We start from the raw sequence: 57671 nt of genomic DNA, 5'->3' as shown, positions 1-57671 counted from the left end.
GCAGTTACGGGCTCAATGTGAGCACGCCTTTCGTGTCGCTGGCCAACAAGGGCATGGGGCCTTGGCCCAGTGGCGCATTGGGTAGCGGGCGCAACTACAACCTCAATGCCGAGCGCGGTGAAAAGGGAGTGACGATCTATATGCAGCGCGAAGGTGCGGGCATCGCCAGTGCCGGCGTTGGTGGCGGCAAAGACTACTGGCCCGGGTTCTTCAAGGATGGCGAAGTGGACAAGTTCACCAAGGTCGATATCGGTAACGATCGGCTGCTGACGCCGGCCTTGCGCCTGGGTGTAGACGTTACGGGAACCGCGACCCGCACCCAACGCGACGGCGTGGTGTTCACCGTGCCTGACGAGGAGATCGATCACTTCGTCGATAACCTGTTCAGCGGGCAGTTGAGTCCACTTGATGTGATGAAAAAAGGTGTCGACCACGAAACCCAGAAAGGCTTGCGTTTGAACTTTGACGTCAATGCCAGCGCCACCGCCGAAATGCGCGTGGCCCTCGGCCTCACGGACAAAGACAGCTCGCCTCTGTCAGCAGCGACTCGATTGGGGGTGGGCGGTACGGTTAACGTCAATCTGCTCAACTACACCCATTACTCGGTGAACCAACACAGCAACACGGGCGAACTCCAGGAAAGCAGCCGCAACCGGCCTCGGGCGCTTAACAACTTGGGCGCTTCGGTGTTTGCCCGGGCGCAGCTCGCCGGCAGCAACACACAGGCCTCCAGCGCCTCGCAGGGCGTCGTAGCACCACTGGGTGGCGCTGCGGCGGTCTCGGTCGATAACAAAACCACAAAACGCGTCAAGTTCACCTTCAAGGAGGCCGAACCGCTGACCAGCGCCAACCTGAGCAAGCTGGGCGACAGCCTCGGCGCCGCCTTCAAGGACCCCGCTTCCCAGCAGACGGTGGCGCGTCTGAAAGATAGCAACCATGACGATTACGCCGGCCTTGGCGCCAAGGAAATACTGCACAAGCAACTGGCCGATCTGAACCGGCACTTTGCCGACAAACCGGCGGAAAACGACGAGCAATATGCGGCCCTCCGCGCCCTGAAACGCGCGGGAGTGCAGCAACAGGCCGCCGATGCCAAGCACAGCCTGCTCGACAGTGGTCGCTTCGAAAGCTCTTACACCAACCTTTCGCGTCTGAGCGAGCAAGGCATGGTGTCCAAAGTGATGAGCCTGGTCAGCCCAATGCACTCGCCAAGCAACGCCGAGCGGGTATCGACGTTGCTCGGCCAAGACCCGACCTTAAAGGCCTTGATCAAAGAGTTGCAAGGCACGCCGGGCACCCTGGCCAGGGTGCGGCTGGAACTCAAGGACTCGGTGCAGGACCGCGTCGATGAAGGCAGCCGCAAAGGCGACCTGTCACAGAAAGAACTGGCTGCGTTGCTCAGCGACCGCAACAACATGCGGATCAAGGCCATCACCGTGTTCCAGAGCGTCAGCCAGCCGGAGACCTTCTCCTCGCCACTGCCCTTGGTCAGTTACAACAGCAGTGCGTCAATCAACGTCAACAAGACCTTGGGCAAGATCAACTTCAGCTACGGCCAGGATCAGGATGCACCCAGGAACTACTTCCTTGATGGCGAACTTTCAAGGCCTTCGGCACCACTCAAGGCCGCAGTGGACGCCTTGAAAACAGATGGCTTGGAACTCAAGCGCTAAGCCCGCTGACACTTTTGGCGTGGCCCGCGCGGCCACGCCTTTTTTCCGCCCTCGCGGCCAGGTACCAAGCTTTCAAGGAGGCTACATGCGCCCTGCGTTTTATCCCCTCAACGAATTTCCACGGCTGGCCGAACTGGCCGCCCAGTGGCCGCTGATGCATCAGGAACTGTTGGCGTTACAGGCGCCGGTGCTCGACATCGATCGCACTGACAAACCCCATGAGCAGATTCATCACGAGGTCACGGCGCACCTGCAACAAGGCGGCCGGTATGGCTGGCTCAAAGGCTGGGGCGAAGCCGGTGGTAACCGCGACTGGGTGCAATACCCGCTGGTGTTTCGCGATCAGGCATTGGCACCGGCCCGCGCCGCACTGCCTCAGACCCTTGCACTGCTTGACGCCGTGCGCGGGCTCAAGGTCGCCGCCCTCGCACGGCTCGCCCCCCACGCCTGGCTGAGCACCCACCGCCACCCGGAGGTCGGTGAGGAAGGCTTGCTGCAAATGCACCTGACCCTCGAAGCCGCATGCGAGCGCAATTACGCGTACTTGAACGTTGCCGGCGAATTTCATCAGCACCATTGCGGCGCCGCCGCGATCTTCGACGGCTCGCAGGATCATTTCGTGGTCAATGCCAGCGATGCACCTCGATCCATCCTCTACCTGGAGTTCCAGCAAGCCAGACTGCACAAGGTGCCCGCCAACCCAGCGAACGCCTGACGCGGGTCGAACCCATAAAAAACGGGCGCCTGTCAGCAGGCGCCCGTTTTTTTACAGCGTGTGGTGCTGCCCCCTTAACGCCGTTCGTTCGCTTCCAGCAAACACTCGGCCAGTAATCGGACAATCCAGTAAGCGGTCAGCCCAGCGGCTTGCTGCAGTTGATCGTGACCGGCGTCCGCCTGGAAATCCCGTTCCAGACGGTCGATGTAACGTGGCAGGTGGAAGCGTTCAGCGCTGCGCCCCGCAGGTTTGTCCAAAGTCGCCTGCAAGCGCTGGCTGATCAACGCGATAGCCTGTTCGAAGGCCTGGCGCTGACTCGCATCGAGTTCGCCGCTGCCCTGCACCAGCGCTTTCCAGCCACCGCTGGGCGATTGCTGCGCGCTCATCTCAGACCTCCTGATGACGGGTCGATTCAGGCAGCTTGCTGTAAGCGTTCTGGACATTGTTCAGATCGATATTGTGGGTGGTGAGGTTCAGCCCCTCGCTGTCGCTTTTGACGAATGAGAACTTGCCATTCTCGGCGCTGACGTTGCTCAGGTTGAGATTCCAGTTGCCCTGCTGACCGCCATTGGTACGCATGAACGTGCCGAAGTCTTTCGCCTTGAAGTTATCGACATTGACATTGGCGTCCGCATTCAACTGGAAGATCTTGTCTGCCGCGCCTTGGGCGCTGCTGTTGGTGATGTTCAGGTTAGTCACCTTGGCCCCGCCGTCCTTCACCGTCAACGCGTCTTCACCGACGTTTGTCCAATGCACGTTGTCGACGTTCACCGCTTGCTCGCCAGCGGATTTGACGTGGACACCGTCGGCACCGTTGTCACCGATCACCACGTTTTTCAGGGTGGCGCCCTCAGCCAGTTCGAACAGCGGTTTCTGCGACTCACCCTGCCCACCGTCGCCCAGGGCCGCACCGGCGGTGAAGGTTTTGCCGCCGCCGTCAAACACCTCGCCCGGCCCCACTTTGATGGTGCTGTTGACCACGGTCGGGTTACTTGAGGCCGTGGGGAACGACACCGGTGCTGCCCCCGAATTATCCAGCGTCGGCAGCTCAGTAGCGGGGGCGCCCTCTTCCGGACTCAGGCTGGAGTCCGGGACCGGCGCCAGCGCATTGTTGCTCGCCACGGGTTGGCTGCCCTTGTTGGACGTGGTGTCGCCACCGCCGTGCGGTGTACCGAAGGTCTGCGGATGGCTATCCATGAACTGCGCGATCATCTCCAGCACCGCCTTGAGACGCTCATCCCCGGACACCTGACCGCCGCCATCGGCAGTCGGGCTGATCGCGCTATTGAGCGAGCCATCGCCCAGACTTTTCATCAGGGTGTTCACCAGGTCTTCAGGGTTTGCACTACCTCCCACACCCTGAGTGCCGCCCACGCCTTTGCCCTGTGTGCTATCCCCCCCTTGAGCGCTGTCGCCACCGAGGAGCTTTTCGAACAGCGCCATCAGCACCTGCGTGAGCAACTCTTTGGCCGAATCGCCACCACTGCCATCGACGGCAGGCTGGCCGTCCTTGCCCTGCGTGCTGGCGCCCGCGCCCTGCAATTTGTGCAGCAGGTCATCTCCCGCACTCTGCCCGGAGGCGCTGGCGTCTTTGCCGCTGGAAGCGCCCAACAGCATTTCGGCCAGCATCGCGGCCAGCTCCTTTAACCCGGAGGAACCCGAAGGTGCGCTCTGCCCCGTGAGCGCGCCTGGCTCAAGGGCCAGAGCGCCCACCGATCCGTTCTGTGTCAACCCTGAAAACACTTTCATATCCATCATCTGCATCGCACCCCACAGGCAAGAATGTCCGAATCGCAGCCCAATGCTCCACGATCCACCGTGTCGCCCACGTCTTGGCGCGGGTTCACGGTGTCTGTGTGGCCGTCGTTTAACGTCGGTTCCTTCAGAGTCAATTGATCATCCGTGCCAGACTCAGTCGTGTTTCGCGGGCCTGGGCGATGAAGCCGTGCACCAGACTGCAAAAACTGTCTTCATCGAGTCGCTGTAATTCGCGCGTGGTGCAAAGGCGTACATCGCCCTGATCCAGCGCCAGCCAGCAGCCGCGCAAGGTCGCGACGTCGAAGTTCAGGGTGAGTAACCGTTGCAGTGCGTCGACGCCCGGTTGAACGGCGCCCAGACGACAATGAAAAACCACGGTGTCGCTGTGTTCCGGCAATTCGATGACAGCGGCCTGAACACGGTCACTGTCATATAACGCGCAAACACCGCGCTGGAAGGTAAGAGGCGTGCCCAATTGGCTGGCCAGTTGGGCAATTAGTCGCTGGATGATGGACTCGGGGGTCGCCATTGTTTTTCCTCAAGTTTATTTCGTCGGGCGCTGCCGACACGCAACATGAGTGGAAAAACAAGGACGAAGAGTTCCGTGCTGAATAGAAATACCGGAGTCAGTGCTTCAAACCGGCCAATGACAAAAGTTGGCAAAGTAACGTCTGTAGTTGCTCTCCCTGATATTCAATGTTGAGTTCATGCCAAACCACGAAAGTGTGTTGGCTATCCAGGCAAATGTAGTAACCGTCGTAGGATTCAACATTTTCGAAACGGCGTTTAAGCGCTTCCGAAAACAGATCGGGACGTTGCGCCTGTCGCTGAATATTCAACGCCAGGCCCCAGCCCAGGCTCTCCTTGCGGCAAACGAACTCGATGCCCGGCGCCCATTGCCACACGCTGGCCTGCTTTTCGCCGATACGCATCAGGAAATCCTGCTGGTCACTACTTTGAAGAATCGTTTCAGTCATGCAGAGACACCGTACTGTATTCACCACCGCCATCACGCAGTGTGGGCGACCACCAGACATTCAACTCGCCATTATTGACGTCAAGTTGCTGACAATCACCTGAGCCACATGCAGTCCCAGGTATTAAAGTACAAGCGCTCAACAAAAGCAGACCCGCTGTCACAATACCGGCCTGATACAACTTCATCTCGTCACCTTCCTTGTAGGACTTTTGATCATTGCGCCTGGCCGTGCGAGCCAGACAGTAAGACACTTGAATGATAAGAGCCGCGTTATTGAGTTATTTTTATAACCCCCGTTACTGTGGGGGCAACATCGATATCCGTGCCGGTGCCGCCGCCGACGTAGAGGTTGCTATCGGTCGCAAAGCCACGAAAACCTCAGTTGATTCACCAGGTTGCAAGAGGTACTGGGGTGCAACTGTTACGGCCAATGTCTGTGATCCTGAACAGGACGCCGGGTCGAACTGCAGGGCTTTGGCACTGGTGTTTTTCACCACACCCACCGCCACCCGAAAATCTGTCGCGCTGAACCACTGCATCCGCTGACGATCCAGCGTGAAACCGTGGCTCACTTTACACAGATCGCCCAAGGCCACACCAGATGATGACTGTTTGATATCACTGGGAATACCACCCTTCACCAGCCCGGCAAACGTCGAGGCAATCGTGGCACGCATAACCGAGGCTTTGCCGGGTTCACGTCCGGAGGCCAGCGCCCGATCCAGTTGCCCGCGATTTTCGCTGGCGACGTAGCGTGCCGGGTCAATCTGATCCCCTATCAGGCGCGGCGTCAGAATAAACAACCGTTCGCGCCGGGACATCTGGCGTTTGTTGGAGGAAAACAGCGGCCCGATCAACGGGATCTGCCCAAGCACCGGAACCTGTTGCTGCTGGTCGCCACGCTCGTCCACATGGAAACCACCGATCACCAGCGAACGGTTCTCGGCGATCACAGCCTGCGTGCTCACGGTGCCGCGCTTGACGGTCGGCGTCTGCTGATCACGCAATTGTTCCAGTTGGCCGTCTTCGATATCAACGATCAACTGGAAACGATTGCCCCCGACACCGGCAATGGTGCGCGGAATCACTTGCAGGCTGGTGCCAGCGGTCACAGGTTCAATGGTCGCCACTCGCTCGCCGGTGGCGGTGATGTACTGGGTGCGGCTGAAGTCGATGACCGCTGGCTGATTTTCCAGGGTGAGCACCGAGGGGCGGGCGATCACCGAAGCCACGCCTTGCCCCTCCAACGCCTGGATCTCGGCGAAGAACCGGTCAAAGTCGCGGATGAACAACGTCGAAGAACCGCTGCCGAGCAGCGAACTACCGGCGGTCACGCTGCCCGCCCGCACCGACCAGCGTGATTCCAGGTTGCTCAACTGATTACGGTCGATGTCGAGGATGATGGCGTCGATCTCAACCAGCTTGCTCGGCAGATCCAGCTGCTCCACCAATTGCTGGTATTGCGCGCGTTTGTCCGGGTTGTCATAGATCAGCACGGCGTTGTTGCGCACATCGGCTGCCACACGGCGCTGCCCGCCCGAACCGGTTCTGGCCTCGCTGCGGCCGCTGACCCGCTCGGTGGCCAGGCGCAGGATTTTGCCCCGAGCGCTGTCGGCCATGCTTTGCAAGGCGTTGATATTGGCTTTGGGATCGAGGGCTGAAGGTGGCGTGGAGCGCTGGTTCTCCAGCAGTCCCTCAAGAATGGCGGCCACTCCGGGGATGGTGACGGTTTGGTCTCGATACTGAATCTGCCGGTCGGCCACCGCCGCGTAGCGCAGGGCAAACATCATCACCTGCTGCTTCTCGTCAGGCTTGACCTTTTCTTTGCTGAAGCTGCGGATCAGTTCAACGTAGCGCTGGGGCCCGCTGACCAAGACCACGCCTTCATCGGGCAACTCCCCCCAACCGAAGCGCTTGTCCAGCAGGCCGATATCGGTCAGTGCCTGTTTGAGATCCGGCGCGGCGTCAGCAGACACCTCCAGCCGCTGCGCGACCTGCGCCGATTGCGGGCTGACATACAGCTTGCCGTTGTAAACGAACCACTGGAACTGATGCTCCAGCGCCAGCCGATCAAGAAACTCCACGGCGTTGCTGGCCCGCAGTTTGACGTCAAGCATGCCACTGACGCCGGTCACACTCAGGCCCACACCAAAGGCATTGGCGAAATCGCGCAGCACGGTATCCAGCGAGGTTTGCGTGGCTTCATAGGCGTAGGCCGATTGGCCCCAGTCTTGCGGGACGGCGGCCACCGCGGGCAACGCCAGTGCCCAACACAAGGACATCCCAAACAAGTGCTTAAACATAGCGGTGTCCCAAGGCGAGAGAACGGTTATGCGCGCGGGCGGGTGCAGGGCTGACGGCCAGCATCACCTCCCAGACTTCGCGCTGATTGGCCAACGCTTCGAGGGCGGCGATGATCGGCGTCACGCCCTCGGACGCCAGATAACGCATCAGGCACAGTCGACGCTCCTGCGGGTCCAGCGCCAAGGCCGCACTGAAGCGCCCCAGACTTGGCCCGGCCAAGCGCATTGCCGCCTCAAGTCCGGCGTCGCTGCCGCGCCAGACAACGCTCAAGCCAACGCGACACAACACCCCGGCCGGACGCCGCTGCAAACGCACCGGTTGCTCATCGATATGCAGCGTCAACTCGCCCTCGCCGCTGTCCAGCCAACGTTGCAGAGTGCCCGTCAGCTCAGCGGATTTCATTGATGATTGCCTTGGCCAGGTTGTGTTTGACGACAATTTCCTGATTGGCCGCCCAACTGGCAGTAGAAGACTGGCGGATCGCCGAGTTGAAGGCGTGCCAGTCATCGGGGGAAAAGGCATCCAGCGACAAGGCCGCAGAATCCAGATCCTTTTGCGTGTGTTCAAAGGTGTTGTCGAGGCGGCGGCGCAGTGCATCAGAAGACAGCATGGTGAGACTCCAGATCCGAGAACTGCCCACTGAGTGGCCGACTACCGGAGTTGGTTCCCTGTCACGCGGTGATCATTGCTTCGGGGTGGTCGGCAATGGCCACACATGGCTGACCAACGCGTTCCAGGACAGGCTGAAGTCTCCCAGTGTGGTACGCAGGCACAGGCTGTCACGCGGCAGTTGCGCATCGGCGCGAACACTCCAGACGGCCTGTGCCGATTGCACCTGGCGGTCGACCTCTGCCAGATCCTGCGGATGACAATGCAATGTCCCGACGTCCTCCCGGGGATGGGCTGCCGCGATCTGACGCAATAACGCCGCGATTCGTTCCTGTTGCTCCAGCTCGCCCAGCAGACACTCAAGCGTGCGGGTCACCAGGGTTTCGGCGCTGCTGGTGATCTGCTCCCACATTTGCTGGCGCTGGGCCTGCCAGTCGCTGAACAAGGCATCGGCCTGGCGCCAGATCTGGGCACCGGCCTGCTCGCGAGCCTCATGGGCAAGTTGCTCTGCCTGGCTTCGGGCCTCGGCCAGTATCTGCTCGGCATCGCTGCGGGCGGCTTCAAGCAGTTGATCGGCCATCAGGCTCTGTTCGAGGGTTTCACGACGCAACACCGGGCCATCGGGCAACGCCCGGGAATCACTGAGGGTCAGGCTGCGGCGGGTCAACATGCGGCGTTCCTTGTTCATTCTGGAAAGTGAGGGCGTACCAACCGACGGCCTGCCACAGACTGGTCAGGCGCTGGGGTGGCAATGGCGCAAAACCGTGAGCCTCAGCCGCCGCCACCCGTGAGCGATCAAATATCAGGCGCAAACGTCGCCACACCGCATCGCCGACCCACGCCCGCAACAGTCTCAGGCCTCGAATTTCAGGACTGTCGGCACTCCACGACGGCGGCAACCAGTGACCGGGTTGCAGCGCTTTACCCAACCGGCGACACCAGATCAGCTCGGCGCGGCTCAATCCGCCCACCTCAGCCGACTGACTGCCGGCGCAGACCGCCACCACCAGGTTCAGCACCCGCCGCCATTGCGTGCAATCAAGCGCGAGCAACGGTAACAAAACCGGATTGGGGGACGGCGGCCATTCGTGGCTCATGCCCAGGTGTGCATCCAGCCAAGGCCCTGAGTGGCGGCGCAAAAACGCCAGGCTGCAAGGCTCAATGCCCTGCTCGCCCAGCGCCCAACCGCTCTCGGCTCGCCGTGCGCCTTGCACCCACCAACGGACCCAGGCCAGCGCTTGCTCTGGTGATACCTGCGGCGAATTCATCACGAATCGGTTGGCGCCGTTCTGGCGCCCCCCAACATTTTGGCCAGCCGCTGACGCCATCGCGGGTTGAGGACCAGCAGTCCACCCAGCAGCAACACCCCCGCCACGGCACATAACCCGAGCAACCATTGCCAGAACTGCCAGCGCTCGCGAGTCATTTGTACCGGGCCAAAACTGACTTTTTGCACGGCCTCGTGATAGCTCTGAGCGGGGACGAAGACCACCGCAAGTTTCTTGTCATCGGCGCCACTGATTCCCGGGATGCTGCTGGCGACCATGCGCCGGATTCGCGGCAACAGGCTGTCCGGATCAAGTTCCGGGCGATGCTTGATGAACACCGCCGCAGACGCCGGTTGAACCGGTTCACCCGGGGCAACCCGCTCAGGCAGCACCACATGCACCCGCGCCACCACCACGCCGTCGATCTGGGACAGGGTTTGCTCAAGCTCTTGGGACAAGGCATAGAGATAACGCGCCCGCTCCTCAAGAGGCGAGGAAATCACCCCTTCCTTGCGAAAGACTTCGCCCAGGCTGGAGCGTGAGCGGCGCGGCAGACCAACCGCCTCCAGTGCCCTGACCGCTCGGGAAATATCCCGAGTCGCCACGAGCACCGCAACACCGTTTTTGTCCAGACGCTTCTGCGCATCGATGTGCTTGCTTGCCAGTTCTGCCAATACTTCGTTGGCGTCCTGTTCGGACAACTCGCGGTGCAGTTCCATGCGCTCGCCACAGCCGTTCAGCAACAGGATCATCAGGGCCGGCACGAGCAGCCTGAGTACCTTGGAATGCATGGTCTGGCCTTATTGAAGACTGGTGAGTTTTTCCACACTCTGGGCGGCCTTGCTCACCAGTTTGGCGCTGAGCAAGCTTTCCAGATAAAACGAAGACAGCGACCGGTTGGCCTGCAATGCCTGTTGCGGATCGGTTGAGCGTGACGCTCGCTGCAAGTCGCGATCAGCCTTTTCGGCGTCCTTCTGCAACGCTGTGGAGGCCCGGACGATCGCCGAATCAGGCGCATCCTCGCGCGGCGCTCGGGTCGCCGCCTGCTGCATCTGCGCATTGAACCAGGCAATGTCCGCCTCGGCAGGCGGCCTGAGCGGCAGCCCTTCAGCAACGGATAAACCCGAGTGGTTAGCTGTTACCCCTGTAATCGCCATTCATGCTCTCCTGCCAGGACGAAGGTTTACGCTCAGCCGCGATAGCTGGTGGTGCTTTGCTGCACCAACACTGAAAGCACGTTGCCGGCCGCAATGCTGGCGTCGGTCTTCAACGTGTTACCGGCACCGCCATTGAGGAAGTTCTGCTCGGCGTTGGGAAACAGCCCCCCCAGCGAGTTGCCCTGGGCACTGCCCTTGACCTCGCCCTGGATCATGTCGATGGCCTTCTGGAACTGCTTGCTTTCACCCTTGGACATGAACAGATCGCCCTCGGACAATTCACCCATCCAGTCCTTGGACTTGCCATCAGGCTTGCCGAACTCTTCGGGGTGCATGTCCATGAAGCGCGCGACTTCCTTGAGCACGTCCTTGTCATCGTTGGAAAAGGCCATTTCGCCTCGCGCGTCGCGCATGGGATCGCCGGTGGGTTTGAGCAGGTTGCCGAGCTTTTCCTCACCGAGGTTGCCGAGCAGCGACGACAGCAAATCCTGGATGCCGCCGCTGCTCTGGTTACCGCCCGTGCTGCCCGCACCAGGATTCCAGCCGCTGCCAGCACCTGCGCTGGCGTTGCCGCCGCTCTGGGTGCCACCCCCCAGGATGTCTTTGATCAAACCTTCCAGGCCTTTGGTGAAAGCTTGTTTTTCATCACTGTTGAGGTAGTTGTCCTCACCCAGTTCATCGCGCCAACTGCGCACCTTGCCGGTGGCATCGTCGGGCTTGCCGAACTGCTCAGGGTTCTTGTCCATGTAGTCGGCGATCATTTCGAGCAGCGGATTTTTCGCATCACGGATGTTCGCCCCGCTACCGTTTTTTTCAAACAGCGCGTCGCCCAGCAACGAGGCGATCTGCCCGGCGGTGCTGTCGGAGTTGCTCTGGAATTCGCTCATGTTGGCCGCGCTGAAGCTACCTTGGAATGAGCTGGTCTGGGGCATGCTTATCGAAGAAGAAAACATAGAAGTGCTCCTGCTTGACTGCACAAGTCATGGCCCTCCCGACCGAAGTCGAGAGAGCCCACGACCACTTAGTAGTTGATCGCCTTGCCGGTTTGCTGGGCAGCGTTCTGCGCTTTGGTCGCAGAGTCCTGATAGGCGCTGGCGATACCGTTGACGGTATCGGTCATCATCTTGTTGGACTGAGCCTCGGCGTTCATGGTGGTGGTTGCAGCAGCAGTGGCGTCCATCTTCGTCATGGCAGCCATCGAAGCGCCAAGGGATGCGGTACCGGCCATAGTGTTACTCCTGATAATCGAAGGTTGTTTGAACACCCCAATGGTGTTCGAACAATGAGTGGTCGATTTTCGGAAGCGGTTCCACGACGGCAGTGAATCTTCGCTCGGCTGCCCTGATCAGAGCTCGGGGGAGTCGATGCTCAGGCTTTTCATGCGGTGGTACAGGGTGCGCCGGGGGATGCCCAGTTCGCTGATGACCGAGTCGATGCACTTGGCATGGCGCGACAGGCAATCCTGGATCAGGGTTTTTTCGAACAGGCGCAAATAGCTTTTGAGCGGCACGCAGGATGGGCTGTCAGCGCAGGGATCGTCCGTCTGCAGAGGCGGCATCCCGAGCACGAAACGCTCGGCTGCGCATTTAAGCTCGCGGATATTGCCCGGCCAGCGATGGCTGAGCAGGCGCTTGAGCAGATCAGGATCAGGCTCGGGGATGGGTTGGTGATGGCGCACGGCGGCTTCATTGACGAAGCGCTGAAACAGCGGCTGGATATGTTGCAAGCCCGAGCGCAGGGTCGGTAGCTGAATCTTGATGACGTTGAGACGAAAGAACAGGTCCCGGCGAAACTTGCCCTCCTCCACGAGTTTTTCCAGAGGGGTCTGGGTGGCGACGATCACGCGCAGATCCAGCGGCACGAAGCGTGTCGAGCCGAGGCGTTCGATACCCCGCATTTCCAGCACTCGCAGCAGCTTGGCCTGGAGCAGCAGCGGCATGCTGTCGATTTCATCAAGGTAAAGCGTGCCGTGGTTGGACGCTTCGATGTAACCGGCCCGGGACTTGGAAGCGCCGGTATAGGCGCCGGCCATGACACCGAACAATTCGCTTTCGGCCAGTTGCTCCGGAATCGCTGCGCAATTGAGCGCAATCAAAGGCCCTTCGCGGCAGGATAACGCATGGATTCGACGCGCCAATGTGTCTTTGCCAGTGCCGGTCTCCCCCTCCAGCACCATGTCGACCTTCAATGGCGCAGCCTTTCTGATAAAGGCTTGCAGCGTCCCTACAATGTCGAGAACTTCATGTTCCCACTGTACGGCGTGATTGTTCGAAAAGCCCCCAGTCATCTTGTTCCCTCATGATGATGATCACTTCTGTCGGGATCGAGGAATACAGGACGCCGGTTCTTCCTGAACGCAAAACACGGAAAGGGCTCTCGACGTCGCAAACGCAATGTATGCCTGCCACAACATTCTTTTTTTTCTGGGCGATAGAGATCAACGCGTGCCCGGAGTTCCGTTACCCGGCCGATCCCCCCACTCACCGAATCTGTCCGGCAATGCGGCTTGAACCAAGGAGGCGTATTTGTGCAAATCTGCCGCCAGGCTGTCAATCGACGGGGCGTGCGCTGCCGCGAAGTCTAAACAGACTTCATGAACGCGCAAAATTGAAATTGAGCCGTCCGATCATAGTGAATATCAATCAGCCTGCCCCGGTGATTCTATCTATCACAACCTTGTTTCAAGGGGTATGGAGCGTTTCGGCACGCGGGGCTCAGCTTGCGCAGAAAACCTCAGTTTTGGCTCATCGAGCAAAGCGGTAAAAAGATGCACACTTCAAACCCCTCCAGTCGACCTGTTGCAGGTGATGCCAGAACCATGCTCGCGTTGACGCCTTGCACAATGGTTTTGGCGATCGCCAACCCCAGCCCTGAACCCCCGGCCTCACGGCTGCCTCGCACAAAGCGTTCGGTCAGCCGTTGCAAAACCGGCTCGGGCACGGCCGGGCCACCGTTGATGACGCGAAGCACTGCCTGATGGGTCAGGCTGACCTGAACCGGTTGATCTGCCGCGCCGTACTTGAGCGCATTCTCGATCAGGTTGCGCAACAGGATGCCGAAAGCGTCCGGATCAATCGTCGAATAAACACTGGGCTGTTTGGGCAGTTGCAACTCGATACGTTGCCCGCTGCTGTGATTCCACTCATCCACCACATGGGCCAGCAACGGAATCAGATCCTGCGGGGTTTCGGACAACAGCCCGCCGCCTTCGGCCTTGGCCAGTTGCATGAGCTTTTCGGACAGTCGCGCCAGTTCGCGCAGTGAGTTTTCGATCTTCGCTGCACGCACTTGTAACGGCCCCTCTGGGGCTTCGTGGCGCAAGCGCTGGATCTGCGCCAGCGTCGCGGCCAGCGGTGTGCGCAGTTCATGGGCGCTATTGGCGGTAAAGCTGCGCTCGGCCTCCAATGCCTTGCGCAAACGTTCGAGCAGGTGATTGACCGCGTCAGCCAACGGGTCGATTTCAGCCGGCAACCGCGTCACGTTGATCGGTGACAGATCTCCCACACCGCGCGCTTCAACCGCGCGACGATAGGCCAACACGCTGCGCAAGCTGATGCGAACAAACAACCAGGTGCCCAATAGACTGATGGGAATCAGCGCCAGTAACGGCAACAGCAAGGCGAACAAGGCTTCCCGGGCCGCTTCACGGCGATGCCCCAAGGGTTCGGCAATGTCTATGAACAACGTCTGGCGCAACGCACTGGCCCCGTACAGACGATATTTTTTGGTGGTGGAAAAGCCTTCACTCGGTTGTGGGTTGAAGATCTTCGGATTGGCATCGTGAGACTGCATCAGAATCTGACCCTTGGCATCGCGCACCACGTACATCAGGTATTCGTTGTCCATTTTCAGGGTGGCGACATGTTGAGCTTCACGGGGCTCTTCACGATTGCTGATTTCCAGTACCGCCAGGGGCAGGATGCGTTGTGCGGTCTCCTCCAATGCACTGTCGAACGCCTCGTTCAACTCATGCTGCACCACCAGCCAGGCCCCGACGGTCGCGCCCAGCCAGAGCAACGTCATACCCAGCGTCAATCCCAGGCCAAGGCGTTTTTGCAGACTTGAGGGCGACTTCATACGGACGCCAACCGGTAACCCATGCCACGCACAGTCTCAATCAGGTCACGGCCCAGTTTTTTACGCAGTCGGCTGATATAGACCTCAATGGTGTTGCTCTCGATTTCGGCGCCAAACGCGTACAGACGCTCCTCCAGTTGCGACTTGGACAGCAGCGCGCTCGGACGCTGGACAAACGCTTCGAACAGCGCCCATTCACGCGACGTCAGGTCGACGAATACACCGGCGCGCATCACCGTGCGGGCACTCATGTCGACCTGCAAATCAGCGAGTTTGATTTGCGGATTGGGGTTACCGCTGTAACGGCGGGCCACAGCCGCCACGCGGGCCGACAACTCAAACAGGTCGAACGGTTTGACCAGATAGTCGTCGGCCCCGGCGTTGAGGCCGGCGATACGATCGGATATCTGATCCTGAGCGGTGAGGATGATCACCGGTGTTGTGTCTCCGGCTGAACGCTGCTGACGCAAAAAATCCAGCCCGCGACCGTCCGGCAGCATCAAGTCCAGGAGGATCAAGTCATAAGGCGTAGAGCTCACGCTATTGCGTGCATGGTCCAGGCGCTGCACCCAATCAACGGCATGGCCGTCATCGGCGATCTGCTCGCGCACGGCCTCCCCCAGCCCGGCTGCGTCCTCGACCAATAAAACCCGCATCTGGCGCCTCCTGTGATGGTTGTTGTGTCGCACCCTAACCGCCTTACCTGACGTGAATCTGAAGATTCAGCAGGTTTTCAGTATGGCGCAGACAACGAGGACTACCTGCCCGAACGCGCCGCCGAATAGTCATCGCCGATTTATTTCCGGGCCTTTCAGGTTGCTGTCAGCCAACGGGTACAGGCTCTCGCCACAACGCTCAAACAGGACATCCACATGAAAAAAATCATCGCAGCAGGCTGTCTCATTGGTGCCATTGCTCTGCCAGGGTTGGCCCAGGCGCGTGAAGTGACGCTGACCACCCAGCTCAAAAACTACAGCGGCAACGATGCGTACCTGGCGATTTATGTCACAGATGCCAATGGCCAATACCAAAAAACCCTTTGGGTCGCTGGCAAGAAGGCCAAGTACTACCGCCACTTGACCGACTGGGCCCGTGGCAGCGGCATGCAGCGCAGCGAATTTGACGGCGTCAGCGGCGCCAGTGTCGGCAGCGGCCGCACGCTGAAGGTCAGTGTTGAACTGGCAGACGCCTTGATTGATGCCGGGTATCAGATCCGGATCGACAGTGCCGTCGAGGACAAGCGCGAAGGCCGAGCCGACATCAGTGTGCCGCTGACCTCAAAGGGTTCGGGGCAGCCGGTGACTGGCAGCACCTATGTCGATTCGTTTACCTACGACCTGTAGTACCGCCCACTCTGGAGGCCGAACATGCTTCGCCAGTTCCACTCACTGCCCGGTCTGATTGCCGCTCTGCTGGTCATGTTATTGGCCATCAGCGGCGCCATATTGTCCGTTGATCCTGCGCTGGAACGCCTGCACAGCACTTCAACCGCTGCCGGGCAGCTCAGCGTCGGCCAGTTGGACGGGCGCGTCGCCGACCATTTTCCGGGGGTTGAGCAAATCCAGCGGACAGCGTCCGGGACGGTCATCGTCTATTACCGCCAGGATGGGCGCTCCGGCGCTGAAAAGGTCGATCCACTGACAGGCCAGGGTCTGGCGCCTTACGAGCCGTCCGGCTTCTCGCGCTGGGTCAAAGACCTGCATCGCTCGCTGTTCCTCGGGACACCCGGTCACGGGGTGTCGGGCGTCGGTGCGATGTTCATGTTGATCCTGTCGGTGTCCGGCGCGTTGTTGCTGGCGCGGCGTCTGGGTGGCTGGCGCAATCTTCTGCGACCACTGCGCGGCACCTTCAGCCAGCGCTGGCACGCCGAAGTCGGGCGCCTGGCCTTGCTCGGGCTGCTGCTGTCGGCCGTGAGCGGGCTATACATGTCCGGCACCACGTTCGGTTTGATCGCCGACGGCACTCAGAACGAGCCGGCCTTCCCCACTCACATCAGCGCCGGCCCGGCCTTGCCTGTGGCCAGCCTGCCAGCCCTGCAGGCCGTCGACCTGAATGACCTGCGTGAACTGGTCTACCCGAGTGCCGACAACCCGCAAGACGTATTCTCTCTGCGCACCGCTCAGGGCGACGGCTATGTCGATCCGGTCAACGGCGACTTGTTGTCCTATCAAGCCCATGACGCGATGCGTAACCTTTACGAGCTGATTTACCAGTTGCACACCGGCGAAGGCCTCTGGTGGCTGGGCCTGCCGCTTGGCCTCTGCGCCCTGTGCGTGCCGTTAATGAGCGTGACCGGCATTCTGCTCTGGTGGCGCCGGCGCAAGGCTGACGCGAAGATCCAGCACAACAGCCCGGCTCACTGCGCCGACAGCGTGATTCTGGTGGGCAGTGAAAACAACAGTACTTGGGGGTTTGCCAAAACCCTGCACGACGCCTTGCACCAGGCAGGCCACCGAGTCCATAGCGCCGCACTCAATGAATGGAAAGCCGATTATCACGGCGCTCAGCGGATACTCATCCTCACCGCAACCCACGGTGACGGCGACGCTCCGGCCTCGGCGTCACAGTTTCTCACGCAACTGAGCCAGGTCGGCCTCACGCCTGGCCAGCCGTTTGCGGTACTGGGTTTGGGGGACAGGCAGTTTGCGCAATTCTGTCAGTACGCCCATCAGGTTCAACAAGCGATGGAACAAGCCGGCGGTTCGCCGTTGCTGGGACTGGAAACGGTCAACCGTCAGTCTCCACAGGAATTTGCTCGCTGGGGCGCGGCCCTGGGCGACGTGCTGGGTCACGAACTGACGCTGGTTCACCGCCCCAGCCACCCGCGCACCCAGCAACTGGTCCTGACCGAATGCATCGCCTATGGCGAGCAAGTCAATGCCCCCACTCACGTCCTGCGCTTCAAGGCAGCCGGCGCACTGCCGAGCTTTCAGGCCGGCGACCTGGTCGGCATTGTCCCACCGGGCAGCGCGGTTCCGCGTTTTTATTCGCTGGCCAGCAGCGCAGAAGACGGCGTTCTGGAGATCTGCGTACGCAAACATGAAGGCGGCGTTTGCTCTCAGTTCCTGCATGGTTTGAGCATCGGTGCGACGATCGAAGCGTTTATCCAGCCCAACCCGCAATTTCGGCCGGCGTCCGGGACCCACCCGGTCATTCTGATCGGCGCCGGTACTGGCATTGGCCCACTGGCCGGTTTTATCCGCAACAACAAGGCGCGGCACCCGATGCACTTGTATTGGGGCGGACGCAACCCCGCTTCCGACTTCCTCTACGAACCGGAGCTCAACCGTTATCTGGCAGACCGGCGCCTCACCGCCCTGCGCGCCGTTTTTTCCCAGGTTCAGGATCGTAGTTACGTGCAAGACCGGTTGATCAGCGACGCACTCGCGTTGCGCCATTTGATTGAAAAAGGCGCACAAGTGCTGGTGTGTGGCAGCCGAGAAATGGCCAAAGGGGTGATGCAGGCGCTGGATGAGGTCTTGGCACCGCTCAACCTCAGCGTGATCTCGCTCAAGGCACAAGGACGCTACCGTGAAGATGTCTACTGATACGCAACGCTACCGTTTGAACGGCGAAACCATGGGCACCCGCTACACGGCCCTGTTCTATGCCGAGCCCGGGATCAATTGTGACGAGATCGGCCTGGGCCTCGCCCATGCGGTACACCGGGTCGATCAGCAGATGTCGACCTGGAAGCCCGATTCCGATCTAAACCGCCTCAATGCCGCTGCCGAGCAGCAATGGCTGTCGGTGCCTCAGGAGCTGACCACGGTGTTGGCCGCCGCGCTGCGGGTCAGTCAACAGTCCAATGGCGCCTTCGATATCGCTGTAGGAGATCTGGTGCAGGCCTGGGGATTCGGCCCCGACGAACCCTCGATCACCGAACAGATGCTCGGTACCGACTCGCCAAAACCTCGACTGTCCGCCAGCAAAGCACTAGAGGTTGATCTGCAACGCAATCAGGTTCGCAAACGTGCGCCGCTGAATCTTGATTTGAACGGCATCGCCAAAGGCTTCGGGGTCGATCAATTGGCTCGCTGTCTGGAAGGGTTCGGCATCACCTGCTATCTGGTCGGCATCGACGGTGAAATGCGCGCCAGGGGCGTCAAACCTGATGCTCAACCCTGGGCCGTAGCCATCGAGAAACCCTGTCGCGGTGTGCGCGAAGTCATGGGGGTGATGGAACTCAGCGACTGTGCCATCGCCACGTCCGGTGACTATCGACACTGGGTCGATATAGGGGGGCAATCCTACGCACACACCATGAACCCGGCGACCGACGCCCCCTTGGCCAACTCACTCGCGTCCGTCACGGTGACGGCTTCCTCGTGCATGCTTGCCGACGCCTGGGCGACGGCACTGATGGTTCTGGGCGACATCGAAGGTCCACGCGTGGCACAGGCACGCGGCCTGGACGCTTTGTTCATTCTGCGCGACCGCGACCAATTCAAAGAAATATCCGTCGTCAGCGGCCAGCTTCAAACGCAGATACAGCCTCTAGCGGTGTAAACGGCGCAATGACAGTTAAAGCCTGTTGGCTCATTAAGTGCGCTCTTTCGCTTGTGCGTCGTTTTTACCGTCCTGTGCGACAGATCCCGTTTCAGGACTCCCGTGCCTGTCCGCTGCAGTGTTAGTTTGTAAATGCATGTGTCTCAGCGCTGAGACACGTCTTATCAACTGCCCTGCAAAGGAATGCCCCCGAGTCATGAATTTCCCTCTCAAGAATCTGGCCGCAACCTCGCTGATGCTGGCCTCATTGTCGCTATTCACAGTGCCGGCTCAGGCCAACATCACCCCGCCACAGAGCGCTGAAATCCTCAAGACCTTCAGCACCGGTTCGGTCACGGATTTCCGCCAGTTCCTCGGTGACCTGGCCAAGAGCGACCTGGCCAAAACGGCCGACATCGGCCCGGCCATCGGCGCGTTTCTCGACAATAAAACCCTGACGGCTGAACAACAGAACGAGATCTATCGCCTGCTCGGCCTCTATGCACGCGTGAAATACAGCGCGGCAGCCACCGAGACGCTGCGCGACCTGGTCCAAATCCCGACCTTTCGCAAGGACGGCGTTGCCCAGCACGACAACCCGGCATTCATCAAGATCGGCGAAAAGATCAAGGGCCTCGCCCAGTCTTTCAACCTGAACTTTCGCAACATCGACAACCGGGTCTATGAGATTTCCCTCGAAGGCACCGGCGATGAAGTCGTCGGCATTCATGCCCATGCTGACGTAGTGCCCGTGACGCCGGAAAACTGGGTACTGAAGGACGGCACCCGTCTTGATCCATTCAAGATCACCCTGATCGGTGACCGCATGTATGGCCGCGGCACCGAAGATGACAAGAACGGCATCGTCGTCACGCTCTACGCGATGAAGGTGATCAAGGAAGAAAAGCTGCCGCTGGCGCGCAATTTCAAGTTGTTGGTGGACACCACCGAAGAAACCACTGGCGACGCGATTCCCTACTACTTCGAGCGCAATCCAACGCCCAAGTACAATTTGGCGCTGGATGGCGGTTATCCAGTGGTGATTGCCGAGAAAGGTTACGGCACGGTCATGGCCCACTTTGCCAAGCGTCAGGCCGAGGGCAAAGGCGCGCAAATCATCTCGATGACGGGAGGCCTGGCGACCAATCAGATTCCTTCGGCGTCGGTTGCCACACTGGTCACCGACCAGCCCGCTGAGCTGGCGGCCAGCCTGCAAAAGGCCGGCGCCGAATACGCCAAACGCAATGGCGGCGATTTCCAGATCAGCAGCAAGGTCGACGGCAAAGACGTCAAGTTGACGGTCACGGGCGTGTCCGCCCACTCCTCCGAACCCGAGTCCGGGGTCAATCCGGTGGCGCGCATGCTCGACTTCATCAACAGCCTTGATGGCAAGGTCGCGCTCAAGCACAACCACATCACCGATGCTGCCCGCTACGCGGCTGACAACTGGGGGCTGGATTACCTGGGCAACAAACTCGGTGTTGGCTTCTCCGACGCCTTCATGGGCCCGCTGACCACGTCGCTGACCTATGTCGCGATGGATGACAACACCTTCAAGCTTGCGGTCAACCTGCGGGTTCCAAAAGGCAAATCACCCGAGAAACTCAAGGCCGAAATCGCTGAGAAACTGGCAGCCTGGAGCAAGAACAGCCACGTTGCCGTTACTTTCGACTATTCGGTCGCCGAACCGATGTACCGCAATCCCGAAGGTGAATGGGTCAAGGCGCTGTTGGCTGTGGCGACTGAGAACCTGGGCATGAAACACGAGTTCGGCACTTCAGCAGGAGCGACCTCGGTGCATGAGTTGCCCAACGGCGTGCAGTTCGGCCTGGCGCGGCCAGACGTCAAGTACACCGGCCATACCGATGGCGAGTTCAAGACCGTGGATCAATTCCAGCTGGATCTGCAAATCGTCACGGAAATGATGGGCCGCATCGGCCAGTTGCCAACACTCTGATTGCAATCTCGAACCCGCCGCCGTGGCGGGTTCGTCTTTTTAATCGCCACATAATCCCCGCCGCTCAGCCTCAGCGTCGAACATTGCACTGCCGGCAAGAAAAATTTGCCATCAGCGAGATTGATAGCCACCTAACGAAAGGTGCATGCTAGAGGGCTCACTCGGCCCTTATATCATTCCGAATGATAGTTACCTTTGCTTCATTCGATTCGTGCCATCCCACCCCCGCCCAGCATCATCCGCCCATCTTCAATACATTGGCGGATCAATCCATGGAACAGTCACTCAAACATTTGCGCTTCCCCTTGGCCATGTTGGCCGTGCTGGTGATGAGCGCTTGCGGCAAGACTCCGGAGACTGCCGCCGCCGCGCCTGCTGCGAAAGTCAGCGTGGCCAAGGTGCTGGAACAACCGGTCAACGAGTGGGATGAATTCACCGGGCGCCTCGAAGCGCCGCAAACCGTTGAAATCCGTCCACGGGTCTCCGGCCAGATCGACGACGTCGCCTTCACCGAAGGTGCGCTGGTCAAGAAAGGCGACTTGCTGTTCCAGATCGACCCGCGCCCATTCCAGGCCGAGGTTCGCCGCCTCGAAGCACTGGTCGCCCAATCCCGCGCCAACGCCACCCGCAGTGAAAACGAGGCGGCTCGTGGCGAGCGTCTGCGTACCAGCAACGCCATCTCCGCCGAGTTGGCTGATTCGCGTACCAGCGCGGCTAAAGAAGCCCGCGCCGCCGTCGGTGCGCTGCAAGCGCAACTGGATCTGGCCAAACTGAACCTGAGCTTCACCCGCGTCACGTCGCCGATCACCGGCCGTGTCAGCCGTGCCGAGATCACCGCCGGCAACCTGGTGACCGCCGACGTCACGCCACTGACCAGTGTGGTCTCCACCGACAAGGTCTACGCCTACTTCGACGCCGACGAGCGCGTATTCCTCAAATACACCCAACTCGCCCGCCAGGGTCAGCGCGGGGCCGGCACCCCGGTGTATATGGGCCTGTCCAATGAAGACGGCAACCCGCACCTGGGCCACATGAACTTCGTCGACAACCAGGTCAACCCGAAGACCGGCACCATTCGTGGTCGCGCGGTATTCGACAACAGCGACGGCCTCTATACCCCGGGTCTGTATGCACGGCTGAAACTGGTCGGCAGCGGCACCTACGACGCCATGCTGATCAACGATGAAGCGGTGGGCACCGACCTGGGCAAGAAGTTCGTACTGGTGATGGACGCGGACAACAACACCGTTTATCGCGCCGTCGAACTCGGTCCGAAGATCGAAGGCCTGCGCATCGTCCGTACCGGTCTGAACAAGGACGACACGATCATCGTCAAGGGCTTGCAACGGGTACGTCCTGGCTCACCGGTCACCCCTGAAGTGGTGCCGATGGCCAGCGAACAAACCATCGCGGCACTCGCACAACAACGTCAAGCGCTGGAAGCCAGCAACCCGCCTAAAGACGCCCCTGCCAAAGGTGCGTCCGGTTCGGTTGCGAAGCTGGCTGCTACGACCCCACGCGGTTAAGGGACGACAACTCCGATGAATTTTTCCCAATTCTTCATTTCACGGCCGATCTTCGCAGCGGTGCTGTCGCTGTTGATCCTGATCGCCGGTGCGATCTCGCTGTTTCAATTGCCGATCAGCGAATACCCGGAAGTCGTTCCGCCGACCGTCGTGGTACGTGCCAACTTCCCGGGTGCCAACCCTAAAGTCATCGGTGAAACCGTGGCCGCTCCGCTGGAGCAGGCCATTACCGGTGTCGAGAACATGCTGTACATGTCCTCGCAATCGACCGCTGACGGCAAGATCACCCTGACCATCACCTTCGCCCTGGGCACTGACCTGGACAACGCGCAGGTGCAGGTACAAAACCGGGTGACCCGCACCGAGCCGAAACTTCCCGAGGAAGTGACGCGCATCGGTATCACCGTCGACAAGGCCTCGCCCGACCTGACCATGGTTGTGCACTTGACCTCGCCGGACAAGCGCTACGACATGCTCTACCTGTCCAACTACGCCATCCTCAACATCAAGGATGAGCTTGCTCGTCTGAACGGTGTCGGTGACGTGCAACTGTTCGGCATGGGCGACTACTCGCTGCGGGTCTGGCTCGATCCGAACAAGACCGCTTCGCGCAATCTGACGGCCACCGATGTCGTCACCGCGATTCGTGAACAAAACCGTCAGGTCGCTGCCGGCCAACTGGGCGCCCCCCCTGCCCCGAACGCCCAGAGTTTCCAGCTGTCGATCAACACGCAGGGCCGCCTGGTCACCGAGGAAGAGTTCGAGAACATCATCATTCGCGCAGGCGATGACGGTGAAATCACCCGCCTCAAAGACATCGCCCGCGTCGAACTGGGTTCCAGTCAATACGCCTTGCGTTCGTTGCTGGATAACCAGCCCGCCGTCGCGATCCCGATCTTCCAGCGCCCAGGCTCCAACGCCATCGACATCTCCAACGAAGTCCGGGCGAAGATGGACGAACTGAAGAAAGGCTTCCCGCAAGGCATGGACTACAGCATCGTCTATGACCCGACGATCTTCGTGCGTGGCTCGATCGAAGCGGTGGTTCACACCCTCTTCGAAGCGCTGATCCTCGTGGTTCTGGTGGTGATCCTGTTCCTGCAGACCTGGCGCGCCTCGATCATTCCTTTGGTGGCGGTGCCGGTATCGTTGATCGGTACGTTTGCGGTGATGCACCTGTTCGGCTTCTCGCTCAACGCCCTGTCGCTGTTCGGCCTGGTACTGGCCATCGGGATCGTGGTGGACGACGCCATTGTGGTAGTGGAGAACGTCGAACGGAACATCGAACTCGGATTGGCGCCGGTCGAAGCCACCAAGCGCGCCATGCGTGAGGTGACCGGGCCGATCATTGCCACGGCACTGGTGCTGTGTGCGGTGTTTGTTCCGGCGGCGTTCATCTCCGGTCTCACCGGGCAGTTCTACAAGCAATTCGCGTTGACCATTGCGATTTCGACCGTGATCTCGGCGTTCAACTCGCTGACCCTGTCGCCGGCACTGGCCGCTGTATTACTGAAAAGTCATGACGCGCCGAAAGACCGCTTCTCCAAATTGCTGGACAAGATCTTCGGCGGCTGGCTGTTCCGTCCGTTCAACCGGTTCTTTGAAAAGGCCAGCCATGGTTACGTTGGCACCGTTCGCCGGGTCATCCGTGGCAGCGGCATCGCCCTGCTGCTGTACGCAGGCCTGATGGTGCTGACCTTCTTCGGTTTCTCCAGCACCCCGACCGGTTTCGTACCCGGCCAGGACAAGCAATACCTGGTGGCCTTCGCGCAACTGCCGGACGCTGCGAGCCTGGATCGTACCGAAGACGTGATCAAGCGCATGTCCGATCTGGCCCTGAAACAGCCAGGGGTGCAAAGCGCTGTAGCGTTCCCGGGACTGTCGATCAACGGCTTCACCAACAGCCCGAACGCCGGCATCGTGTTCGTGACCCTAAAACCGTTCGACGAACGTAAAGACCCGAGCATGTCCGCCGGTGCAATTGCCGGAGCCTTGAACGGCCAGTTCGCCAACATTCAGGAAGCGTACATGGCGATCTTCCCGCCACCGCCGGTACAAGGTCTGGGCACCATTGGTGGTTTCCGTCTGCAAATCGAAGACCGGGGCAACCTGGGCTACGACGAGCTGTACAAAGAAACCATGAACATCATCAACAAGAGCCGCAACGTGCCGGAACTGGCGGGCCTGTTCACCAGTTACACCGTGAACGTGCCGCAGGTCGATGCCGCCATTGACCGCGAAAAAGCCAAGACCCACGGCGTGGCGATCAGCGACATCTTCGACACCCTGCAGATCTACCTGGGCTCGCTGTATGCCAACGATTTCAACCGTTTTGGCCGCACCTATCAGGTCAACGTTCAGGCCGAGCAGCAGTTCCGCCTCGAGTCCGATCAGATCGGCCAATTGAAAGTGCGCAACAACAAAGGCGAAATGATCCCGCTGGCGACCTTCATCAAGGTCAGCGACACCTCAGGTCCCGATCGCGTGATGCACTACAACGGTTTCATCACTGCGGAAATCAACGGTGCAGCTGCTCCCGGCTACAGCTCGGGCCAAGCGGAAAAAGCCATCGAGAAACTGCTCAAGGATGAACTTCCGAACGGCATGACCTACGAATGGACCGACCTGACCTACCAGCAGATTCTGTCCGGCAACACCGCGCTGTTCGTGTTCCCGCTTTGTGTACTGCTGGCGTTCCTGGTGCTCGCCGCTCAGTACGAAAGCTGGAGCCTGCCATTGGCGGTGATCCTGATCGTACCGATGACCCTGCTGTCGGCCATCACCGGTGTGATCATCTCCGGCGGTGACAACAACATCTTCACCCAGATCGGCTTGATCGTACTGGTGGGGCTTGCCTGCAAGAACGCGATTCTGATCGTCGAGTTCGCCAAGGATAAACAGTTGGAGGGGCTCGACCCGCTGGCGGCGGTACTGGAAGCCTGCCGTCTGCGTCTGCGGCCGATCCTGATGACCTCCTTTGCGTTCATCATGGGCGTGGTGCCCCTGGTGTTCTCCAGCGGTGCCGGTGCCGAAATGCGTCACGCCATGGGTGTAGCGGTGTTCTCCGGGATGCTCGGGGTGACCTTCTTCGGTCTGTTGCTGACGCCAGTCTTCTACGTACTGATTCGCAACTTTGTCGAGCGCAGCGAAGCGCGCAAAGCGGCCAAAGCTCTGAAACTGGAGGCGCAACAATGAGTCTGAAAGTCTTCCTGCCGAGCCTGCTGGTGCTGGCACTCAGCGCCTGCGCCGTCGGTCCCGACTACAAGACCCCGGCGACGGAAGCGGCCAACATCACGACCGCCACCGACGGCGCCAACGGTCAAAAAAACTTTGACCGTTCGAAATTCGAAGGCATCTGGTGGCAGCAGTTCGACGATCCGACTCTCAACCAGTTGGTGACCCAATCGCTGCAAGGCAACCGAGAACTGCGCGTGGCGTTCGCCCGCTGGAAAGCCGCCCGAGCGATCCGCGACGACGCCAGCAACGACGCAATGCCGACCATTACCAGCCGCGCCAGCAGTGATCTGGCCAAGGGGCAGATTCCCGGTCAGACCACCAAACGGGTCAGCAGCGAACGCTATGACCTGGGCCTGGACATGGCTTGGGAGCTGGACTTGTTCGGTCGCATCCAGCGCAATCTGGAAGCCAGCGACGCCGACCAACAGGCCGCCGAGGCCGATCTCTACCAACTGCAAGTCACCATGATTGCCGAACTGGTGGACGCCTACGGTCAACTGCGCGGCGCCCAACTGCGGGAAAAGATCGCCGTGGCCAATCTGAAAAACCAGCAGGCGTCGCGCAAGATCACCATCAGCCTGCGTGACGCCGGCGTTGGCGATCAGCTCGATGTCGAACGTGCCGATGCGCGTCTGGCCTCGGTCGAAGCCAGCGTGCCGCAACTGCAGGCGGAACAGGTTCGACAGAAAAACCGTATCGCCACCCTCCTGGGTGAGCGTCCGGACAAGCTGACCGTCGATCTGAGTCCAAAAGACTTGCCGGCGATTGCCAAGGCCCTCCCAATCGGGAACCCGGGCGAACTGCTGCAACGCCGTCCAGACATCCTCAGCGCTGAACGCAAGCTGGCCTCGGCCACGGCGCGGATTGGCGTGGCCAAAGCAGACCTGTTCCCACGGGTCAGCCTCAGCGGTTTCCTCGGCTGGACGGCCGGGCGCGGCTCGCAGATCGGTTCTTCGGCGGCCAGTGCCTGGGCACTTGGCCCTAGCATTACGTGGGCAGCCTTCGACCTTGGCAGCGTCAGAGCGCGCTTGCGCGGCGCCGATGCGGATGCCGAAGGCGCCTTGGCGACCTACGAGCAACAAGTGCTGTTGGCACTGGAAGAGTCGGAAAACGCGTTCAGCGATTACGGCAAACGCCAGCAACGCCTGATCTCGCTGATCCGTCAGAGTGAATCGAGCCGCAAGGCCGCTGACCTGGCAGAGATTCGTTACCGCGAAGGCACGACGGACTTCCTCGTGCTGCTCGACGCCCAACGTGAACGTCTGAATGCCGAAGACAGCCAGGCCCAGGCCGAAGTCGATTTGTATCGCGGCATCGTCGCGATCTACAAGGCGCTGGGGGGTGGCTGGCAGCCAGAGACAGTCGCCATTCAGTAAGAGTTGTTAAAGAGCTCCTTTGGTTGGCCGCAACCAACCAAATTTTTTGCCCCGCGTATCATTCGGTCGCGGGGCTTTTTTGTGCCTGATCTTTTTTGTTTTCCAGAATCGTGACTGTGGCGGTGGTACCTGCCCGCAAGCGGTTCTTGCCGGCATAGTCACCGTCGATTTCGATCCGTACTGGCACCCGTTGCGCCAGTTTTACCCAGGTGTAACTCGGATTGATGTTGGCCAGCAGCCGACTGCCCGGGGCGTTTTCACGGTCGGCGATGGCGAAGGCGATGCTCTGCACCGTGCCCCCGAAGGTTTCACCGCTCATCAACTGAACCCGCACCCGATCGCCTTCCTCGATTCGCGGCAGTTTGGTTTCTTCGAAATAGCCGCTGATGTAGAACGAATCACTGTCGACCAGCGCCAACAGCGCCCCACCGGCCACCGCGTAATCACCCTGACGCGTCAACAGGTTGGTGACATAGCCGCTGACCGGCGATTCAACACGAGTACGCTGCAGGTCCAGTTGCGCTTGAGTCAGTGCGGCAATCGCCAATTGCACGTTGGCTTCGGCCAGCCCGAGATTGGCCTGATTGCGCAACAGATCAGCCTGGGCAACAGCCACATCGGTACTGGATTTTTCCCATTCCTCCCCGGAGATGGCAAAGCCTTGTTTGAGCTTACGCCGCCGGCGCTCTTCGCTTTGACGCTGTTTGAGCAGTGCTTCACTGGCAACAATCGCGGCTTGCGACTGCCCCAGTGTGGCCTTTGCCACTTCAACCGCGCGCCGCGAATGCTCTACCGCCAAGCGGTAGCGTGCCGGATCGATTTCCATCAACAGCTGGCCTTTGTCGACATGCTGATTGTCCTGCACCGCCAGACTGACGATGCGTCCCGAAACATCAGCCGATAAGGTCACCACGTCCGCCCTCACCCGGGCATCCCGGGTCCACGGCGCGCGGGTGTAATGCTCCCAGGCAAACCAGCCGAGCACGATTGCCAGTATCACCACCGCCAACGTCGTCAATCGAGCAAGTAACACTTTCAAGGCATCAGGCTCCCATCAGCAAAATCAGCGTGGCACAGACGCAGACATACAACGCGCCCTCAAAAAGTGCTTCATGCCAGACCCGTCGCATCACCCCCAGTCGGCGCAAAACCCAGTCCAGCAACATGAATATCGGTATGGCCAGCAACAGGGCCTGGGCAATCGGTGGCAGATAAACGCCGCCAATCTCGAAATCAATGGGCAAGGGTTGGCTCTCCTTCCGGGGCATTACGTTGCAACTGTTCGCCATGGCGCTCAAGGAATGAAACGACGATCATCAAAGCTACACGCATGCGAAACACCGACCATAAATGTTCATGACTGGCGACGTGCAAATCATCCAGCTCATCCCCCAACCCGTGCAGCTTGACCAGCAACGGCGCCAGTTGTGCGTCGTGGCGACCCGCCACAAAGCGCCCGGTCTTGCGCAGGCTTGAAGACAAGCGCTGGCTGAACGCATCCGTCAGCAGTGCATTGTTCTGCGCCTGCTGCCTGAGTTGGTGGGTGGCCACACCCAAGGCTACGCACGCCAGACTGATTTCATATAGCTGCTGCATGGCGCGGTCATTTGTTGCCGGCAACAAGCCAAGCATGCTGGTCAGGCGATCAACCATGCGGCTTTCGAAGGCGAATTGTTGTTGGTCGGTAGGCGGTGTTTTGGTCAGTTCATAAACCTGCTCGCGCGCCTCGTGATACAACCGGCGAACTCGCCAGACCGGGCGAAACGGAAAAATCCACGCATAGACGATCAGCGCCAGCATCGCCGCGCTGACGTAAGCACCGGCAAACTCGAACCATTGAATGGCCGTGTTCTGCCCGGTGCCGACATTCTGTGGGCCGAGGAGAAGAAAACTCGACAGCCCAAGGCCCATACCGATTCCGGCAGTCGCCGGGCTCGCCAAACCCACCGCGATCACGTAAAGCAGAGGGGCAAGTATCAACGCCAGCAACTCGAAATCGCTGATCGCCGGCACCAGCATGAACTGATAGACCGCCGAGACCACAAGTGCCAACCCCAATCCACGGGCATAACTTTGCGCGGCCATCAGCGGTCGCGGGAAAGTCGCCATGAGCGAACAAAGAATCCCTACCAGAATCATCCCGCCCCGAGCGCCGTCCCAGGCCGTTTCGATCCAGATCAGCCCGGCCACCAGCAAGGCGGTGAAGGCTCGTATGGCGTTCATGGTGGCCAGCGTGAAATCCAGATGCAGTGAGCTGGCCTGACCGCGATAAAGGCAACTGGCCTCGCGCCCTTCCTGAATCGCGTCGCTCAACTCGAGGATTTGCTCCAGTTGCTGCAACAGCCGCGCCTGCTCCCAGCGCAACGCCCAAGCCAGTGACCGCAGGGGGGCGCTCAGGTCTTCGGTCAACTGTTCAGTCTGGTAAGCCAATGCTTCGAACTGCTGTTGCAGCGTGACGAAGTGATGCCGCGTCTCGGCAGACATAGACCTCCCCTGCTCCGCCAACTGATCGAGAAGCGCCAGTTCAGCGGCACGCAGGCGCTGGACATTCTGCGGCAAATCGCCCTCCCAGCGCTCGGTGAGCAGTTCGCGCTGATGCCTCAATGCGGTCAACCGAGACGTCAGCAACATCAGCTGGTTGCCCAATAGCAGCACCAGATTGTTGGCACTGCGCAATCGTGGCGCGTCGAAATACAGGTGGCGCCGCAGCCCTTCAAGGACGCTGATTTCACCGAGCAACTGCATTTGTCGGCGCTGAAATTGGGCTTCGCTTTCTTCTGTGCGAATCACTGCAGCGGCGTGGCTGGCGACGAGTTTGATCACTTGGTCGACCTTGGCGAAATACCCCTTGGCCACGGCTTCCGGGCGCGCCGTGAGCAAGCTGACCACACAGACACACGCCACGGCCAGCAGGGTCTCGGTGACGCGGGTGATGGCCAATAGAAAGGTGCCGTCCTGATTGGGAATAGCCAGTAATGCCACCACCACAGCGGTATAGCCACTGAGTACAAATGCCTGGGAGCTGGTGTAGCGCAGCAAGGTGCCGCCTGCCGTGCACAAGGCCAGCCACAAGGCCAGCGTGGTAATGAATGGCAGCGGCGCCTGCGGGAAAATCGCCATGATCAACACCGCGACGGCCGCCCCCAGGGTGGTACCGATCACCTGACCGAAACTGCGCGCCAACGCCATCCCTGCCAGCGGCTGGCTGACAATGACGACCGCCATGATCGACCACTTGGGTTGGTCAAGATCGAACACAAACGCCAGATACAGCGTCAGCAACCCCGCCGCGATGGTGCGCAAGGCAAACAGCAGGATCGCCTGACCGGGATGTATCACGGCCTTGAAGTAATTGAGCAGGGCTTGCATGGGCACACTCGTCGAAACAACTCCTCCAAGCGTAGACACTGCCTTGAAAACTTCACGACTCACAGAGTCGACGCGACTTGTAGGCCGATTCGCATGTATCGGGTTTGACTCACAGGCCGGGCTGACCGAAGCTTGCCGCTGCGCTCAAGTTCGCCTGTTTTCGGAATCCTGCATGCTCAAGTCCCGCCGTTACCTGCTCATCAGCCTTGGCCTCGTGCTGGTCATCACCGTGGCCTGGTTATCCCTGCGCAGCAGCGCCCCGGTGATCCCGGACGCGATCAGGCACGGTTACAGCGAAGCGCTGAGCGCCGCCCGTACCGGTCAAGCGGGCGCGGCACGTCAGTTGTATCAACAATTGGGGCGTGCCGATCTGTCGGTCAAGCGACGCGTCTGGCTGCATGACGAACTGGCTAACTACCCCAGTCCGCTGGCCTTGAAACTCGCCGATGCGGACCTGCAGAACAAATCGCCCAAGGTGCGTGCAGCGGCAATCAACAGTGTGCTTGGACTGGTTCCGGGCGGTGAACGCAGCCTGTTGCTGGGGCCGATGCTTGATGATGAAAATCAAACCGTCCGTTTTGCCGCGATCAACGCTCTGCTCGGTTTGACGCCTGATGAGCTAGGCCTGTACTTCGCGCCGCTGCAGCAGGCGATTGACGGCTGGGAGCAAGTGCTCAAGGGCCAACCTGAAAGTGCAGCCAACTATGCGCAACTGGCTCGCCTTTACATCCATAACGCTGAACTCAAAAACGCTCAGATTGCACTGGACAATACGCTGCGTCTGGAACCCGGCAACCTGCAGGCGCTGGTCATGCAGATCGATGTGCTTGACCGCCAGGGACAGACTGACGCCGCCCGACAATTACTCGCCCGACAGCTCAAGGCCCAGCCAGACTCCGCGTATCTGCAACATGCCCTCGGTCTTTGGCTGCTGCACCACGGTCAGCGTGAATACGCCCTGCTCGGCTTGTCCAAAGCGGTCGAACTGGAACCTGACAACAAGGATTACCGCTACGACCTCGCCACCACTCTGCACAGCGCCGAGGAACTGGAGGCCGCGCAAAAGCAGTTGCAGGAAATCGTTCAGCGTCATCCCGCTGATCGCAAAGCACGGGTGTTGCTGATCAATTACTGGAAAGAGAGCGGCCAACTGCAGAATGTGCAGGTTCTGCTGGCCCAACTCGAACAACTGAACCCCGACGATCCCGCGTTGCAGCAAGGGCTCTGAACGAGCGTTCAAAGAAAATTCTGAACCGCCATCTCGCCAAGGGGTCAAGTAGATCAGGCGACCGCTTTCGATAAAGCGCCTCGACTCCCCTAGTCATGAGAGGGCATTTTTTGTCTACATCTAACGCGTTGATCAGTGCAAAAGCCGCTACCGGCATTGTGGGTATGGACGACATCCTGGCCGGTGGTTTATCTCGCGGACATGTGTTCTTGCTCGAAGGTGAGCCCGGAACCGGCAAAACCACGGTCGCTCTGCATTTTCTTATGGCAGGCGCACTCGCCGGCGAACGCTGTTTGTACATTACGCTGTCCGAGACCGAGCGTGAGTTGCGCCAAGGGGCGCTCTCCCACGGCTGGGAGCTTGATGACAATATTGAAATTTTCGAGCTGACACCGCCTGAAAGCCTGCTCAATGCCGAGCACCAGCAGAGCCTTTTGTACTCCTCCGACCTGGAACTGGGCGAAGCGACCAAGCAGATTTTTGAAGTGGTTGAACGCTTCAAGCCGACACGCGTGGTACTCGACAGCCTTTCCGAAATTCGTTTGCTGGCGCAAAGTTCCCTGCGCTACCGCCGGCAAATCCTGGCGATCAAGCATTACTTCGTACGCTACGACGCCACGGTCTTGCTGCTCGACGACCTGACCACCGAATCACTCGACAAGACCGTACACAGTGTCGCCCACGGCGTGATTCGTCTCGAAGAGATCACACCCAACTACGGTGCCGAGCGCCGCCGCATTCGCGTGGTCAAGTATCGCGGCCAGAAGTACCGTGGTGGTTTCCACGACTTCACCATCATGGGCGACGGCGTGCATGTGTTCCCTCGACTCGTGGCCGCCGAACACCGCGGCGACTATGCGCGCCTGCAATTGACCAGCGGCATCAAGGAAATGGATGCCCTGCTCGGGGGGGGCATTGAAGCGGGCTCCAGCACCTTGATTCTTGGTCCAGCGGGTACCGGTAAATCGCTGATCTCGATGATTTTCGCCGCCGCAGCCGTGTCCCGCGGTGAGAAAGCAGCGCTTTTTATTTTTGATGAAGAGCTGGGGTTGTTGTTCGAGCGCATGAAAAACATCGGCATCGACCTCAAGGCCTTACAGGCCACGGGCAATCTGCTGATCGAGCAGGTCGATGCCGCCGAACTGTCGCCCGGCGAGTTCTCTCATCGTGTGCGCCGATGCGTCGATGAAGGCAATATCAAAACCGTGGTGATCGACAGCATCAATGGCTACCAAGCCGCGATGCCGGAAGAGAACGCCCTCGTGCTGCACATGCACGAATTGTTGCTGTACCTGAACCGCAAAGGTGCCGCGACGTTTATGACCGTCGCCCAGCATGGGCTGGTCGGCGATATGCAGGCGCCAGTCGATATCACTTACCTGGCCGATACGGTGATCCTTTTGCGCTACTTCGAAGCGATCGGCAAAGTTCGCCGGGCAATCTCGATCATCAAGAAACGTACCGGCAGCCATGAATCGACAATCCGCGAATACCGTATTTCGTCGCAAGGCATGACCATCGGCGAACCGCTGGACGCTTTTCAAGGCGTACTGCGCGGTGTGCCGACCTACCTTGGTGCGAGCAAACCTTTGCTTTCGGAAGATAACTTGTGACGCAGACCATGCCGCTGGCCGAACAGGCGCTGATTCTGGCACCGGTGGGCCGCGACAGCCAAATTGCGCTGATGATCCTCAACGAGGCCGGTTACGGCGGCCTGATCACACCCGATCTTGGCTCGCTGTGCGCTCAGCTTGAGCAAGGTGCCGGCCTGCTGCTGATCGCTGCCGAAGCCTTGCATGGGCCAGAGCTGGAAGCGTTGTTTGTGTATCTGGAACAACAACCGGCGTGGTCGGACCTGCCGATCATATTGCTCACCCACCATGGCGGGCAGCAACAAGCGCCCTCCTCGCACCTCAGTAGCCAGTTGGGCAACGTCACGTTTCTTGAACGCCCGTTTCATCCGGCCACGCTAGTCAGCATGGTTTCGACTGCCCTGCGCGGTCGACGTCGACAGTACGAAGCCCGCGACCGCCTGATCGACCTGAGCGAAAGCGAACGCCGCCTGCAATCAACCCTCGAAACCCTTGAGCAACAAGTCGAAGAACGCACCGCGCAGCTTCGCCATAACGAAGAAGCATTGCGTCAGTCGCAGAAAATGGAAGCCGTCGGACAGCTTACTGGCGGTATCGCCCACGACTTTAACAACATGCTCACGGGGATCATCGGCAGCCTGGAGCTGCTGCGCCGACGCCTGGCCCGAGGGCGCACCGAAGACCTCGACAGCCTGATCGATCTAGGCGTGACCTCTGCCAACCGCGCCGCCGGCCTGACTCACCGTCTGCTGGCGTTTTCGCGTCGGCAGTCGCTCGACCCCAAAGCGGTGCAGATGAATAGCCTGGTGCTGTCGATGGGCGAACTGCTGCAACGCAGCCTCAACGAAAGCATTCATCTGGACATGCGCCTGGACGACAAACTGTGGGTCGCCGAGGCCGATCCCAACCAACTGGAAAGCGCCCTGCTCAACCTGGTGATCAATGCCCGCGACGCCATGCCCGAGGGCGGAAAACTGGTGGTAGAGACGAGCAATCAGGTGCTGCACCGTGAGTTCACCGAGGCCTATCCCAATCTTGAACCCGGTGATTATGTGATGTTGAGCGTCACCGACAACGGCAGCGGCATGCCCAAAAGCGTGATCAACCGTGCATTCGATCCGTTTTTCACCACCAAGCCGATCGGGCAAGGCACCGGGCTGGGCCTGTCGATGATTTATGGCTTCAGCAAGCAGTCGCGTGGACATGTCTCGATCGACAGCGAAATCGATGAAGGAACCACCGTCAACCTCTACCTGCCGCGCTTTCGCGGTGAAGAACGTGAGCACCCCGCCCGCGATACCCTCCAGGCCCCGCATGCAATGGATGGCGAAACCGTGCTGATCGTCGAGGACGACCCGGCGGTTCGCTTGCTGGTCAGTGCCGTGCTCAGTGAGTTGGGTTACGCCTATGTGGAGGCCGCGGATGCCGACGCTGCGGTGCCGATTATCAACTCACCTCAGCGTATTGACCTGATGATCAGCGATGTCGGCTTGCCAGGCATGAACGGACGGCAACTGGCGGAGATCGGCCGGCAATACCGACCGGGGCTCAAAGTCCTGTTTATCACCGGGTACGCCGAGCATGCGGCCGTACGTGCAGGTTTTTTGGACTCGGGCATGCAGATGATCACCAAACCCTTCACCTTTGATCTGCTGACGGCCAAGGTACGCGAGATGATCCGAGGCTAACGCCTGAACATGGCAGACACCTGAGTTTCATCAGCGGTCGCTGCTCAGCATAAGCCGATTTTTCATGGCTGAAACCTGTCAACTCTGACAGCTATTCGGCCGCATTGATCTTTGCTTGAATCGCTGCGAAAGGTGCTCCGTTCTTTTCGAAGAAAGCCGTGCCTACTTGATGCATGAGCGAAACAGAGGAAAGAACAATGAACAGAAATCTCGCACTGATATTGATGCTGGTGCTGTCGTTGACGGGGTGTTTACCCCCTGAGCAGACACAGGTAAAAACGGACAATGAAATTGGCGTCGCCAGCGCGTTATCCAGTACGGCACAAACTGGTCCGCAGGTCGCCGCAGACCTTACGGCGCATTACAACGATGTGCGGGTCAACTGCGGCTCAGCTTCAATGCCGGCGTTTCTCTGTCGCGGGATCATGCTGCGCTCAACCGTTCCGTCTACGGCTTACAAGGCCTGGAACCCCAGCCCTCATTCTCAAACCAGCGGCGGTGTGTCTTTCTCCTACCTGAGCAAAGACTCCAAATTCACCGGTCTGGTGTTCAATCAGAAAAACGGCTTCATTTTTTATCCGGTACTGTCGCGGCCAAGCGGCACACGGCAAATTGAAGTGCTCTGTTCCTTTCCACGCGACGGTGCTACGCAGCTGAGAATGGCACCCGGTTGTGGTGCGCACCCCTATACACCCGACCGGAGTCGTCGTTGCCAGACGATTGGCATTACGACAGCCGAGGGCTGGTTGGCGAATCGTCGGGAGAATATCTGGAATGTTTGTAGTTTCGACGTACGTGACGCCATGAACCATCTAGCGGCAGACTCTTTCTACCAAACCATTCGCGCCCATCAGTTGGGCAACTTCTTTGCAGGTCAACATGACTATATCGAACTGGTCCTGGCCACATGGCCGCAAAATATTCCTAAAGAACTGCCCATGCAGGCGTTCTTTTATCTGGACGGAGGATTGGCGGGCGCACAGTACGATCAAAAAGACTTTTACGATTCGACGGGGGGCAAGGTATTACCGATTATCAAGATCAACCTGCCACGCACTGCCAACGCCGATGCGCAGTTCATTTACAACCAGGCAGACCAGGTCAAATAACGGCTCATCAACAATTTGCCGCAGTTGGCAGAAGGATCAAGACAGTCACTTGATGTGCGTCGGCATTGCGCCGACGTACACCTCGCCTCAAGCCAGCAACTCCTGAATCTTCTCCTGCAACACATCCAGATCGAACGGTTTTTCCAGAATCGGCGCCTTGAGTGTGATCGGGCTGCCGGTTTCGCGGATTTCCTGCGGATAACCGCTGATGAAAATCACCTTCAGATCAGGTCGCAACTTCACGGCGGGCTCGGCGATCTGCACGCCGGAGATGCCGCCGGGTAAGCGGTAGTCGGTGATCAACAGGTCCAAATGTGGCTTGCTCGCGAGGATTTCGAACGCCTGCTCTCCGTTTTCGGCCTCGAGCACGCGATACCCTTGATCCTTTAGATAAATGGAAAGAATCATCAAGATATTCGGTTCGTCTTCGACGATAAGTACTACATCTTGTGCATCTACGCTCATGGGAAGCCTTTGTTCGGTCAATAGCTGCTGATACGACCGTGCGGTCACTCAGAGGTTGCGTCGGGTTTGCCGTTTTCCTCGATCGGCAGACAAACGCGAAACAGGGCGCCCTCGTTGATTTGACTCTCGACGACGATGGAACCGCCATGGGCGGCGACGATCTGCTCGGAAATGAACAAACCCAATCCGAGCCCGGCCACTACCGTCTTGGCGCTAACCCGTTCGAATTGTTGAAAGATACGCTTCTGGTTCTCCTCGCTGATACCGATTCCATGGTCCTGAACTTCGACCCTCGCCTCTTCACCCTCACGGTAAACCCGCACCTGAATCGGACTTCGGCCCCCATAACGCAAAGCGTTTGTCATCAGGTTCGAAATCACTTGCTCGATTCGGAACTCGTCCCAACTGCCTTCTACCGGCTCTGACGCGGTGAAAGACACTTCGGTTTCCGCTGCTTCAATCTGCTGCGCGAAATTTTGCAGCAGGTGGCTGACCAGTTGCACCAGATCAAAACGGTTCGGCCGGATCGACAGCTTGCCGGTACGAATACGCGACACGTCGAGCATGTCTTCGATCAGCCGGATCAGGCTTTTGATCTGCCGCTCGTCGCGGTCGACCATGGCGTGCATCTTGTCGAGTGCGAACGCGGCGGCGTTATCGCGCGCCAGGTGCATCTTGCGTAACTGGGTTTCGAGTATCAGGCCGTTGAGCGGCGTGCGCACTTCGTGGGCGACGATTGACATGAAGTCATCACGCATCCGCACCGCTTGCTCAAGTTCCGATTGGGTGCTCTGCAGTTTTTGCAGCAGCGCTTCCTGCTCGCGGCGGGCCTGCTCCAGCGCTTCGACCTGTTGCTTCATGGCCTTGCTCTGGCGATACAGGTCGACGAAAACGTTGACCTTGCTCTTCACCGCGTGGATATCCAGCGGCTTGTGCAGAAAATCCACCGCCCCGCTTTCGTAGCCTTTGAACGCATAGTTCAGTTCACGGCCGGCAGCGCTGACAAAAATGATCGGGATGTTCTTGGTTTTCTCGGTACCACGCATCAACTCGGCCAGTTCGAAGCCGTTCATGCCCGGCATCTGCACGTCGAGAATGGCCATCGCGAACTCATGCTGCAACAACAGCGACAGCGCTTCGTCAGCCGACAGCGCCTTGTAGACCGTGCGGTCTTCGCGCTTGATCAGCGCTTCGAGGGCCAGCAGATTCTCGGGCAGATCGTCGACGATCAGCAGTTTGGCTTGAATATTACTCAGCATGCGATTCGTTCCAGCTCGACTAGCAGACGGCCGATGCCGTGAATGGGTAGGACATGATCCGGCTGCAGAACGTTCAGTGCAGCTTGAGGCATGGTGGCGACCTGCGAGTCAGCGGGGTCCTGGACGATGGTCAGCCCGCCAAGACGTTTGACCTGCGCCAGTCCGCGCGCGCCATCGTGATTGGCGCCGGTCAGCAACACCGCAGCCAGTGCCGGCCCGTAGACGTCGGCCGCGGATTCAAAGAGATAATCGATCGAGGGCCGGGAATAATGCACGCGCTCTTCAAGGCTCAAAGACAGGCTTCGATCCTGTTCCACCGACAGGTGATAGCCCGGCGTGGCGAAATACACGGTGCCGCCAGCAATGCTCTGTTTGTCACAGGCCTCTTGTACCGGCATGCCGAGACGTCGGGAGAAGACTTCAGCCAACTGGCTGCGGCGCTCTTGCGGCAAGTGCAACACGACGATAATCGGCAGCACAAACCCCTCTCGCAATGGCCCCAGCAAGGCCAGCAATGCCTCCACGCCACCGGCGGAAGCACCGATCACAATGGCCTCGATTCGAGGTAATGTCACGGCGTCGCTCATGATTTGCGGTAGATCCGTTCTTGTTTGACCAGCGCTTCGAACTTGTTCGCATAATTGGAAAAGTCCAGCGTCTCCTTGCTGCCCAACACCAGAAACCCACGATGACAAAGTGATTCATGGAACAGTCCGAACGCCCGATCCTGGAGTTTCTTGTTGAAGTAGATCAGCACGTTGCGGCAGGAGATCAGTTGGGTTTCGGAGAACACACTGTCAGTGGCCAGACTGTGATCGGCAAACGTCACGTTCTCGCACAGGCTTTTGTCGAAAATCGCGTAGCCATAAGCGGCCGTGTAATAGTCGGCGAATGATCGCTGGCCACCGGCCTGTTGATAGTTGGCCGCGTACGCACGGACGTTCTCCATCGAGAAAATCCCCTGCTTGGCCTTGTCCAGCGAGCGCGGATTGATATCGGTGGCGTAAATGATCGTCCGATCCAGCAGGCCCTCTTCGCGCAGCAAAATCGCCATCGAATAGACCTCCTCGCCCGTACTGCATCCGGCGATCCATATCTTGATCGACGGATAAGTCCTCAGCAGTGGCACCACTTCCTGGCGAATCGCCAGGAAGTGCGACGGATCGCGAAACATCTCGCTGACCGGAATAGTGAGCAATTGCAGCAGTTGCATGAACGCGGTCGGGTCGTGCAGGACTTTTTCCTGCAATGCCGAAATCGTTGCGCATTCGAACTGGCTCAACGCGTGTTGTACCCGGCGCTTGATCGAAGCGCCTGAATAGTCGCGAAAATCATAGCTGTACTTGAGGTAGATCGCCTCAATCAACAACCGTAATTCGATTTCGCTATTTCGATGCACTGAATTCTCGCGTTCCACTAAATCCTTTCCATCTTCGGTAACCACACGCGAATCAACGAGAACAAGCGATCCAGGTCGATGGGCTTGGCCAGATAATCGTTGGCGCCCGCCTGCAGGCAGCGTTCCTGATCGTCCTTCATGGCTTTGGCCGTCACCGCAATGATCGGCAGTTTACGCCAGCGCGGATTCTTGCGAATTTCAATGGTGGCTTCGAAACCATCCATTTCCGGCATCATTACGTCCATCAGCACCAGGTCGATGTCCTCGACTTCATTCAGCCTCTCAATCGCTTCGCGACCGTTACGACCGATCACCACGACTGCACCTTTTGTCTCCAGCGCACTGGTCAGGGCGAAAATGTTGCGCACATCGTCGTCCACCAGCAGCACTTTGCGTCCCTCGAAGACCTTGTCGCGGCTGCGCGCCGTCTTGAGCATCTTCTGCCGTTCATGGGACAACTGCGATTCGACTTTGTGCAGAAAGAGTGTCACCTCATCGAGCAAGCGTTCCGGCGAGCGCGCGCCCTTGATGATAATCGAGCGCGAGTACTTGCGCAGATCGGCTTCTTCGTCGCGGGTCAGGTTGCGCCCGGTATAGACGATGACGGGCGGAAACGAGCAGATATCCTCGGTGGACATGCGTTTGAGCAGGTCGTTGCCGAGCATGTCAGGCAGCTTCAGGTCGATGACCATGCAGTCGAAGATTGTCGTGCGCAACAGCTCCAGCGCGTCCTGCGCCAGACCGACAGCGGTGATTTCAATATCGTCATCACCGATCAGCCGAGCGATGCTTTCACGCTGCAAATCGTCGTCTTCGACCAGCAGCACGCGTTTGACCTTCTGGGTCAGTTTGGCTTCGAGACGGGCAAACACGTCCTTGAGCTCTTCACGGGTGGTCGGTTTGACCGCATAGCCGATGGCGCCCATGTGCATCGCCGCTTCGACACGATCTTCGACCGAAATCACATGCACCGGGATGTGCCGGGTTTCGGCGTGTTCTTTCAGGCGCTGTAGCACCGTCAGCCCGGAATGGTCGGGCAGACGCATGTCCAGCAAGATCGCGTCCGGCACGAACTCTTTGGCCAGGTCATAACCTTCATCCGCACCATGGGCTACAAGGCACTGGTAGCCGAGTTCGTGGGCCAGGTCGTAGAGGATGTGCGCAAAGTTCGGTTCATCTTCCACCACCAGAATGCAGCGGGTGGCGAATGGCGCGTTATTGCGGTCATCGGCAAAACGCGGGATAGGCTGCGCAGCCATGGGCGAAACCACCACCGCAGGCGCCAATGCCGCCGTCGATGTCTGTGGCGGCGGCGTGAACGTCAGAAGCTCGGTCGAGACTTCACTGAACTCGTTGTATTGCTGCGGCAACACCAGTGTGAAGACACTGCCCTGCCCCGGCACGCTGCTGACGCTGATCGAGCCGCCCAGCAGCGTCGCCAGATCCCGGGAAATCGACAAGCCCAGACCGGTGCCGCCGTACTTGCGGTTGGTGGTGCCATCAGCCTGACGGAACGCCTCGAAAATACTTTCCTGCTGATCCGCCGCAATACCGATACCCGAATCACGCACGATGAAGGCAATGTGATCGTTGGGTTGACCGCTGATGGTCAGGCTGACAGCGCCCTGTTCGGTGAACTTCAAGGCGTTGGACAGCAGGTTCTTGATCACCTGTTCCAAACGCTGGCGGTCAGTAAACAACAACGTCGGCGCATCCGGGAGCAGATCGACGCTGAACGTCAGTCGCTTATCTGCCGCCATGGGTTCGAACACGCTGCGCAGGCCGTCGGCCAGACGCGCCACGCTGGTGTTTTCCGCAATCACTTCAAGCTTTCCGGCCTCGACCTTGGAGATATCGAGGATGTCGTTGATCAGGTTGAGCAAGTCATTGCCGGCAGAGTAGATCGACTCGGCAAACTTGACCTGTTCGGCACTGAGATTGTCCTGTGGGTTTTCTGCGAGCAATTTGGCCAGGATTAACGAACTGTTCAACGGCGTGCGCAGTTCGTGGGACATGTTGGCGAGGAACTCGGACTTGTACTTGCTCGAACGCTGCAACTCTTCGGCGCGCTCTTCGAGTTGCACCTGAGCCTGATTCAATTCGGTGTTCTTCAGATCCATGGCATCACGCTGCTCGGCCAGAGCGTGTGCCTGTTCGGCGAGCTGCTCGTTGGTCTGCTCAAGCTCCACTTGCTGGGTTTCAAGATGCGCCTGGGATTCCTTGAGGATCCGTGACTGCTCTTCCAGCTCTTCGTTGGCGGTTTTCAACTCTTCCTGTTGCACCTGCAACTCTTCGTTGAGCTGCTGGGTTTCGGCCAGCACTTCCTGCAAGCGTTGACGGTAGCGTGCGGCTTCGATGGACGTGCCAATATTGCCGGCAATCAGCTCCAGCAATTCGATATCACGATCGGTGAGTGGACGCAAAAAGCCCAACTCGATCACGCCGTTGACCCGTTCATCGTCACTGGTTGGCACCACAAGCACGCTATGTGGCAGGCCTTCACCCAGACCAGAACTGACTTTGAAGTAATCGGCGGGTACCGAATCGAGGCGTATCAGTCGCGCTTGCTGCGCCACCTGACCCACGATGCCTTCGCCGCTGTAAATCGACTGTTCCTGCCCTTCCTGCTCGCGGGAGAAGCCGTAAGTTGCCACGCGCTTCAAACCGCCGTGCTCCTCACGCACGTACAGTGCCGCCACGGCAGTGCCCAGGTATTGCGCGCAGAACTGCAGGATATTGCGACCCAACAGATTGAGTGTCAGTTGCCCAAGCACCTGCTCGGCCAACTCGGTCTGGCCGTTGCGCAACCATGCTTGCTGCTCCAGACGCTTGGCACTCGCTTGCTGCGCGGCGAGGTTGGCGCTGTAGCTGTTGGACAGATTGAGCAAATCACGACGACCGATATAAGCCAGTAGCCCGCTGATGCCGGCAACAAACAGCAGATAAAGGGTAATGCTCCAGATCGTGGTGTGGCGCACGTCTTCGTTGCGCGAGGCACGCAACTGCTGCTCCATGTCGATCACGTCTTCGAACTGCTTGCGGATCTCGTCGGTCAGGCGCTTGCCGCGCCCGGCCTGGACCGCCGCTTTATAGTCACCGCTGGAACGCTGCAAATCGATCATCGATTTTGCATAGTTTGCCCACTCGGTCTGCAACGCCTGAAGACGACGCAAACGATCAGTCTGCACCGGGTTGTCGGCAGTCAACTCAAGCAAGGTTTCGAGCGCCACGTTGACTCGCGGTTTGGCTGTTTCGTAGGGATCAAGGAAATGCTCATCACCGCTGAGCAAGAAACCGCGCATGCCGGTTTCCAGGTCCACGGTGAGCTTCACCGCTTCGTTGGCGTTATTGATCACGCGGTCGGTGTGCTCGACCCACTGGATGACCGACAGCAGATAAGTGATCAGCGACACGAAGAACACCGCACTGAGCACGCCAACACCCAGCGGCAGGCTGACGTTGCGACTCAGGAGTTTGCGGAACCGTTGCTCATCAACCGAAGACGGAGAGGACATGTGGCAGCCTTGTCGAACTGTTGAAAATCACAGAGTTTGCCCCAAAACGGCAAGGTGGATCTATTTTTCTGACTGTTTGAGCAGCAAATTCCTACAAATGCCCGCGTCTTGCGTCACGCCAACAGTTATCCTTGCTCGCCCGTATGCAGCTAATCTTTTTTGTATCGATCCGGGAACTTGTGGCTATGCGCCACTTACTCATGCATGAGCCCATCACATCTGATCGGCTGACGCCCCTGAATCCCACCCTTGAGAGCTTTTATTATGTCCGCCAACGCATCCACCATCCTTGTAGTCGAAGACGATGCCATCGTGCGCATGCTGATCATCGATGTGCTGGAGGAACTGGATTTCAAGGTACTGGAAGCGGAGGGTGGCGAGCAGGCGCTGAAGCTTCTTAATGATGAGGCTCAACACATTGACTTGATGATGACCGATGTGGGCCTGCCGGGTATGGATGGTCGTGAACTGGCCAATCAAGCACGCCTGTTGCGGCCTGCTCTGCCAATCCTGTTTGCCAGTGGATACGCGGAAAACATCGAAGTAACGGCGGGTATGCAAGTCATTGGCAAACCCTTTTCGATTGACCAGTTGAGGGACAAGGTCAAAGGCATTCTGGAACGCTGAAAACCGGCTCTGCCGCTTGGGTTCATGAACACCTTTGAAACCTGTCTGCCGCGTTTATCCGGGGTACCAGAGTGGACGAGCCCTCTGATTGCTCAAGTCTTAACCACTCGTGCGATCGCGCTTGGCTTTTTGCCGCTCTCTGAAGGCGGTGATGTCATCGATACTCACCTTCCCTGGCGCCGGTTGTGCAGGCGCCCGGACAGACTGCTGAGCAGCCGCACTACTTTCCTGAGCGCTTACCGATTCGTTACCGAAATCAAGATTGGAGAATAATTCCTCACCGTCCAGTGGCTCGCGGAATTTGTGACCCACCTCTCGCCCCCCACCTGCAAACAGACTGGCATCGCTTGCTGCAATCGCCCGGTTGATTGCCTTGGGGTTCGAAATGAACTTTCCATGCGAATCGTAAGCTCCCAGAATCAAGCCCGGCGGCAGATCGACGGCATAATTGATTTCCAAAGGGGGTAGAGTCTTCAGGCCCGAATGCGGCCGAAAGGCAAGTTCGGTATTGGCATATAAATGAAAACCTTCCATCTGCCGTGCGTCGATGAAATAGGTGTATCCACCTTTCTGGCCGCCATAAACAAAAGCGCCGGCACCGTCCTTTTTATAGAAAGCAGAAGTGGAAATACCCGCGCCGTCGGGGCTGAGCGCGTCGTGGGCACCGCCATAGCCGCCTTTCAAACCATTGACCTGGTCAAGGTGTTTGATTCGAACGCGTTGACTGAATCCCCTCTCGAAAATGATTGACGGATCGCGCATATCACCACGGAAAACGAAGCCCTGATAAACGAAGCCCTTTTCCGGACCAGAAAGGCGCACAACCTGAGTATCGGTCGCCAATGTCTGTGCCACGCCTGGCCCTGAGGCCAGCTCATCCAGATAACCGGCCACTAGCAAACCTTTGCCAGCCTCGGGGATTTCCTTTCCGGTGGTGCTCGCCAACTGTCGACGAAGACGCGTAGCCGATCCGCGAAAAACGGAGGGACGATTGCTGTTTTTGAGCGCCAGGACAACTCGCTTGCCAATCTCCTTCTTGGCGACTTTCGACAATGCTCTACCGACGAGCTTTTCAGCAATAGGCCCCGCCAGTTCGGCCAACACGCCGATCGCCGCGCTGATCCTCAGGCGCTCTGCTTCAGAGGGGTCATCCGATATTTCGGCGCGGATCAAGTCCGTCGCAGAACTACCGAGCCCCACCAGGAAAGGAATCAACATACGTATCGGAGCGGAAGCAAACGCTCCCGTCCCGCCGTAAGGCAAAGAGGCGGTAAACGCAATAATCTGCAGAAGATATCCCGCAGCCTCCAAGGCAAAATCGGTCCAGCGTTCGGCCTGTGTCGAAACCAGCGTATCAATATCGGCCAGCCCCCGTTTGATCTGGCGATCGAATAAATCCTGACCTATATCCGAACTGGATCGAAACACCAACTCCCGATAGTTTGGACGTGTCGCAAAAAGGGGGAATTCCATCCCCCGATACTTGAAATCATGGACATAAGATTTTTGCTGGTCACGCAGAGCAACGCGCTTTAACAAGCGCTTCTGAAAATCAACATTGCTCTCTACGAACTTGCCTCTTGCGTCATGACCGGCGGGAAACTCGAAGGCTGCACTGTCTTCACCGAGGAAGAACACCACGCCTCGATCCAGATTCCCTCGACCGATAAACACGGCGTTATCGACTCTCAAGTCGGGATCGCTGTGCAAGTTGATAAGCCGCGGTTTTATCAGGCCTTTGAGGTATTCGTAAGCGACGATCTGATCTTCAACGGCACGCGTACCACTCTTGATAAACTCTACAACCAACTTGTTCAACTCTGCTTTTTTTAACAACCTACCGAAAGCGCTAACAGCTGGATTTTGCAGCCGGTCGCTCACATAGAGCTTGAAGTCAGTCTGATAATCCGCGTCATTGAAAACAGCGACCAATTCGGAAGGATAATAGTCTGGCCATTTTACTTCTTTCCCGTAGAAGCCTTTTAGTTGCCGCAGGTGATAGTCCGTACAGATCTCCGCCAAGGTGAATTCTTTCTCTTCCCAGACGACAGGCTTTTTAGTGCTCGTCAGCGAGTCGCTGCGCGTGGGGGGCTCCAGCGCGTAATATTTAACCGCTATGCGGCTGTCATATTGAATGCGCTCACGCGTCTCTTCATCGGACACAATACTCACTATGGCTTCATCAATGCACTCACGAATAAAGTAGGCAGGATCAAAACTCACTGGATCCGTGATGACGGCACAACCCGCTAATATTTCTCCAGCCAATTTATTTACATCAACACCATCAACCACACCTTGCTCAGGCATGGCCAGGCTGACCGTTTCCGTTCTGGGTGCTGCCAAAACGGTTTCCAAATCTGCCAATGGATCCAGCAACCACAACAACGAATCGTCGGCATCATCGTAAATGCCTGGCAACTGCTTATTCATGTTTTTCTCCCCGCACAGCATAAAATGCGAACTGCACTTACTTAACTACTGTGGACGACCAAGAAACTACCAATCTCCCCCAAAGTTACATAGGCTATAGTTATTAGCAATCTTTACATCACTGATCGGAGAGCAATACACAAACGTTAGCTTCCATCGCTGTTCAATGGGCAAACGCTTATGGACAAGATACCAAAGAATGTTTTACTTCGAAGGCCAGGCGCGAGCAGCCATCTCTGTGGTTTAATTGCGCCCTTTTTTTGCCTACCTGTCTGCTGCCGAGGATCACACTCATGATTCAGCCCACCGTCACCAAAGTTCTGGTCATCGGCTACGTCTGGCCCGAGCCCCGTTCTTCGGCAGCAAGCGGGCACGTCATGCAGATCCTCGACACCTTTGTGCAGCAAGGTTGGGACATCACTTTCAGCAGCCCCGCCAGCCCCGGAGCACATAAAGCCGACCTTGGCGCGCTGGGCATCCGCGAAGTGTCGATCGCACTGAACAACAGCAGCTTCGATATGTTCATCAGCGAGCTGCGTCCGGATATCGTGCTGTTCGACCAGTTCATGATGGAAGAGCAGTTCGGCTGGCGCGTCGAAAAATACTGTCCTGACGCCCTGCGGGTGCTGGAAACGTCAGATCTGCAAAGCTTGCGCCATGCCCGTCACCAGCGACTCAAGGAGCGGTTGAAAGTCTCTGCCGATCAGGATGACTTCAGCGTTTTGTTTGCGCCGGCCTTGCGCGAAGAATTCGAATTGATGGCCACCACCGATCTGGCCAAACGGGAAGTGGCGGCGCTGTATCGTTGCGACCTGAATCTGATGATCTCCGAAGTAGAAATCGAGTTGTTGGTCAAACAATTCGGATTGCCACGCGAGTTGCTGCATTGGTGCCCATTGATGGTGGAGTTGCCAACCACTGAACCGAAGGCGTTTGAGGCTCGGGCGCACTTTCTCAGCATCGGTAACTTTCGTCATGCGCCTAACTGGGACGCCGTACTCTGGATGAAGTCCACGATCTGGCCACTCATCCGTCAACAACTGCCGGATGCGCAGTTACACATCTATGGCGCCTACACGCCCCCTAAAGCCATGGCATTGCATAATGCTGCGCAGGGTTTTCACATAATGAACTGGGCGGAGGACGCGTTACAGGTCATGTCAGCGGCACGGGTATGTCTGGCACCGCTGCGTTTTGGCGCCGGCATCAAGGGAAAACTGGTGGACGCCATGCTGTGCGGCACGCCCAGCGTCACCACCCCCATTGGCGCGGAAGGCATGCATGACGAGGAACCCTGGCCGGGCGCGATCACCCGCAGCGCAGTGCAATTGGCCGACGCCGCCGTACGGCTTTATCGCTGCCCGGCAGATTGGCAAGCAGCCCACCTGGCCGGAACAGCGCTGCTCGGCAAGCGTTACCAACGGGCAACACACGCGCCGGCGCTAATTGAAAAACTGCGTGATTGCCAAAAACACTTACATGAACGCAGGACCCGAAACTTTATTGGGAGCATGCTGCGCCATCACGCTCATAAAAGTACTCAATATATGGCTCAGTGGATTGAAGCAAAAAACCGCGATACCCAGCCGACCCGTAACGCGTGAATCCGCACGACCACACAACTCGCATTAATATAGAGATTGCACCATCAAACCCTGATACCTATAAACAGCCTGCATGTCATTTCAGATAGCACAACTATCAACACATGCAGGACACACCACATGAATAATGGATACATTGAAAGACTCTCCAGCCATGACTGGATGAGTAAAACACCGGGCATTGACAACTTGTCACTGCGCGAATTGACATTACCGGGTGCGCATAATGCCGGGTGTGACTGGAACGCCTCTTACGATCGACTGATCCAATGTCCAAACTGGCTGATCTGTCAGTTACTCCCTGTAAACTGGCCACTTCCTGGCGCGAACTGGCTGGCATGTCAGGATGTCTCTTTTGCTGGCCAACTGAATCGTGGCGCCCGAGCACTCGACCTTCGATTATTTTATGACAGCCAAGCGAGAGGTATTGAACGGTTCAGATTCCAACATGGTGGCTATTGTTCCTCCCGCACGCTTGACGACCTTGTTCGTGACGTCAAGGAGTTCCTTCAAAAAAATCCGGACGAGTTCATCATTCTGGACTTTCATGAACTGAAAAGTGGTGCAACTGGGTTCAATTACGACGAATTTAAACAGGTGATCCTGCGCACGCTGGGCGAGCAACTCATTCCAGTGGAATCTCTGCATCTGACCCTGGGTCAATTGAAGGCACGTGCGCCGCGGCAACGGATATTACTGGCTGCGCCTGTATCAGGAAGTACAGACGATAACCGGATTCATGATGCAGTGATTCATCGGTGGATCGGGCAATCCATTGTCGACGCTTCTGACCTGCACCGCTACATCGACCGGGTTTTAAGCAAGCCCCCGGACAAACGATGGCTTTGGTCGCTCTCCGCAACGTGCTATACGCTCGGCGGGCCACAACGCATTCTCGGCCATCTGGACACCTGGTTTCACCCTTCCAGCACCGACTGGGCTAAAAGATGCAACATTATCAATTTTGATTTCATTGAAAACGCCAGGATTGTATCGCATTGCAAAAATGCCAATATCGAGAAAGCCGTTGAAAAAGCCAAAACAACACAACCAACAAACTAGGAGGCTCCACCAACACCCTAACTGTTAAATAACTTGCATTCAAACAAGCATTGGCTGATCAAACGCCATCCACTATAAACATCCTGCACGTCGAAACGTCGACCTACCATTATTAATACTGCCGGATGTACAACATGAATGATTTCCAATCGAACGACTTACCCCTGACTCAATGGATAACTGCAACCCCGCAGATCGACAATCTGTCACTGCGTGAATTGACACTACCCGGCGCCCATAATGCCGGCTGTGACTGGGAAGCTTCCTTCTCCTTGTTCCCGGGAAAGAACTGGCTCGCGTGCCAGGACATTTCTTTTTATTCGCAACTCAATCGTGGCGCCAGAGCGCTGGACGCACGATTGATTTATGACAAAGAAGGCCAGGGTCTGGAAAAGTTTCGCTTTCAGCACAACGGCTATCGCTCCAATCGCAACCTTGGCGATCTCATGCTCGCGGTCCAGGCGTTTTTGGAAAGAAGTCCCAATGAATTCATCATTCTGGACTTCCATGAACTCAAGGGAGGCAGCAGTGAATTCAATCACGAAGAATTCAAACAGTTAATGCTGAAACATCTGGGCGAGCGGATGATTGTGCAGGAAAACGCAGGTTTGACACTAGGTCAGTTAAAAGACATCAGCCCCCTGCAAAGGATCCTGGTGGCGGCCCCCATGAGCTGGGACACTCGAGACCACCGCTTTCATGAACAGATCCAACACAAATGGATTGGCCAGTCGCTGGTCACTGTTTCTGACCTGCACCGTTACATCACAGAGGTTTTAGACAGCCCACCGACCCAGTGGCGACTCTGGTCGCTGTCTGCGACGAGCTATACAGTCGGTGGCCCGCAGCGAATTCTGAATGAACTGGACACCTGGTTTGACCCCACCCAAACGGACTGGGCGAAGAAGTGCAACATCATTAACTTCGACTTTATAAAAAACTCGAACATCGTGTCTTTTTGCCAAATGGCCAATCTGGAAAAAGCCATCGAGAAGTCGACGCTGGTACTTCGTGCACAGCCCGCTTGAGCCCGGTCAGAGCATGCGGTCAGAGCGAACTGGCACATCACACGTCGAACGAGGCATGATCAGCAGGCGATAACAACAAAGTAGCAGGCCATGAACCGAACCGCCCGCGTGACCGACCCTTCTTACGAGTTGATGGATGACCACAACGGGTTGTCCATCATCTACCGCCAGCACGGCTTCCCCTGCCCGCTGGTGCGTTGGCATTTCCACAAGGAATACGAACTGCACCTGATCGTCGCCAGCTCAGGCAAGGTGTTCATTGGCGACTACATCGGCAACTTCTATCCCGAAACCCTGTTTCTCACCGGCCCCAACCTGCCGCACAACTGGATCAGCCAGGTGGCCGAACACGAAGTGGTCGAGAAGCGCGACATGCTGGTCAATTTCACGGATGAGTTGTTCGAGAGCGGCCATCAGGTGTTCACCGAACTGAAAACCCTGGCACCGCTGTTGGAGCGAGCTCAGTACGGCATCGAATTCCGCTGCAAACGGACGATCCGTCAGGCCATGGCGCTGATGCAGCGGATCGCCGACACTCAGGGGATTACCCGCCTCGGACACTTTTTCATCCTGATGGAATTGCTCGCCGCCAGCGATGATTTTCAGTTGTTGTCCGGCGCCACCACGCCGCAATTGGCGGATGAGCACAACATCGACCGCACCAACCGCGCTGTTGATTACATCTTCAGCCACTACGCCCGGGATATTTCACTGGAGGAAGTCGCCGAGCATCTGGGCATGACGCCGACCTATTTCAGCCGTGTGTTCAAACAGGCGACCGGGCGCAACTTCATCGAATTCGTCAATCGCCTGCGCATCAGCAAGTCCTGCGAACTGCTGGCCGATGGCGACAAACCAGTAACTGACGTGTGTTTTGAGTCGGGCTTCAACAACATTTCCAACTTCAATCGGCGGTTTCAGCAACTCAAGGGCATGACGCCCTCGCATTATCGACGCCTCGCCGTGCAGCGCCTGACCGAACAGAACCACACCTGACACTTCCTACAGGCTTTGTTCTGTTTTTGGCTCACAACCTGTACGTATCCGACACCCTCCCTTCGCTGAAATCCCCTGCCCTGCGTTAATCGCCCCAAAGCCCAGTGCAAGAAAGTATCGATCAGAGTGCGACGGATGATTTGTCAGTCCGTCGATTGAAGGCTGTAATCAGCGCACATTCTTCCTGCACAGGAAGACACAAAAACAATAACTGTCCTTCTGCCTCCCTCCGGACGCAGAAAAGGAGTGCACGATGCAACCCACTGCAAAAGCTCTGCTTGCCCTCACCTGCATGACCCTCAGCAGCGTCAGCCTTGGCGCCCAGACCCTGACCATCGCCACCGTGAACAACAGCGACATGATTCGCATGCAAAAGCTCTCGAAAACCTTCGAGACCGAGCATCCGGACATCAAGCTCAATTGGGTGGTACTGGAAGAAAACGTCCTGCGCCAACGCCTGACCACCGACATCGCCACCCAGGGTGGCCAGTTCGACGTGTTGACCATCGGCATGTACGAAGCGGCACTGTGGGGCGCCAAGGGCTGGCTGGAACCGATGAAGGATCTGCCGGCCAGTTACGCCCTCGACGACGTGTTCCCGTCGGTGCGCGAAGGCCTGTCGGTCAAGGGTTCGCTGTACGCCTTGCCGTTCTATGCCGAAAGCTCGATCACCTATTACCGCACCGATCTGTTCAAGGAAGCCGGCCTGACCATGCCCGAGCGTCCGACCTGGGAGCAGATTGCAGGCTTCGCCGAAAAACTCACCCACAAAGACAAAGAGCAGTACGGCATCTGCCTGCGTGGCAAAGCCGGTTGGGGCGAGAACATGGCGCTGGTCACCACCATCGCCAACGCTTATGGCGCACGCTGGTTCGATGAAAAATGGCAGCCGCAATTCAACGGCCCTGAGTGGAAAAACGCGCTGAACTTCTACGTCAACACCATGAAGAAATCCGGCCCGCCGGGTGCGTCCAGCAACGGTTTCAACGAAAACCTCGCCTTGTTCAACAGCGGCAAATGCGCAATCTGGGTCGATGCCAGCGTCGCCGGCTCGTTTGTGACCGACAAGACTCAGAGCAAGGTCGCTGATCACGTCGGCTTCACCTTTGCGCCCCATCAGGTCACCGACAAAGGTTCGGCATGGCTGTATTCGTGGGCGCTGGCGATTCCGACCAGCTCCAAAGCCAAAGACGCCGCGAAAGAATTCAGTGCTTGGGCGACCTCCAAAGAGTACGGCGAACTGGTAGCCAAAACCGACGGTATCGCCAACGTACCGCCAGGCACGCGTGCCTCGACCTACAGCGATGCCTACATGAGCGCCGCGCCGTTCGCCAAAGTGACGCTGGAATCGCTCAAGGCGGCGGACCCGAGCAAACCGACGCTAAAGCCGGTGCCTTACATCGGTATTCAATTGGTGACCATTCCTGAGTTCCAGGCCGTCGGTACCCAGGTCGGCAAGCTGTTCTCGGCGGCATTGATCGGCCAGACCACGGTGGATCAAGCCTTGGAAGCCGCCCAGCAAACCACCGAACGCGCGATGAAGCGCGCCGGTTATCCCAAGTAATCCGTAAGGCTCGCTCCTGCCTCCTGTGGCAGCGAGCCTGCTCGCGAAGGCGTCGTACCAGCCAATACACATGGCACTGATCCACCGCTTTCGCGAGCAGGCTCGCTTCCACATGGGATCTCCATAGGTCTGTATGACTCGGTTGTGATCACCATGAATACTTCAACTGCCAAAGCCCACATCGACCTCGCCCAGCCACAGCGCAAAAGCCGTTTGGCCAATCCCGGCTGGTTTCTGGTCAGCCCTTCAGTGGCCCTGTTGCTGCTCTGGATGATTGTGCCGCTGGGCATGACCGTCTACTTCTCGTTGATCCGCTACAACCTGCTTTACCCCGGTGAAAACCAGTTCGTCGGGCTTGAGAACTTCACTTACTTCCTGACCGACTCCGGCTTCCTGCCCGGCGCCACCAATACGTTGTTGCTGGTCGGCAGTGTGTTGCTGATCAGCGTGGTGTTCGGTGTATTGATCAGCGCTCTGCTTGAAGCCAGCGAGTTCCTCGGTCGCGGAATCGTGCGGGTGATGCTGATTTCGCCGTTCTTCATCATGCCCACGGTCGGCGCTCTGATCTGGAAGAACCTGATCTTTCATCCGGTCTCCGGAATCCTCGCCTACGTCTGGAAGCTGTTCGGCGCGCAGCCGGTGGACTGGCTGGCGCACTACCCGCTGCTGTCGATCATCATCATTGTCTCGTGGCAATGGCTGCCCTTCGCCATCCTGATTCTGATGACCGCCATGCAGTCCCTCGACCAGGAACAAAAAGAAGCGGCGCGCCTGGACGGCGCTGGCCCCGTCGCGATCTTCTGGCACCTGACCCTGCCGCACCTCGCCCGGCCGATTGCCGTGGTGGTGATGATCGAAACGATCTTTCTGCTGTCGGTATTCGCCGAAATTTTCACCACCACCAACGGTGGCCCTGGCTACGCCTCGACCAACCTGGCCTACCTGATCTACAACCAGGCACTGGTGCAGTTCGACGTTGGCATGGCCTCGGCGGGCGGTTTGATTGCCGTGGTCATCGCCAACATCGCCGCGATCATTCTGGTGCGGATGATCGGCAAAAACCTGACTGACAAAGCCTGAGGCCTGCCATGACTCTTCAACAATCCCGCCGGCTGCAAAGCCTGCTGCTCGGCACCCTGGCCTGGGCCATCGCGATCGTGATTTTCTTCCCGATCTTCTGGATGGTGCTGACCAGTTTCAAGAGCGAAATCGACGCGTTTGCCACGCCGCCACAGTTCATCTTCACGCCGACGCTGGAGAACTACCTGCACATCAACGAGCGCAGCGACTACTTCAGTTTCGCCTGGAACTCGGTGGTGATTTCCTTCAGCGCCACCGCCCTGTCCCTGCTGATCGCGGTGCCGGCGGCGTACTCGATGGCGTTCTACGAAACCCAGCGCACCAAAGGCACGCTGCTGTGGATGCTCTCCACCAAAATGCTGCCGCCGGTGGGCGTGCTGATGCCGATCTACCTGCTGGCCAAGAGTTTCGGCCTGCTCGACACGCGCACGGCCCTGATCGTCATCTACACGCTGATCAACCTGCCCATCGTGGTCTGGATGATTTACACCTACTTCAAGGACATTCCCAAAGACATCCTCGAAGCCGCCCGGCTCGACGGCGCCACGCTGTGGCAGGAAATGGTTCGCGTACTGCTGCCGATCGCCAAGGGCGGCCTGGCCTCGACGGTGCTGCTGTCGCTGATCCTGTGCTGGAACGAGGCTTTCTGGTCGCTGAACCTGACCTCGTCAAAAGCCGCACCACTGACCGCGCTGATCGCCTCGTATTCGAGTCCCGAAGGGTTGTTCTGGGCCAAGTTGTCGGCAGTCTCGACCCTGGCGTGTGCGCCGATCCTGATCTTCGGCTGGATCAGCCAAAAACAACTGGTGCGCGGTTTGTCGTTCGGCGCCGTGAAATGAATCTATCCAACCCAACGCAATGTCCCGTGGGAGCGGGCTTGCTCGCGAAAGCGCAGTGTCATCCACCCTTGATACCGACTGACACGACCGCTTCGCGAACAAGCCCGCTCCCACCAAAAGCTTGCCCGGTGCAATTGAAATAACTCAAGCGGAGGCCCCCATGGCCAACCTGAAAATCAAGAATCTGCAAAAAGGCTTCGAAGGTTTTTCCATCATCAAGGGCATCGACCTGGAAGTGAACGACAAAGAGTTCGTGGTCTTCGTCGGCCCGTCCGGTTGCGGCAAATCCACGCTGCTGCGTCTGATCGCCGGCCTTGAAGAAGTCAGTGGCGGCACCATCGAACTGGATGGCCGCGACATCACCGAAGTCAGCCCGGCCAAACGCGATCTGGCGATGGTGTTCCAGACCTACGCGCTGTATCCGCACATGACGGTGAAAAAGAACATGTCGTTCGCCCTCGATCTGGCCGGCGTGCCCAAAGCCGAAGTTGAGAAAAAAGTCGGCGAAGCGGCGCGCATCCTTGAGCTGGGGCCGTTGCTGGAGCGCAAGCCGAAACAACTCTCCGGTGGTCAGCGTCAGCGCGTAGCGATTGGCCGCGCCATCGTGCGCAACCCGAAAATTTTCCTCTTCGATGAACCACTGTCCAACCTCGACGCGGCCCTGCGGGTGCAGATGCGCCTGGAACTGCTGCGCCTGCACAAAGACTTGCAAGCGACCATGATCTACGTCACCCACGATCAGGTTGAAGCCATGACCATGGCTGACAAAGTCGTGGTACTGAATGGTGGCAAGATCGAGCAAGTGGGCTCTCCGCTGGACCTGTATCACAACCCCGCCAACCTGTTCGTCGCCGGTTTCCTCGGCACGCCGAAGATGGGTTTCCTCAAGGGCAAGATCGCCCGGGTCGATGGACAACACTGCGAAGTGGCGCTGGACGCGGGGACGCGTATCACGCTGCCCTTCAACGCCGCCCATCTGAGCGTTGGCAGCGACGTGACCCTCGGCATCCGCCCCGAACACCTGGAACTGGCGCAACCGGGCGACTGCACCCTGCACGTCACCGCTGACGTCAGCGAGCGCTTGGGCAGCGACACGTTCTGCCACGTCAAAACCAATGCCGGCGAAGCCCTGACCATGCGTGTACGCGCAGACCTGGCCAGCCGTTATGGCGAGCAGCTGAACTTGTGTCTGGACGCCGCCCACTGCCACTTATTCGATGCCGAAGGTCTGGCGTTGACCCGTCCGCTACGCGCTGCGGCCTGATTGTCGAGACTATCCGATGAAACTGAACGAACAGAACCTCAACCGCCTCGCTCCTGAGGTGAAACTGCCCGCCTACAACCTCAGCGACACCCGTCAGGGCATTGCTCACATTGGCGTCGGTGGATTTCATCGCGCGCATCAGGCGTATTACACCGACGCGCTGATGAACACCGGCGAAGCGCTGGACTGGGCGATTTGCGGCGTTGGCCTGCGCGACGAAGACCGCCGCGCCCGCGATGATCTCAAGGAGCAGGATTACCTGTTCACGCTGTTCGAACTCGGCGATAGCGACGACACCGAAGTCCGTGTGATCGGTGCGATCAGCGACATGCTGTTGGCCGAGGACGGTGCTCAGGCCCTCATCGAAAAACTCGCCGATCCGCAGATCCGCATCGTCTCGCTGACCATCACCGAAGGTGGCTATTGCATCGACGACAGCAACGGTGAGTTCATGGCGCACTTGCCGCAGATTCAATACGATCTGGCACACCCTCAAGCCCCGAAAACCGTCTTCGGTTTCCTTTGCGCAGCGCTGGAGAAACGCCGTGGCGCCGGCACGGCGGCGTTCACGATCATGTCCTGCGATAACCTGCCCCACAACGGCGCCGTCACCCGCAAAGCGTTGCTCACGTTCGCCATGTTGCGCGACCCCATGCTGCGCGACTGGATCGAGCAGAACGTCAGTTTCCCCAACGCCATGGTTGACCGCATCACGCCGATGACCAGCACCGCGCATCGCCTGCAACTGGCGGACAAGCACGGCGTGGACGATGCCTGGCCGGTGGTTTGCGAGCCGTTTGTGCAGTGGGTGCTGGAAGACAGGTTCGTCAACGGCCGTCCGGCCTGGGAAAAGGTCGGTGTGCAGTTCACCGACGACGTTTCGCCGTACGAAGAAATGAAGATCAAACTGCTCAATGGCAGCCATCTGGCGCTGACTTATCTGGGCTTTTTGAAGGGTTATCGCTTTGTCCACGAGACCATGAATGACCCGCTGTTCGTGCGGTACATGCGCGCTTACATGGATCAGGATGTCACGCCGCAACTGGCGCCAGTGCCCGGCATTGATCTGAGCGAATACAAGGACACACTGGTAGCGCGGTTCTCCAATCAGGCGATTGCCGATCAGCTTGAACGGGTGTGTTCGGACGGGTCGTCGAAGTTTCCCAAGTTCACGATTCCGACGATCAATCGGTTGATTGCTGATGGCCAGGACACCAAACGCGCAGCCTTGGTCGTTGCTGCGTGGGCCCTGTATTTGAAGGGCATGGATGAGAACGGCGACACCTATTCGATTCCAGATCCGCGCGCGGCGTTTTGTCAGGGGCTGGTGGCGGACGATGCGTTGATCTCTCAGCGATTATTGGCGGTCGAGGAGATTTTTGGCACGGCGATCCCGCGTTCGGCGGCGTTTGTCGCGGCGTTCGAGTGGTGCTGCGAGAGTTTGCGCGAAGTGGGTGTTTCGCGAACATTGGAACGGGTGCTGGCCTGAATCGAGCGGTGAGACGACTGACGCCCTCGCGAGCAAGCCCGCTCCCACATTTTGAACTGCGCGCCCTTGTGGGGGCGAGCCTGCTGGCAGACCTGAGACCCTGAGGACATTCCTGTGACAACCCGACAACGCTTCCTGGGCATCGACTGCGGCACCCAAGGCACCAAAGCAATCATCCTGGATGCCACCAGCGGCCAAGTCCTCGGCCAGGGCGCCGCCGCACACACGATGATCAGCGGCGCCAACGGTCGCCGCGAGCAAGACACGCAGCAATGGCTGCAAGCCTTCGCCCTCGCCACCCGCCGCGCACTCTTGGCGGCGAATATCGACGGTCAGTCGATTCTCGGCATTGGCGTGTCAGGCCAGCAACACGGTTTGGTATTGCTCGACGATCAAGGCGAAGTGTTGCGCCCGGCCAAACTCTGGTGCGACACCGAAAGCAGCGCCGAAAATGATCGACTGCTCACCCATCTGGGCGGCGAGAAAGGCTCGCTGGAACGCCTCGGCGTGGTCATCGCGCCGGGCTACACCGTGTCGAAACTGCTTTGGACCAAAGAACAGCATCCGGCGGTATTTGCGCGCATATCGCGAATTCTGCTGCCCCACGACTACCTCAATTACTGGCTTACCGGCCGCGCGTGCAGCGAATACGGCGACGCCTCGGGCACCGGTTATTTCAACGTACGCACCCGCCAGTGGGACTTGCAACTGCTGCGCGACATCGACGCCAGCGGACGCCTGCAAGCAGCGCTGCCGGAGTTGATCGACGCACACGAAGCGGTGGGGACCCTCCTCCCAGCCATCGCCGAACAACTGGGCCTGAACCCCAACGCACTGATCTCCAGCGGCGGCGGTGACAACATGATGGGCGCCATCGGCACCGCCAACATTCAGCCCGGCGCCATCACCATGAGCCTGGGTTCCTCCGGTACGGTGT

49 protein-coding genes (2 of these 49 cut by a window edge) are annotated in these 57671 nt (G+C 58.5%); 24 read left to right on the top strand and 25 right to left on the bottom strand.

Features of this window, described 5'->3' with window-relative positions:
* A protein-coding gene (locus AACY50_RS09920; protein ID WP_339494510.1) for an AvrE-family type 3 secretion system effector crosses the window boundary here: on the top strand, positions 1-1673 show its end. Its footprint begins 3292 nt before the window's first position; 1673 of the gene's 4965 nt are visible here — the last part of the coding sequence; the start codon falls outside the window, past its left edge; it ends in the stop codon at positions 1671-1673.
* A gap of 85 nt (positions 1674-1758) precedes the next feature.
* Positions 1759-2388 (top strand): aspartyl/asparaginyl beta-hydroxylase domain-containing protein, encoded by a 630-nt coding sequence (locus AACY50_RS09915; RefSeq protein WP_339494512.1) that lies wholly within the window; start codon positions 1759-1761, stop codon positions 2386-2388.
* Between the two features lie 74 nt (positions 2389-2462).
* Here the strand turns inward: AACY50_RS09915 and AACY50_RS09910 are convergent, their stop codons facing one another.
* The 16 genes from AACY50_RS09910 to AACY50_RS09835 form a co-directional block, all read right to left on the bottom strand.
* On the bottom strand, positions 2463-2774 hold the full coding sequence (locus tag AACY50_RS09910) for an HrpW-specific chaperone (RefSeq protein WP_339464256.1): 312 nt from the start codon (positions 2772-2774) through the stop codon (positions 2463-2465).
* Between the two features lies 1 nt (position 2775).
* Positions 2776-4137, bottom strand: a complete 1362-nt coding sequence (locus AACY50_RS09905) for a pectate lyase (RefSeq protein WP_339538523.1) — start codon at positions 4135-4137, stop codon at positions 2776-2778.
* A 139-nt stretch (positions 4138-4276) separates the two neighbouring features.
* Positions 4277-4675, bottom strand: coding sequence for a type III secretion system chaperone (locus AACY50_RS09900; protein WP_339494514.1), 399 nt, complete (start codon positions 4673-4675; stop codon positions 4277-4279).
* 97 nt (positions 4676-4772) lie between these two features.
* Complete coding sequence (locus AACY50_RS09895; protein WP_339494515.1) at positions 4773-5183, bottom strand: negative regulator of hrp expression HrpV; 411 nt, start codon at positions 5181-5183, stop codon at positions 4773-4775.
* A gap of 238 nt (positions 5184-5421) precedes the next feature.
* Positions 5422-7428 carry a type III secretion system outer membrane ring subunit SctC gene (gene sctC, locus AACY50_RS09890; RefSeq protein ID WP_445261477.1) on the bottom strand — a complete coding sequence of 669 codons (2007 nt, stop codon included), beginning with the start codon at positions 7426-7428 and terminating at the stop codon, positions 5422-5424.
* Entirely contained in the window at positions 7421-7831 is a 411-nt protein-coding gene (locus tag AACY50_RS09885; protein WP_339464261.1) for a type III secretion system chaperone, read from the bottom strand. Before AACY50_RS09885 ends, sctC begins: the two co-directional genes overlap by 8 nt.
* A complete protein-coding gene (locus AACY50_RS09880; protein WP_003225084.1) occupies positions 7818-8039 on the bottom strand; it encodes an HPr kinase in 222 nt (73 codons plus the stop codon). The genes AACY50_RS09885 and AACY50_RS09880 overlap by 14 nt, the downstream gene beginning before the upstream one ends.
* A 72-nt stretch (positions 8040-8111) precedes the next feature.
* Positions 8112-8708 carry a type III secretion system stator protein SctL gene (sctL, locus tag AACY50_RS09875; RefSeq protein ID WP_339538505.1) on the bottom strand — a complete coding sequence of 199 codons (597 nt, stop codon included), beginning with the start codon at positions 8706-8708 and terminating at the stop codon, positions 8112-8114.
* Positions 8677-9306 carry a hypothetical protein gene (locus AACY50_RS09870; RefSeq protein WP_339464263.1) on the bottom strand — a complete coding sequence of 210 codons (630 nt, stop codon included), beginning with the start codon at positions 9304-9306 and terminating at the stop codon, positions 8677-8679. Before AACY50_RS09870 ends, sctL begins: the two co-directional genes overlap by 32 nt.
* Positions 9306-10097 carry a type III secretion system inner membrane ring lipoprotein SctJ gene (sctJ, locus tag AACY50_RS09865; protein ID WP_339464264.1) on the bottom strand — a complete coding sequence of 264 codons (792 nt, stop codon included), beginning with the start codon at positions 10095-10097 and terminating at the stop codon, positions 9306-9308. Before sctJ ends, AACY50_RS09870 begins: the two co-directional genes overlap by 1 nt.
* 9 nt (positions 10098-10106) lie before the next feature.
* Positions 10107-10463 carry a type III secretion system inner rod subunit SctI gene (gene sctI / locus AACY50_RS09860; protein WP_339464265.1) on the bottom strand — a complete coding sequence of 119 codons (357 nt, stop codon included), beginning with the start codon at positions 10461-10463 and terminating at the stop codon, positions 10107-10109.
* 32 nt (positions 10464-10495) lie between these two features.
* Complete coding sequence (locus tag AACY50_RS09855) at positions 10496-11416, bottom strand: DNA-binding protein (protein ID WP_339464266.1); 921 nt, start codon at positions 11414-11416, stop codon at positions 10496-10498.
* 68 nt (positions 11417-11484) lie between these two features.
* Entirely contained in the window at positions 11485-11691 is a 207-nt protein-coding gene (locus AACY50_RS09850) for a hypothetical protein (protein ID WP_045493062.1), read from the bottom strand.
* A 117-nt stretch (positions 11692-11808) separates the two neighbouring features.
* Entirely contained in the window at positions 11809-12750 is a 942-nt protein-coding gene (locus AACY50_RS09845) for a sigma 54-interacting transcriptional regulator (protein WP_221729821.1), read from the bottom strand.
* A 446-nt stretch (positions 12751-13196) separates the two neighbouring features.
* Positions 13197-14540, bottom strand: a complete 1344-nt coding sequence (locus tag AACY50_RS09840; protein WP_339494520.1) for a sensor histidine kinase — start codon at positions 14538-14540, stop codon at positions 13197-13199.
* The gene (locus AACY50_RS09835) at positions 14537-15196 is read right to left on the bottom strand and encodes a response regulator (protein WP_221729819.1); all 660 of its coding nucleotides are present in this window, start codon (positions 15194-15196) and stop codon (positions 14537-14539) included. Before AACY50_RS09835 ends, AACY50_RS09840 begins: the two co-directional genes overlap by 4 nt.
* Before the next feature lie 216 nt (positions 15197-15412).
* Between AACY50_RS09835 and AACY50_RS09830 the strand changes: the two genes are divergently transcribed.
* The 7 genes from AACY50_RS09830 to AACY50_RS09800 all read left to right on the top strand — a co-directional run bounded on the left by AACY50_RS09830 (position 15413) and on the right by AACY50_RS09800 (position 27124).
* A complete protein-coding gene (locus AACY50_RS09830) occupies positions 15413-15883 on the top strand; it encodes a DUF2271 domain-containing protein (protein ID WP_339464268.1) in 471 nt (156 codons plus the stop codon).
* A 24-nt stretch (positions 15884-15907) separates the two neighbouring features.
* Positions 15908-18088, top strand: coding sequence for a PepSY domain-containing protein (locus AACY50_RS09825; protein ID WP_339538504.1), 2181 nt, complete (start codon positions 15908-15910; stop codon positions 18086-18088).
* Positions 18078-19049 (top strand): FAD:protein FMN transferase, encoded by a 972-nt coding sequence (locus AACY50_RS09820; protein WP_339494553.1) that lies wholly within the window; start codon positions 18078-18080, stop codon positions 19047-19049. Before AACY50_RS09825 ends, AACY50_RS09820 begins: the two co-directional genes overlap by 11 nt.
* Before the next feature lie 196 nt (positions 19050-19245).
* A complete protein-coding gene (locus AACY50_RS09815) occupies positions 19246-20985 on the top strand; it encodes a dipeptidase (RefSeq protein WP_339464270.1) in 1740 nt (579 codons plus the stop codon).
* Between the two features lie 272 nt (positions 20986-21257).
* Positions 21258-22511 (top strand): multidrug efflux RND transporter periplasmic adaptor subunit MexE, encoded by a 1254-nt coding sequence (gene mexE, locus AACY50_RS09810; RefSeq protein ID WP_339464272.1) that lies wholly within the window; start codon positions 21258-21260, stop codon positions 22509-22511.
* A gap of 15 nt (positions 22512-22526) precedes the next feature.
* Entirely contained in the window at positions 22527-25706 is a 3180-nt protein-coding gene (locus AACY50_RS09805; RefSeq protein ID WP_339464274.1) for an efflux RND transporter permease subunit, read from the top strand.
* Entirely contained in the window at positions 25703-27124 is a 1422-nt protein-coding gene (locus AACY50_RS09800; protein ID WP_339464275.1) for a TolC family protein, read from the top strand. The genes AACY50_RS09805 and AACY50_RS09800 overlap by 4 nt, the downstream gene beginning before the upstream one ends.
* A 58-nt stretch (positions 27125-27182) precedes the next feature.
* On the opposite strand, the gene AACY50_RS09795 is transcribed toward AACY50_RS09800, so the two are convergent.
* From AACY50_RS09795 to AACY50_RS09785, 3 genes are read right to left on the bottom strand one after another with little or no spacing between them, the layout of a single operon-like run.
* Entirely contained in the window at positions 27183-28163 is a 981-nt protein-coding gene (locus AACY50_RS09795) for an HlyD family secretion protein (protein WP_339464277.1), read from the bottom strand.
* Positions 28164-28167: 4 nt separating this feature from the next.
* Positions 28168-28368 (bottom strand): DUF1656 domain-containing protein, encoded by a 201-nt coding sequence (locus AACY50_RS09790; protein WP_339464278.1) that lies wholly within the window; start codon positions 28366-28368, stop codon positions 28168-28170.
* The gene (locus AACY50_RS09785) at positions 28358-30493 is read right to left on the bottom strand and encodes an FUSC family protein (RefSeq protein ID WP_339538503.1); all 2136 of its coding nucleotides are present in this window, start codon (positions 30491-30493) and stop codon (positions 28358-28360) included. Before AACY50_RS09785 ends, AACY50_RS09790 begins: the two co-directional genes overlap by 11 nt.
* 172 nt (positions 30494-30665) lie before the next feature.
* Between AACY50_RS09785 and AACY50_RS09780 the strand changes: the two genes are divergently transcribed.
* From AACY50_RS09780 to AACY50_RS09765, 4 genes are all read left to right on the top strand, one after another.
* Positions 30666-31721, top strand: a complete 1056-nt coding sequence (locus tag AACY50_RS09780) for a tetratricopeptide repeat protein (protein ID WP_339464282.1) — start codon at positions 30666-30668, stop codon at positions 31719-31721.
* 110 nt (positions 31722-31831) lie between these two features.
* Positions 31832-33334 carry an ATPase domain-containing protein gene (locus tag AACY50_RS09775; RefSeq protein WP_339464283.1) on the top strand — a complete coding sequence of 501 codons (1503 nt, stop codon included), beginning with the start codon at positions 31832-31834 and terminating at the stop codon, positions 33332-33334.
* Complete coding sequence (locus tag AACY50_RS09770) at positions 33331-35001, top strand: response regulator (protein WP_339538502.1); 1671 nt, start codon at positions 33331-33333, stop codon at positions 34999-35001. The genes AACY50_RS09775 and AACY50_RS09770 overlap by 4 nt, the downstream gene beginning before the upstream one ends.
* Before the next feature lie 197 nt (positions 35002-35198).
* On the top strand, positions 35199-36110 hold the full coding sequence (locus AACY50_RS09765) for a halovibrin HvnA (protein WP_339538501.1): 912 nt from the start codon (positions 35199-35201) through the stop codon (positions 36108-36110).
* Between the two features lie 87 nt (positions 36111-36197).
* Here AACY50_RS09765 and AACY50_RS09760 read toward each other — a convergent pair whose 3' ends face one another.
* From AACY50_RS09760 to AACY50_RS09740, 5 genes are read right to left on the bottom strand one after another with little or no spacing between them, the layout of a single operon-like run.
* Positions 36198-36575: a response regulator gene (locus AACY50_RS09760; RefSeq protein WP_221729806.1), complete on the bottom strand. Its 378-nt coding sequence runs from the start codon at positions 36573-36575 to the stop codon at positions 36198-36200.
* A 44-nt stretch (positions 36576-36619) separates the two neighbouring features.
* Positions 36620-37834 carry a hybrid sensor histidine kinase/response regulator gene (locus tag AACY50_RS09755; RefSeq protein ID WP_339538500.1) on the bottom strand — a complete coding sequence of 405 codons (1215 nt, stop codon included), beginning with the start codon at positions 37832-37834 and terminating at the stop codon, positions 36620-36622.
* The gene (locus tag AACY50_RS09750; RefSeq protein ID WP_339464286.1) at positions 37828-38421 is read right to left on the bottom strand and encodes a chemotaxis protein CheB; all 594 of its coding nucleotides are present in this window, start codon (positions 38419-38421) and stop codon (positions 37828-37830) included. The genes AACY50_RS09755 and AACY50_RS09750 overlap by 7 nt, the downstream gene beginning before the upstream one ends.
* Positions 38418-39251 carry a CheR family methyltransferase gene (locus AACY50_RS09745; RefSeq protein WP_339538499.1) on the bottom strand — a complete coding sequence of 278 codons (834 nt, stop codon included), beginning with the start codon at positions 39249-39251 and terminating at the stop codon, positions 38418-38420. The genes AACY50_RS09750 and AACY50_RS09745 overlap by 4 nt, the downstream gene beginning before the upstream one ends.
* Positions 39251-42748 carry a response regulator gene (locus AACY50_RS09740; RefSeq protein ID WP_339464290.1) on the bottom strand — a complete coding sequence of 1166 codons (3498 nt, stop codon included), beginning with the start codon at positions 42746-42748 and terminating at the stop codon, positions 39251-39253. Before AACY50_RS09740 ends, AACY50_RS09745 begins: the two co-directional genes overlap by 1 nt.
* Positions 42749-43012: 264 nt before the next feature.
* On the opposite strand from AACY50_RS09740, the gene AACY50_RS09735 reads away from it, so the two are divergent.
* Entirely contained in the window at positions 43013-43375 is a 363-nt protein-coding gene (locus AACY50_RS09735; RefSeq protein WP_339464291.1) for a response regulator, read from the top strand.
* A gap of 99 nt (positions 43376-43474) precedes the next feature.
* Here AACY50_RS09735 and AACY50_RS09730 read toward each other — a convergent pair whose 3' ends face one another.
* Complete coding sequence (locus AACY50_RS09730; protein WP_339464292.1) at positions 43475-45808, bottom strand: hypothetical protein; 2334 nt, start codon at positions 45806-45808, stop codon at positions 43475-43477.
* Between the two features lie 293 nt (positions 45809-46101).
* Between AACY50_RS09730 and AACY50_RS09725 the strand changes: the two genes are divergently transcribed.
* The 10 genes from AACY50_RS09725 to xylB form a co-directional block, all read left to right on the top strand.
* Positions 46102-47412 carry a glycosyltransferase gene (locus AACY50_RS09725; protein ID WP_339464293.1) on the top strand — a complete coding sequence of 437 codons (1311 nt, stop codon included), beginning with the start codon at positions 46102-46104 and terminating at the stop codon, positions 47410-47412.
* A 120-nt stretch (positions 47413-47532) separates the two neighbouring features.
* Positions 47533-48474, top strand: a complete 942-nt coding sequence (locus tag AACY50_RS09720) for a phospholipase (protein ID WP_339538498.1) — start codon at positions 47533-47535, stop codon at positions 48472-48474.
* 134 nt (positions 48475-48608) lie between these two features.
* Positions 48609-49502 (top strand): phospholipase, encoded by an 894-nt coding sequence (locus tag AACY50_RS09715; RefSeq protein WP_339464295.1) that lies wholly within the window; start codon positions 48609-48611, stop codon positions 49500-49502.
* 90 nt (positions 49503-49592) lie between these two features.
* Positions 49593-50498, top strand: coding sequence for an AraC family transcriptional regulator (locus AACY50_RS09710; protein ID WP_339464296.1), 906 nt, complete (start codon positions 49593-49595; stop codon positions 50496-50498).
* Positions 50499-50751: 253 nt separating this feature from the next.
* Positions 50752-52062 (top strand): ABC transporter substrate-binding protein, encoded by a 1311-nt coding sequence (locus AACY50_RS09705; protein WP_339464297.1) that lies wholly within the window; start codon positions 50752-50754, stop codon positions 52060-52062.
* A 153-nt stretch (positions 52063-52215) separates the two neighbouring features.
* On the top strand, positions 52216-53142 hold the full coding sequence (locus AACY50_RS09700; RefSeq protein ID WP_339464298.1) for a carbohydrate ABC transporter permease: 927 nt from the start codon (positions 52216-52218) through the stop codon (positions 53140-53142).
* A gap of 8 nt (positions 53143-53150) precedes the next feature.
* On the top strand, positions 53151-53981 hold the full coding sequence (locus tag AACY50_RS09695; protein ID WP_339464299.1) for a carbohydrate ABC transporter permease: 831 nt from the start codon (positions 53151-53153) through the stop codon (positions 53979-53981).
* 160 nt (positions 53982-54141) lie between these two features.
* Positions 54142-55245 carry an ABC transporter ATP-binding protein gene (locus AACY50_RS09690; RefSeq protein WP_339507761.1) on the top strand — a complete coding sequence of 368 codons (1104 nt, stop codon included), beginning with the start codon at positions 54142-54144 and terminating at the stop codon, positions 55243-55245.
* 16 nt (positions 55246-55261) lie between these two features.
* The gene (locus AACY50_RS09685) at positions 55262-56734 is read left to right on the top strand and encodes a mannitol dehydrogenase family protein (protein ID WP_339464301.1); all 1473 of its coding nucleotides are present in this window, start codon (positions 55262-55264) and stop codon (positions 56732-56734) included.
* Between the two features lie 114 nt (positions 56735-56848).
* Positions 56849-57671, top strand: partial view of a xylulokinase gene (gene xylB / locus AACY50_RS09680; RefSeq protein WP_339507762.1) — the 5' portion only. The gene runs 674 nt beyond the window's last position; only the first 823 of its 1497 coding nucleotides appear in the window; the start codon lies at positions 56849-56851; the stop codon falls past the right edge of the window.

It is taken from the genome of Pseudomonas sp. RA_15y_Pfl2_54 (assembly GCF_963971015.1).
Lineage (GTDB): Bacteria > Pseudomonadota > Gammaproteobacteria > Pseudomonadales > Pseudomonadaceae > Aquipseudomonas > Aquipseudomonas baetica_A.
Note: the sequence above shows the minus strand (reverse complement) of the source record. Positions and strands in the feature narration are given on the sequence as shown.

What these genes read in the sequence shown, in the direction of transcription:
- AACY50_RS09915 (WP_339494512.1), top strand. Translation starts at nt 1,759, where the DNA reads ATGCGCCCTGCGTTTTATCCCCTCAACGAATTTCCACGGCTGGCCGAA.
- AACY50_RS09910 (WP_339464256.1), bottom strand. Translation starts at nt 2,774, where the DNA reads ATGAGCGCGCAGCAATCGCCCAGCGGTGGCTGGAAAGCGCTGGTGCAG.
- AACY50_RS09905 (WP_339538523.1), bottom strand. Translation starts at nt 4,137, where the DNA reads ATGAAAGTGTTTTCAGGGTTGACACAGAACGGATCGGTGGGCGCTCTG.
- AACY50_RS09900 (WP_339494514.1), bottom strand. Translation starts at nt 4,675, where the DNA reads ATGGCGACCCCCGAGTCCATCATCCAGCGACTAATTGCCCAACTGGCC.
- AACY50_RS09895 (WP_339494515.1), bottom strand. Translation starts at nt 5,183, where the DNA reads ATGTCTGGTGGTCGCCCACACTGCGTGATGGCGGTGGTGAATACAGTA.
- sctC (WP_445261477.1), bottom strand. Translation starts at nt 7,428, where the DNA reads ATGTTTAAGCACTTGTTTGGGATGTCCTTGTGTTGGGCACTGGCGTTG.
- AACY50_RS09885 (WP_339464261.1), bottom strand. Translation starts at nt 7,831, where the DNA reads ATGAAATCCGCTGAGCTGACGGGCACTCTGCAACGTTGGCTGGACAGC.
- AACY50_RS09880 (WP_003225084.1), bottom strand. Translation starts at nt 8,039, where the DNA reads ATGCTGTCTTCTGATGCACTGCGCCGCCGCCTCGACAACACCTTTGAA.
- sctL (WP_339538505.1), bottom strand. Translation starts at nt 8,708, where the DNA reads ATGTTGACCCGCCGCAGCCTGACCCTCAGTGATTCCCGGGCGTTGCCC.
- AACY50_RS09870 (WP_339464263.1), bottom strand. Translation starts at nt 9,306, where the DNA reads ATGAATTCGCCGCAGGTATCACCAGAGCAAGCGCTGGCCTGGGTCCGT.
- sctJ (WP_339464264.1), bottom strand. Translation starts at nt 10,097, where the DNA reads ATGCATTCCAAGGTACTCAGGCTGCTCGTGCCGGCCCTGATGATCCTG.
- sctI (WP_339464265.1), bottom strand. Translation starts at nt 10,463, where the DNA reads ATGGCGATTACAGGGGTAACAGCTAACCACTCGGGTTTATCCGTTGCT.
- AACY50_RS09855 (WP_339464266.1), bottom strand. Translation starts at nt 11,416, where the DNA reads ATGTTTTCTTCTTCGATAAGCATGCCCCAGACCAGCTCATTCCAAGGT.
- AACY50_RS09850 (WP_045493062.1), bottom strand. Translation starts at nt 11,691, where the DNA reads ATGGCCGGTACCGCATCCCTTGGCGCTTCGATGGCTGCCATGACGAAG.
- AACY50_RS09845 (WP_221729821.1), bottom strand. Translation starts at nt 12,750, where the DNA reads ATGACTGGGGGCTTTTCGAACAATCACGCCGTACAGTGGGAACATGAA.
- AACY50_RS09840 (WP_339494520.1), bottom strand. Translation starts at nt 14,540, where the DNA reads ATGAAGTCGCCCTCAAGTCTGCAAAAACGCCTTGGCCTGGGATTGACG.
- AACY50_RS09835 (WP_221729819.1), bottom strand. Translation starts at nt 15,196, where the DNA reads ATGCGGGTTTTATTGGTCGAGGACGCAGCCGGGCTGGGGGAGGCCGTG.
- AACY50_RS09830 (WP_339464268.1), top strand. Translation starts at nt 15,413, where the DNA reads ATGAAAAAAATCATCGCAGCAGGCTGTCTCATTGGTGCCATTGCTCTG.
- AACY50_RS09825 (WP_339538504.1), top strand. Translation starts at nt 15,908, where the DNA reads ATGCTTCGCCAGTTCCACTCACTGCCCGGTCTGATTGCCGCTCTGCTG.
- AACY50_RS09820 (WP_339494553.1), top strand. Translation starts at nt 18,078, where the DNA reads ATGTCTACTGATACGCAACGCTACCGTTTGAACGGCGAAACCATGGGC.
- AACY50_RS09815 (WP_339464270.1), top strand. Translation starts at nt 19,246, where the DNA reads ATGAATTTCCCTCTCAAGAATCTGGCCGCAACCTCGCTGATGCTGGCC.
- mexE (WP_339464272.1), top strand. Translation starts at nt 21,258, where the DNA reads ATGGAACAGTCACTCAAACATTTGCGCTTCCCCTTGGCCATGTTGGCC.
- AACY50_RS09805 (WP_339464274.1), top strand. Translation starts at nt 22,527, where the DNA reads ATGAATTTTTCCCAATTCTTCATTTCACGGCCGATCTTCGCAGCGGTG.
- AACY50_RS09800 (WP_339464275.1), top strand. Translation starts at nt 25,703, where the DNA reads ATGAGTCTGAAAGTCTTCCTGCCGAGCCTGCTGGTGCTGGCACTCAGC.
- AACY50_RS09785 (WP_339538503.1), bottom strand. Translation starts at nt 30,493, where the DNA reads ATGCAAGCCCTGCTCAATTACTTCAAGGCCGTGATACATCCCGGTCAG.
- AACY50_RS09780 (WP_339464282.1), top strand. Translation starts at nt 30,666, where the DNA reads ATGCTCAAGTCCCGCCGTTACCTGCTCATCAGCCTTGGCCTCGTGCTG.
- AACY50_RS09765 (WP_339538501.1), top strand. Translation starts at nt 35,199, where the DNA reads ATGAACAGAAATCTCGCACTGATATTGATGCTGGTGCTGTCGTTGACG.
- AACY50_RS09760 (WP_221729806.1), bottom strand. Translation starts at nt 36,575, where the DNA reads ATGAGCGTAGATGCACAAGATGTAGTACTTATCGTCGAAGACGAACCG.
- AACY50_RS09755 (WP_339538500.1), bottom strand. Translation starts at nt 37,834, where the DNA reads ATGCTGAGTAATATTCAAGCCAAACTGCTGATCGTCGACGATCTGCCC.
- AACY50_RS09750 (WP_339464286.1), bottom strand. Translation starts at nt 38,421, where the DNA reads ATGAGCGACGCCGTGACATTACCTCGAATCGAGGCCATTGTGATCGGT.
- AACY50_RS09740 (WP_339464290.1), bottom strand. Translation starts at nt 42,748, where the DNA reads ATGTCCTCTCCGTCTTCGGTTGATGAGCAACGGTTCCGCAAACTCCTG.
- AACY50_RS09735 (WP_339464291.1), top strand. Translation starts at nt 43,013, where the DNA reads ATGTCCGCCAACGCATCCACCATCCTTGTAGTCGAAGACGATGCCATC.
- AACY50_RS09730 (WP_339464292.1), bottom strand. Translation starts at nt 45,808, where the DNA reads ATGAATAAGCAGTTGCCAGGCATTTACGATGATGCCGACGATTCGTTG.
- AACY50_RS09725 (WP_339464293.1), top strand. Translation starts at nt 46,102, where the DNA reads ATGATTCAGCCCACCGTCACCAAAGTTCTGGTCATCGGCTACGTCTGG.
- AACY50_RS09720 (WP_339538498.1), top strand. Translation starts at nt 47,533, where the DNA reads ATGAATAATGGATACATTGAAAGACTCTCCAGCCATGACTGGATGAGT.
- AACY50_RS09715 (WP_339464295.1), top strand. Translation starts at nt 48,609, where the DNA reads ATGAATGATTTCCAATCGAACGACTTACCCCTGACTCAATGGATAACT.
- AACY50_RS09710 (WP_339464296.1), top strand. Translation starts at nt 49,593, where the DNA reads ATGAACCGAACCGCCCGCGTGACCGACCCTTCTTACGAGTTGATGGAT.
- AACY50_RS09705 (WP_339464297.1), top strand. Translation starts at nt 50,752, where the DNA reads ATGCAACCCACTGCAAAAGCTCTGCTTGCCCTCACCTGCATGACCCTC.
- AACY50_RS09700 (WP_339464298.1), top strand. Translation starts at nt 52,216, where the DNA reads ATGAATACTTCAACTGCCAAAGCCCACATCGACCTCGCCCAGCCACAG.
- AACY50_RS09695 (WP_339464299.1), top strand. Translation starts at nt 53,151, where the DNA reads ATGACTCTTCAACAATCCCGCCGGCTGCAAAGCCTGCTGCTCGGCACC.
- AACY50_RS09690 (WP_339507761.1), top strand. Translation starts at nt 54,142, where the DNA reads ATGGCCAACCTGAAAATCAAGAATCTGCAAAAAGGCTTCGAAGGTTTT.
- AACY50_RS09685 (WP_339464301.1), top strand. Translation starts at nt 55,262, where the DNA reads ATGAAACTGAACGAACAGAACCTCAACCGCCTCGCTCCTGAGGTGAAA.